This window comes from Leptospira gomenensis (assembly GCF_004770155.1).
Taxonomy (GTDB): Bacteria; Spirochaetota; Leptospiria; order Leptospirales; family Leptospiraceae; genus Leptospira; species Leptospira gomenensis.
Genome location: NZ_RQFA01000014.1, coordinates 1 through 57,671 on the forward strand (window position 1 = coordinate 1; position 57,671 = coordinate 57,671).

The window sequence follows — 57,671 nt, forward strand, 5'->3', positions numbered from 1 at the left end:
AAAGAACACGAGTTTAGAAGCAAAGCCGCGACGGAAAACGAAATTACAAACAAAGTTTAGAATCAAAACCCGATTAGAAAGCGCAAGACCACAATCGCGGCGCAACAGAGAAAACCCCGACTCAATAAAATAAACTACGAACGGATCAAAAACAAAAAGCGATCGCCGACTTCCGTCAAAGTAGGAAACGGAAATCAACCAAACGTCACTGCAAAACCAATCGAAACTTAGAAAAGGCGATGCGATCTTTTGTAACAAGAGCGGAGTTTAACAGTAACAAAAGAACACGAGTTTAGAAGCAATGATCGACGTTTGTTGCGAGCGCCAACTACACCAAACTTCCAGCGCTCGCATACAAAAGCGGACAATCCACAGAAATCAGATGCGGCTCCGTACGTAGTTCGAAACAAACCCTGCGAAGGAAAACGTAACGAAACATAACGCAACGCTCCGAACATCGGCGCGAATGAAGATTCGAAACAAAACCCGCGACCAAAACGGCACAAAACAGAAGACAAAACGAAGAAACAAAAATGAAAACGCCGTTAATACAAATACAAATACAAATACAAATACAAATACAAATACAAATACAAATACAAATACAAATACAAATACGAAACAAACCTCATCAAACCCGTTGCGCGGTGCGCATACTTCGCGTTCTTTTTGTTTTGCGTTGCACCGCGTTTCTCGTGACAACACCATATCACGCTTCTCGTGCGAGATCCCGTGGCTGCGGCTGGGTGGCCACTTGGCACAAACGTCCATCTCGCTTCCTCTTACATTTCCTGCGTGAGCGGGCCGCAGGGCGCGAAGCGTCCTCGTAGAGGACGAGCGGGAATCCGTGAGCCCGGAGTCACGCGACTCGGAGCCGCCGGAATATTCCAAAAAATGAATGTAGTTCGGCCGACCACCGGCGGCTCCGAGACACGCCCCGAACCCCCTAAACCTGCTACCAAGGAGCAAAACGGGTAAATCTACGACCGGTTCGGAGTTTTTTTAATAATTTCTTTTTTGTATGATTTTACGAAGTTCTTTTACAAACGGAGAATTCTCTTCCGCATTCGGATTGATTCGATTCAGATACGCTTTGGCCCAGTTCTCTGCCTCTTCGTATTTTCCCTGCTCCGCATAAATTCGCGCAATCAGAGTCACCGCGCGTTCCTGCTGTTCTCCTTTTGAGTCCAACTCCGGTTTTTTACGTATCAATTTGATTGCCTGCAATAGATATCTTCTCGCGGAATCTTTTCTTTCGGTGACGGACAACATTTCCCCCAAGGATACAAGTGCGATCGTTTGAAAATTTTCCGGGGCTTCGGTGATCAATCGTAAGTACTGCGCTTCGGCTTCCTGAGTTTTTCCGTTTCCTCGCAAGGACCGAGCAACCTCGAATACGGCCTTCCACTTTTCTTCTTCGGAATCGATCTGTTCCGTGATCGTATTCGCGTCGTTAGACGATTCCGCCGTCAACCTCGCGCCCTCTAATCGGGCTGCGTTCGACGATTTTCCCTGCCCTCCCGCCTGATCGAATTCGCTCTTCGCGTTGTTTCTTTGATTTTCTCTAAGACGTAAAACTCCCCGCTTGTACCCACTCTCCGAAGGATCCTCTTTCTTTTTGTCCTTCTTCTTTTTCAAACTGGTTTTGGAAGAATTCGGCAACCGCGTTTGAGATACGTTCCCTTCCGAAACGACGGAGGTCGTTTCTCCTTTCGGGGCGACAACCTTCGTCCCTTTTTCAGATTCGTTTTTGTCTCCTTGGGATTCGGAGATCGTTTCGCTTGCCCTTGCCTCTCCACCTTCGCCCAAAGTAGAAGACGATTTTTTTTCTTCCGCGCCGATTCGACTCGAACTCGAGCTACTTGACCTCGTCGCTGCGTTAGTCGCGCTCTTTCCCGACTCCTCTCGTTCTTCCGTTTCCCGACCGGAAAACGTTTCGACCTCGGCGGATTCTTCCGGAAACGGAAGCGGCATATCCGCAAACAAGGCTCCCCCGGAGCCCCGCGTCTTCCCTCCGAAACCGATTCCGATCGCGGACAAGAAATACAAACAGAAAAATAAAACGAAATAGTCGTTTCTGTAACGAACCTTCACTTCGATCGCCTTCATCGTATTTCCGAGGAGCCCCGAGAACCAGTTCCCGTAGAATTCGATCGCGGAGGACGAATCAAATTCGGTCGATCCCCTTCCCCCTTACTTCCGTTCGAAGCATTTCTGTCAGGAGAAAGTACACCCGGGTCTTCTCCTCGATGCAAATCGGGTTTTTTCTCCCGATCCTCCGTCGGAAGTGCGTCGCTTTCGGTGGGCAGTTTCGGAGTTCCGACTCCCTCTCTTCTGCCTTCCCGCAGAGAATCCTTTCCTTCCGGAGAATTCGTTTCCGGAAGGAGCTCGTTCTTCTGCCTTTCCCGCTCATATCGATCGATTTCCAACGAGGAAGAATTCTCCGAACGAAAACCCGATAACTCAGGATCGCTATAACGAATCGACCTTCGTTTCCTGTTATAATTGCGTTCAATATCTTCCAAAAAAAGGGCTTTTCGATCCAGTTCCTTGGCTTGGTCGTCGAAAGCCGCCCCTTCTTTTCCCCTCTGAATCCCGATCAGAACCGCCAGAGAAACACCTAAAACGGCCAAAGAAACACCCGTGTAAAGAAGAGTCTTTTGCACCTGGGGAGGCAAATTCCTCGAAAGCTGATCGATCGAAGACATCCCCGATTGAAGTTTATCTTTGAAATTGAGATCCATCGTATTATTCTCGGACGTTTTCGAAATTCTACCGAGAAAGAGAAACTTCGCACGCACTTTTTTTGAGGACAAATCCAAGGAAAATCAGGTTCTCTTTTCTTGAGATCTTTTCTCAAAAAAAGGAAAAAGGAAGGACTATATTCGATTTCCCCCATTTTTCAACAACCGAAAGCGCAAACGGACCGCTTGACAATTATCATGCCGTTTCTCTTCGAAGCACGCCTCCGATTTCTTCCCTTACTTAACCGGTTTGAATATAAGGTAAAATTGATAGGATTTCGAAAAAGTAGAAGACATTCGTAATTTATAAATATTGAATATCTTCTACTTTACGAAACTTTTTAAATCGAAAGGAATAATCGAATCGGGAGACAAAATCTCATGAGCCAAACGAACGCCAAATACAACGATTCCATCGTAAAAGGGTTCATCATATCGGCTATGATTTGGGGCGTCGCCTCCATGTTAGTGGGGGTCCTCGCCGCATTTCAGATGGTTTATCCGGAACTGAATTTCACTCAGTATTTCAGTTTCGGAAGAATCAGACCATTACACACGAACGCGGCGATATTCGGTTTCGCATTGAGCATCATCTTTGCGACCGCCTATCATCTCATTCAAAGGTTATGCCGGGTTAGAATCTGGAGCGACACCCTGGCAAACATTCATTTCGTATTATACAACCTGACGATCGTCCTGGCTGCGATCACGCTTCCGCTTGGACTCAATCAGTCCAAGGAATACGCGGAGTTGGAATGGCCGCTCGACCTTTTGATCGTGGTCTGGTTTGTGATCTTTATAATCAATTTTTTCGCGACCATTTTCACGAGAGAGGAGAAACAACTTTACGCGGCTATATGGTTTTACATCGCGTCTTTCGTGACCGTTCCGATTCTTTTTATCGTGAACAATCTTTCGATTCCAGTCGGTTTGGGAAAATCCTATTCGATCTTTTCCGGGGTTTACGACGCGAACATCCAGTGGTGGTACGGCCATAACGCGGTAGCATTCGTTTTGACGACTCCGTTTTTGGGATTGATGTATTATTACTTTCCGAAACATATAAAACAACCGATCTATAGTCACAGACTTTCGATCATCCATTTTTGGTCTCTGATCTTCATCTACATTTGGGCCGGCCCGCACCACTTGCTCAACACACCTCTTCCAGAGTGGTTACAAACGACCGGAATGGCGTTTTCGATTATGCTCTGGATGCCTTCCTGGGGAGGAATGTTGAACGGATTCCTAACCTTGACCCAAGCCAAGGAAAAAATCAAAACGGACGCACTTCTCAAGATGATGCTCGTGGGGATCACGTTCTACGGAATGTCCACGTTCGAAGGACCGTTGTTGTCTATCCGTTCGATCAGCGCGCTCGGTCACAACACGGATTGGATCGTCGGTCACGTCCACTCCGGAACCTTAGGTTGGGTCGGAATGATGTCCTTTGCCGCAATCTATTATCTCGTACCTAGATTATGGAATTCTAATCTTTATTCCGAAAAACTCGCTAACGTCCACTTCTGGCTCGCGACCCTCGGAATTCTACTTTATATCGTTTCGATGTGGGTTTCGGGAATCACGGAGGGATCCATGTGGAGAGCCGTTGACGAAAAAGGATTTTTACAATATCCGAATTGGGTACAGATCACCGAAGTACTCAAACCCTTCCGTTTTGCAAGAGGTGTGGCAGGAACCTTGTATCTGAGCGGGGTTTTCGTCATGATCTATAACGTGATTAAGACGATTAAAAACTCCGGATCCGGTTTTCAGGAAGCGGATTTGAGAGTGAAGGAATAAGGAGCGAACGTATGAAATTATTCGACATTCTTTTGGATTGGTTTTCCGGTTTTACGGATAAGTGGGAAAAACAAGGAGTTAAATTTACCGTTTATACGACGATCGCCGTTTTGATCGGCGGAATTTTCGAATTGATTCCTCCGTTTTTCATCTCGAGAACGGCGGTCCCGATTCAAGGAGTAAAGCCGTTCTCCGCTTTGGAATTGGCGGGAAGAGACGTCTATCAAAAGGAAGGATGTATCAACTGTCATACGCAGATGGTTCGTCCTTTCAAATGGGAAGTGGATCGATTCGACCCGTCGAAGGCCTACGGAAGAGACGGTTATTCCAAAGCGGGTGAATTCGTCTACGACCATCCGTTTCTCTGGGGATCAAAACGCACCGGTCCCGACTTGGCGCACGAATCACAAATCCAACCTTCGTATGCTTGGCATAAAACACATCTGATCAATCCGAGGGATACTTCTCCCGGATCCGTTATGCCCGCTTACCCTTGGCTTTTCGAACCCTCGGCTACTTTGGACGCAAAGGAAATCGTAAGTCACATGAAAGGGTTAGCAAAGGTGGGGGTTCCCTATACGGAAGCGGACTACGCCGCTGCCCAAAAGGAATTGGAAGGAAAGACGGAAGGTGATGCAATCATCGCGTATCTTCTCAAATTAGGAAAGGACACCGCAGAATTGTCCAAGTCCATACAGTGAGGCCGGAATGGAACTCGAACTGATACAAATTTATAAGTTTGCAAGACTGCCGTTGCTCGTTCTTGCGATCGTGTTGATCACGGCGTACGTGTACAACAAAAAAAGGAAAACCCAAATGGAAGAGCCCAAGTTTAGAATGTTGGAGGAGGATTGATCCATGACTCACGATTCAAATAAGGAATTCGACGGAATCAGACAGGAAGACAATCCGATGCCGGAATGGTGGAAATGGATCTTCGTAATCTGCGTGGTATTCGCGATCGGTTATTCGATCTACTTTCACAAGTATTCTCAATGGGGACAGGAAGTCGCATACGAAAACGAAGTCAAGGAACACGAAACGAAATTTCCGAAAGCGGTCGAGATACAAAGCGACGACGGAAGCAATCCTTTACGTGGAAACGCGCAAGCGATCGCGGAAGGCGAAAAACTTTTCAAGACCGTCTGCGCGGCCTGTCACGGTCCTACCGGACAAGGTCTGGTCGGACCAAACCTTGTGGACGCGGAGTGGATCCACGGAACTACCGATTTAGAAGTTTATAATACGATCATGAAAGGAATCACGGTCGAAAAAACCAAACTCGGTAGAGGACCGATGCCTCCGCACGAAAATTCACTCGGAGGAGAAAAAGTGTATCAAGTAATGGCTTGGCTCGCTTCTCAAAATCCGAGTCTAAAGGCATCCCGATAAATTGAAGTTTTTCCGCTTTTACGTTTTGAAATTCCGGGACGTAAAAGCGGACGTTCGAAACTCGAAGACGAAACCGCACTCGGTTCCGCTTTGAAAAATCAAAAGGAGAACTTGAATGGTAATCTCCAGACATATCACGGGTAAAATCCGTTCCGCACGTTACGCGGTGGAAGCGGTTTTGATCCCACTCTATCTTTTTTTACCTTGGCTTCGCTGGGAGGGTCATCCATGGATCCGCCTCGATATTCCCGCCCGTAAATTCTACCTACTCGGAAATATCTTCACCCCGCAAGAAGGTTACTTTCTTCATCTATTCCTGATCACGATGGGCCTTTCGTTGTTTTTCTTTACCACTCTGATCGGACGGGTATGGTGCGGATGGGCCTGTCCGCAAACCGTTTTTACGGATCTTTTCGATTGGATCGGAAGGAGTGTCCTCGGTTCCAAATACGGTAAGAAGGACGCGCCCTTTTTCGGGAAGGTTTTCGTACATTTTTTATGGATCACCGTATCACTGTTAGGCGCTCTCGCATGGATTTCGTATTTCGCGGACCCCTACGAAATGATAAGCGACGTCCGAGCGTCTTCGTTTTGGATCACTCCACCGGTTTGGATTTATTTCACCGGATTTTTTACCGCCACTCTCTACGCAGATATGGCCTTTGTTCGCGAACAATTCTGCAAATACGCCTGCCCTTACGCTAGATTCCAAACCGTAATGATGGACGCGGATTCGGTGAATATTACGTACGATTTCAAACGCGGGGAACCGAGAAGGAAAGCCGGCGTACAAGAGGGTGATTGCACTGCGTGTAACCTTTGTTTGGTGGTATGTCCCACCGGAATCGACATACGCGAAGGTGTTAACGTAGGTTGTATCGCTTGCGGAAAATGTTCGGACGCCTGCACCAAAACCATGGGAAAAGAAGGAAAAAAAACGCTCATCGGATATTTTTCCGAAAATCAGGCGAAACAACCGGGAACACCGATTCGGTGGATACGACCCAGAAGTATCGTCTACGGAACTCTTTTGACGTGCGTGTTGATTACCGCATTCGTTCTGTTATACGAAAGAACGCCAATGTATGCGAACATACTTCCGGACCGAATCATCCAACCGATGGAGGTTCCAGGCGGAGTCGTAAGAAATTTCTACAACGGGAACCTGCTCAACCTGACATTCGAAAAAAGGACCTGGAATCTAAGGATCGTCGATTCGACGTTACGCACACCGGTAAGGATCCTTATGGGAGGAACCGAGATTCCGTCCTTACAAGTGGAAGGAAACGGCTCCGAGAATTTTCGCGTCATTTTGGAAGCCGGCATTCAACCGGAAGATCGCCTGATTCATACACACAAAATTTCGTTGGAACTTCAGGACGTTGAGAACGAAAAAAATAGAATGAAAAAGACGGTTCCGTTTTTAATACCGCAAAACGGGCGTTAAGGAAAAATAAAATGGCTCTGCATAAAAGTATGAAAGTCGCTTTCGTTTGGGTGGGGATCGCTTTTGTCGCATTAATTTCGGCTACCGCAATAACGATCCGATACGCGAGCGAAGGTTATACGGGCCCGATCGAAAAAGAATATTACGAAAAAGGATTAAACTACGAAAAGGCTATTCTGGAGCAGAAAAACATGATCGCTGCGGGATATTCTTTCGACGGTGATTTATTTTCTAAGGAACCCAAACTCGAACGTGGAAAAAATCGGACCATTATCCGTTTTTCGAAATCGGGCGCGGCGATCACCGGAGCGAAACTCGAAATCCAACTCGAACGGTCCGCCACCGATCTTTGGAATCGAACGATCCAATTGAAAGAGGATTCTAAACGCCCCGGAGAATATTCCGGAATTCTTGAGTTCTCGGAAACGGGTCGTTGGATCCTGACCGTAAAAGGGGAAAACTCCGGCAAAACTCTAAGGCGTACGTTCGAGGTGGAAATTCGCTAAACGGCGCAATCTATGAGAACGATTTCTAAAACGGTAAACTGCTATCACTGTAACACTCCCATCAACGACGAAAGGGACGTCGTCTTAGGAGAAATATCCGGCAAACGAGAAAGTTTCTGCTGCGCCGGTTGCAAAACCTTGGCGACACTTCTCGTAAGTCACGGACTGACACAATTCTACGCCCTACGCGGATCGGAACGTTTGGAACCGATCCAAGAAACGAAAGAAAGGGACGAAAACCTAGAAATCGAATCCGTATATGAAGAATACGTAAACAAGTTGGAAAACGGATATTACGAAACTTTGATTACGATCGGAAAGATACACTGTTCCGCCTGCGTTTGGTTAAACGAAAAAGTCCTTTCCGCGCGGGAAGGAGTGCGCGAGGTAAGAATCAATTTCGCAACCGGAAGAATGAAATTGACCTACGACCGAAAACTGATCACGTTAGACGAAATCTTTTCTTTAATACGGAGTATAGGATACGAACCTTCCTTATACTCCCCTCTAAAAGCCGAAAAAAGTATCGGCGTATTTTCCAAGGATATTTTCTACAGGATGGCCGTTGCGGGATTCTCCTGGGGCAATATAATGCTTTTCAGCGTCGGCCTCTATACCGGATACTTTTCCGGAATAGAGGCCGAATTCAAAAAACTATTCCATTACGTTTCTTGGATATTCGCTACACCCGCCTACCTCTACGCAGGATACCCGTTTTATAAGGGAGCCGTCGAATCGATCAAACGTAAGATGCTTACGATGGATACGCTTCTTTTTTCTGGAGTTTCGTTGGCGTATTTTTACAGCGTCTACGTAACGTTGACCGATCGAGGAGAAGTGTATTTCGATTCCGTTTGTACCATTTATTTTTTCATACTCATCGGAAAATTCTTGGAGTCGGCCATACGTCTGAAGGCGGGGAGAAAAGTGGGCGAACTTTTATCCACTCTTCCCCAAGAGTATTCCGTTTTATCCGTCGGCAAGGAAATCAGGATCGCACCTGGAAAAATTCAAAGAGGAGATCGCCTCATCCTCAAAAACGGAAATCGTGTTCCCGTGGACGGAATCGTAAGAATTCCCCAAGCATACTTCGATGAATCTTTTTTAACGGGCGAATCGGAACCGGTCGTCCGCAAACAGGGAGACCCAGTCCTATCCGGATCGATCTGTCTGAGTTCGAACGCCGAAATAGAAGCCACCACAACCGCGAAGGAAAGCACGTTATCCCGTATATCCGCATTGATCGAAACCTCCCTTCAGGCAAAACCTAAACTCCAAAGAACTACGGATCGTTTTTCCGCGCATTTCATCAGGGTAGTAATCGCGATTGCGATTGCAACTTTTTGTATATTCGGATTTTATAAACAAGACTGGGAGGCGGCGACTCTTAATACGATCAGCGTTCTGATCGTCGCCTGTCCCTGTGCCTTAGGACTCGCCGTACCCGCGGCCTATGTGGTCGGAAACCTGATGCACGGAACCAAGGGAATTTTAGTGAAAAACCCCGACTCGATGGAAATCCTGAGCCGCGCCACCAGAATTTATTTCGATAAAACCGGGACCCTGACTTCCGGAAAATTGGCCGTTCGAAACGAATGGTTCTCGGAACCGAAACGAAAAAACGAATTCTACTCCTTAGTTTATTCTTTGGAAAGCGCCTCCTCCCATCCTCTGGCGGAAAGTCTCAAACGGGAGATCACCCTCAAAGAAAGACCCGACCGCCTAACAACGATTTCATGGAAGGAAATCCGGGAGATTCCCGGCGCCGGAATGGAAGGAACCGTCGCTTCCGGAGAAAGTTACCGCGTAGGTAGCCTTGGTTTTGTTTCCTACGGAACCCGCTCCTCGGACGGGAAGGTGTATCTCGGTAAAAAAGGGGAATTACTAGCCTCCTTTAGCCTGGAAGATACGGTCCGCCCCGAAGCGAAAGCCGCATTACAGCGATTAAAGGAAAGAATTCCCTATATCGAAATCCTTTCCGGGGATTCCAAATCTAAAGTCCAATCCCTGGCTTCCACCTTGGACTTGGAACGTTACTCATACGAATTAAAACCCGAAGACAAACTCGCGGTAATCCAAAAATCGCAGAAGGAAGGCGAAACCGTCGTGATGGTCGGGGACGGAATCAACGACTCCGCATGTCTCGCCGCGGCGGATTTAGGGATTTCCATGGGAATCGCGTCCGATCTTTCCATAGACAAATCGGATCTGGTTCTGATTTCCAATCGTCTCGATTCGCTCGCAGCGGCGGCGCAGATATCCAGAAAAACGAAACGTATTATAATTCAGAATATTCTAATTTCCTTATCTTACAATTCCATAATGCTTCCATTGGCCGCTTTCGGATTTATGTTGCCCGTAATTTGCGCCGGTTTTATGACACTCAGTTCGCTGACCGTCGTTCTCAATTCGATATCCCTTTCCTGGAGGACAAAAATTTGAACGCTTTGTATCTTACCATCCCGATCGCGATGGCGATCGCGTTGGGTGCGTTGGCCGTTTTCTTTTGGTCGTTGAAATCGGGACAGTTCGAGGACATAGAAGGTCCGAAATACAGGATGTTATTCGACGACGAAGAGGAAACCTTTCTCAAAAATAAAAACGAGGAACGGGAGAAAAAAGGTGCAAACTGAATTCCTACTCACCGCCTTATCCGTCGCATTCCTTCACGGTTTGACGAGTTCGTTGCACTGCCTCGGGATGTGCGGCCCCTTCGCAGGAACGCTCAACATCGCCGGAGGAAACGGGACATACGTCTCAAACCTTCTCTACAACACGGGAAGACTCGTCTCCTATTCGTTGTTAGGCGCGGTGATCGGTTTTTTAGGAACCGGTTTGAATCTCGCGGGAAAATTGGTCTCCTTACAACAATTCGCGGCCGTCGTTTCCGGAATTTTCGTAGTCCTATTCGGTTTGGGATTGATACGCAAAGGATCTCCCGAAAGTTCGGGAGTATATCATAAAATACTTAATTTCTTTGCGGGTCCCCTTCTCGTCTCGATCCGAAGCGGAAAAAACGTCCCTTCCACGGCTTTGGCCTTCGGCATGGTCACGGGGCTTCTTCCTTGCGCGGTTTTATATCCCGCTTTCGGTCTTGCGTTGGCCGCCGCGGATCCAGCGATCAGCGCGCTCGTCATGGGCGTTTTTTTTCTCGGAACGTTTCCCGCACTATTTCTTTTCGGAATCGGTTTTCGACAACTTCTACTCAAACTTCCCCGTGGGATCGTCCGCTACGGAGGAATCGTCGTCGTCCTCGTAGGAATATCCATGATCTTCTTCCGTATGAACCATTCGCACGAGAACCATGATCCTTCCTCGCACCGATCCGCCTCGGAATGGAATCGTTCCGATTCCGAAAACGCGCCGCACACGAACACAAACGTACCAAACGGGAACGGATCCCCGGAGGAACTGGAAAACTCGCACGACAACCACCGCCATCATTGAGAAAATTTCTTTACTAACGCTCAAGTTTTTCGGGGAGATTTCGATTGTAAAAATGAAGAATGATTTCTACACTGAAACCGCGAATGAGCGATTCTCTAAAGAATTTTACGGATTCTCTTCTTAAGGATCTGGAAGAAAACGAAAACGGATTTTTTAAGATCGAAAACGAGGAAGGCCTCGCCTATCTTTCCGTTTTTTCTGCTGGAAAAAAAGGAAAGGCAGTGGATCCGAAGGAAGTGTTTCGTAGAATCGAACTGTTTCAGATCACCGAAATTTCCTCTTCCATCATCAAGGATCTCATTCATAAGGCGGACGGGCTTTCTCATCTGATCGGCAAATGGCCCGGTAAGCCGGAAAGTTCCCGGATAGAAATCGAAATTCAAGAAGACAAAATGAAGGCTTTCCTTCTTTTTCATCCTCCAAAATACGGAGGAAGAATCCTGACTTCGGAACAAATTTTAGAATCGATCCGTTTGAACGGAATCGTACACGGCGTGTTTGCGGAAAAAATCGAAACACTTTCCAAAGAACCGGAGTACGGGAAAAAGATTCTCATCGCGGAAGGAACACATCCGATCGCCGGAAAAAACGGAGACATTCGCGTCCTATTCATTCATCCTGAATATCCTCATCTCGAAGAGGACGAACACGGTAGAGTAGATTTTAAGAATATTCAAATTATTCAAAGTGTTTCTAAAACGCAGAAGCTCGCGGAAAAAATCGCACCGGTCCCCGGTAAGGAAGGAAAAAACGTTCTCGGTCAGATTCTACCCTTCGACGCGGGTAAGGAAGCCGAATGGAAATTGGGCGCCAACGTTCATCTTTCTTCTGACGGGAATTCGATCCATTCCCTCATCGACGGTAGACCTATTTTGGACCGACAAGGAACCGTTCGTGTGGATGAAGTCTGCCATCTCGAAAACGTGGATTTCTCCACAGGCAACGTAAATTTTCCGGGAACCATCATCGTAGAAGGAACGATAGCCGACGGTTTTACGTTGGAAACGGAAGGTTCGATCATCGTAAAAAAATCCGTAGGCAAGGTGTTTCTCAAAGCGGCCGGAGACGTGGTTCTTTCCGGAGGTTTTATGGGAAGGAACGGAGGCCTCATCGAATCGGGCGCGGATATCTATACCCGATTCGTGGAACAAGGAAGACTGATCGCAAAAAACACGATCTTTATCGAAGAGGCTTCGATGCATTCGGAACTGGTAGCGGGCGAATCGGTCGTTATCCGCGGGGGAAGGGGTGAACTTATCGGAGGAAGTTGTGTTGCGGGTAAGGCGGTCGTCTGTACGAAGTTAGGCGCCATTGCCGAGACGAAAACCTCCGTTTCTGTCGGAATCCGTCCCGAACTTCTTTCCGATCTTGAAAAACTCAAGGAAGAGATCCGCAAAAATCAGGACATACTCAAAAAAGTAGAACTAAGTCTCACCAAATTGAACGAAGATTCTCAGAGGAGACAACTTACCCAGGAAGAAAAGGAAAGTATTCCCAAACTCTCCTCGATCAAACAGAAATATTCAGGAATCCTAAATCATCTTCTCGGTCAGGAACAGTCGATGATCATGGGTTTCGAACCGGACAAGGACTCCTACGTCGAAGTGGAGCAGGAGATATTTCCGGGAGTGGATATTTATCCGGGAAAAGGAAAAAACTTTAAAGTCCGTCTGAAGGAAATTCCCGGACCGTCTTTCGTATTTTTAGGTCCCGACGGAAACCCTCAGGTGACGAAGGTGAGAAAACAACGCCTCGGAATCCTTCAGGAGGAAATCAAATCAACGACCGGGTAAAATTCCTACATAACGCGCCCTCGGACGGATCAAACGATCGGAAGCGTATTGTTCCATCGAATGCGCGATCCAACCCGCGCATCGACCGATGGCGAATAACGCAAGCCCCGCTCCTTTCGGAAGTTTCAACGTCCTACATACCAAAGCCAATCCGGCGTCGATCGTCGGATAATCTCCCAAAAGACGCACCGCCTCCTCTATCAGTACCTTTGCGGAAAGGAATTCACGGTTTTTCGGAAAAAGCGATTCCGTTAGTTCGGTAAGTTTTTTGGCGCGAGGATCACCGTCTTTGTAAAACGGATGACCGAATCCTGGAATCGTTTCCCCTCGTTTCAGCTTTTCGACCAACAAGGATTTCGGATCCTTCCGTTTCGGATCCAACTCCGCCAACAACTCGATTGTTTTTTCCGTGAGAAGGCCGTGTCGGTTTCCGGACAAGGCGCCTAACGCAGCGATCACCGCCTGATACAAACTCGCGTCGCTGGAAGCCACACAACGAGCCGTAAATGCGGAAACGTTCAGCTCGTGATCCGCGGAAAGAATCAAGGCGGCCTCGATCAAACGGATCGCCTTTTTGTCCTCCTGGTTCGGTTGAACGTTTTTTTTGAGTTCGATAGGAACCGATCTTTTTCCTTTGACTGCCTCCTCCTTCCACGAGTACCAGAGTATTTCGGATATGGAACGGTTTCCCTTAGGTTTGGATCCGGATGCGAACAAGGCAAGAAGTCGAACGATCCGGACTCCGGTTTTACGTAACGCGTCCTGAGTTCTCAAAAAGGAAATCGGGTCTAAGTATTCCGAAACACCCAAAAGGATTCTGCAAAGATCGATCAAAGGACGATCCTTTAGTTCCGCATAACAATACAAAGACGATCCGTCCCAAACGGGCCATTCCGAATCGAACGCGGAAACTCCTTCGTTCTCCCACAAAAGATCGCACACGGATTCGAAACGCGAGGTTTCGCTCAACGTTTCCGCATTCTGGCCCCTATAATAAAGGGAGGAATTTTCGATCATCGAGATCGAAGATTCCAGAACCGGTTGACCGAACGTAAGAGCGGCCTTTGCGGTCCTTCCGGGATTCAACTTTTCCTCCCGTTGTATGAGAAGCCTCTCCACCTCTTCCCTACGATACCGTTTGGTCCGATCCTTGGAACCGCTGGATTCCGAACGGAGAATCCCGCGGCTAACATACGCGTAGACGGTTTCTACCTCGACGCCCAGTTCCTGGGCGGTCTCCAACGCGGATAAAAACGGTTTTTTCTGCTCGTTCTTCATATATTGACAATAAAATCAATATTGATTGATATGAGTCAATCAAGTAAACTTTATCCTGAACAAGGAAAAAAATATGGAAACGATAAATCGGCTTTTAGAGGAAAAGAAATACAGTCCCGGTTTGGAGGGAATCCCAGCGGTAAAAACGAGGATTTCGAAGGTGGACGGATCGGGCGGCAGACTGATCGTGGCGGGTTATCCCGTGGAGGAATTCGCGGACAAAACGGATTTCGAACAGACCTTTTATCTTTTGCTGGAGGATAAACTTCCCGAATCCGGAGAAACGAAACGTATACGGGAAAATCTCGTAGCCGCGAGGAGATTTTCCGAAACACAAAGATCCATTTTGGAAAACGCCGTATCGCAGGGAGCTTCTCTCATCGAATGTCTGCGTATAGGAGCGGCTTCGCTTTCTTTGGGTAAACCGTTCGCTTCTTCTTTGGAGGAAAGTTATGCGGTCGTTGCCTCCTTACCGTTGATTCTCGCCTGGGTGTATCGTCTCCGACTCGGGAAAAAGCCGATTCTACCGGACCGGAATCTGAAACAGGCGGAGAACTTTTTATACATGCTCGGAATTTCCCCCGATCCTCAAAAAACGAAAGCCCTGAACACCTACTGGAACACGGTCGCGGATCACGGACTCAATGCGTCCACATTTACTGCAAGAGTGATCGTATCCACTCAATCCGATCTTATCTCCGCCGCCACGGGAGCGATCGGAGCTCTCAAAGGTCCGTTACACGGAGGAGCTCCCGGTCCCGCGTTGGATACAGTCTTCGCCATCGGTAAAAAGGAAAACGCGGAAATCTATCTGCGAAACCTTCTGGAAGCGGGACAACGTTTGATGGGTTTCGGCCATAGGATTTATAAGGTGAGGGATCCGAGGGCGGACGTATTGGCAAAGGCCGCGCGAAAACTCTACCAACGTCCCGAACTCCGCGAATTTTACGAACTCGCTATGTATGTCGAATCGGTAGCGCTTCGTCTTTTGAAGGAGTACAAACCGAATCGAGTCCTACAAACCAATGTGGAATTTTACACCGCACTTTTGTTACACGGACTCGAACTTCCTACGGAATTGTTTACGCCCGTTTTTGCCCTAGGAAGGGCGGCCGGATGGATGGCGCATTGTTTGGAGCAAAAAAAAGAAAGAATCCTAAGACCGGACGCGATTTATATCGGGAACGAAGAGAGACACTGGAATTAAAAATAGGGAGTCGCGCTTTCGAAGGATTTTTCGTCCAATCCTTCGAAAGATTTTATGCCTTCGACTCCTTATTACCTTTTTCCGATCACTTTGGCGCATACGATATTCTGTCTCGCGTTTTTGCTCACCAAACGCAAAAAAGGCGCCCACGATCTGATCGGTTCGATATGGATCCTTTTGGTTTTTTTATCCTGCGTTAGACGCGCATTGCATCTGAACGATTCTCACGAAGACTGGAATTGGTTTTTAAAAATCATTTCCTATCCGCTCGCCTACGGCCCCTGTCTGTATCTTTACACCGCTACTTTGGTCAAGGAGGGCTTCGTCTTCCGGGCAAAACATACGCTTCACTTTTTTCCGTTCGTATTTTTTTCGTTCGTTTCCTATGTTCCGGGGATCGAAACGGAAACCTATCGGATCGATCTGAAGAACTCCGCCTCCTGGTATTCCTCTTTGATAAACGGAGTGGCGGTTCCTCTTTCGATCGTTTCCTATAGTTGGATTTCGTTTCGTCTGATACGAAAACACGCCAATCGGGTCAGGGATTTTTTTTCGTATGAAGATCTCGAAATCACCTTACGCTGGTTAATCGGAGTTTGTATCCTTTTTCTGACGATCCTGTTCGTTCAAACTTCCTTTTTGGTTTTGAAGTTTCTGTCCGAACCGCCCTATACTTCTCCTCGATTGACCAACGGCTTTATGGTCGGATTTTTGTTTCTGCTTTCGTTTTTTATTTTACGTCAAAAAACCGTATTTTCCGAAAATACGATCCGAACCCGTACCGAAAACAACGGAGACTCGGAAAAATATTCAAAATCCCGTTTGGAATCGGAGCGAATGACTCGGATCGCGGACGAATTGATCCGCTACATGGAACACCATAAACCGTATCTTCGAGACGACTTGGGAATTCAGGAAATAGCGCAAGCGCTTCAAATAAGCACGAACCATCTGAGCCAGGCGCTCAATCTGCATCTTGGAAAGAATTTTTTTACTCTTACGAACGAATACAGGATCGAAGAAGTAAAACAAAGACTCAAGGACTCCGAATTCAAGGACTATCCCGTTCTTAGAATCGGTCTGGAATGCGGATTCAATTCCAAATCCTCTTTTTATTCCGTGTTTCGCAAAATGACGGGACAAAGACCGGGAGAATACAAACGAGAATAAAATTGTCCCTCCGTTTCGGTTCAAACCAATGGGATTGGACCCGAAATAAATAAACGCGGAAAAATAAACACTTGAAACGGACGTATATTTCTGATATCGATACCTCTTATCGATTTTTAGTCGATTTCCTGATACAATATCCTCGGAGAAGTTATGAAACTGATTCTTCCAAAAAAAAACCACGGAGCCCGAAAACAGGGAGCTTCCCCCGCATCTAACTTTTTTTTTCGCACGCTGGGAGTTGCGACTCTCGCCCTCGTCCTGTTGGCAACGTCTTTCGCTCAATCCGCTTGTAAACCGAAGGAAAGCGACGACTCAGTTGCCATTGCAATCGCGGCGGCGGCCGTCGCGGCAAACACTCCGGCTTCCTGCGTTTCCACAACGACCACGAACGTCAATCCGGCAACTTGTTCGATCCCTGGAGCAGTAAACAACGGAGCGGACGATCTAGGATTGGGCGGTCCTACTTGTAATACGCAGATCGACGCAGCGGCTCCTTGTTGGATGAAGGAGAATTTTCACTGCGTTACGATCACCGTTTCCGGAAACAACTACGTCATCACAACCAACGACCTTCCCCCTTATAAAAGTTATTATTACAGCGTAGCGTCCGGATTCCACGAAACGATGGGAACGGGTAGATTCGGAAATCCGAACTCTATCTCGGCTCAGAATATCACGTTCACCATCCCGATGACCCCCACCTGCACTTCCAACGTAAGTTCCACTTCGGGCGCGGGTTTGGACGCGTTAGGCGTCACAGTACACGGAGTCGTCCTTTTCAACAACCAAGCGGCTCCCGGAGACAGTCTCGCGACCGAATACCAGACTATGGATCAATCCGAAGGCCATCCCCAAAACACGGGCAAGTATCATCACCATACGGAGCCGTATAAAATCACGCAGGACGGATCGGAGCTGGTGGGAATCATGCTCGATGGTTTCCCGATTTACGGAAAAAAAACCCAGGAAGGAACCTATCCCACTTTGGATAACGTGACTCATACGAGAACCTGCACGACGACCCACTTTCCCAACGGAACCTACTGTTATCACGTAGGAAACGGAACCGGAGTAAACGGTTATCTGATCGGAAGTTATTTCCGCGGCGTAAAGGGAAACGTCAACTAACACGTGTAAACGAAAGGAGGCGGAGCGCTTCGCCTCCAAAACGGAAACATGAAAACGAAATCGATCGTATTGTTTTTTCTATTTATATCCAACGGATGCCAAAACGGAACCGTCGTACCGCATACGGATCCGGGGTTGACCCGTTCGGGGGAATTTTTATTCCATCATGGAAAAAAGTTCGACGGAGTGTTGGAAACGAAACTCGATGCGATCCAAGTCGTACGCAAAACTTCGTACCGGGAAGGTCTTCCGGACGGAATCGAAAAGGAAATGTATCAAAACAGAATCCTTTCCTCGGAACGGAATTTTACGAGGGGCAAAAAAACGGGAATCCACCGAGGTTGGTACCCCGACGGAAAACGTAGGTTTCAATATTCCTATCAAAACGGGGAATTACACGGAGACGTTTGGGAATGGCATTCCTCCGGGAGCCTAATCACCTACGCGAAATACTGGAACGGCCAACTACTCGGAAAAAAAGTATGGAGACCGGACGGGCAAATATATGCAAATTTCGTAATGCAATCCGGTCGTCCGATGGGACTCCCCGGATCCAAACTTTGCTGGCAGGTAAGATCGGATGAAAACGAAAAAACGAAATCCTTTTGATTTGGCGAATACGTTCGATCGAATCGTCTTCTCTGCTGTTCTGTTTTTTTGTTCGATTCTGTTTCCGGATTGTGGACCTTCCGATCCCGCGTCTGAATACGGTTCGTCCGTAACGGAGTTGTCGATTCCGAAACGATCCTTACCTTATTTTAAGGGAAAGGATTTACAACCGATCTGGTTGGACGACTCCGAGCTCCAAAACGCTACCTCCTTACGGGGAATCACGAAATTTCAATTCGTCGATCAGGAAGGAAAGACAGTTTCCTCCGCCGATCTCAAAGGATCTCTTTCGGTCATATCCTTTTTTTTCACACGTTGTTCCGGAATTTGTCCCACGATTACGGACCATCTGAAAACGGTACAAGAGGAATGCGCCAAAGACGGCAGGGTTCGGATCGTTTCCTTTTCCGTAACACCCGACTTAGACAGCCCCGAAGAATTAAAACGTTATGCGCAACAGCGCGGAATTCGTCGGAAGTTCTGGAATCTACTCACGGGCTCCAAAAGCGCAATTTATAAAATGGCCCGCGAATCTTTCAACGCAGATACGATCACTCCCGGGGAGACAAGGAAGGGCGTAGGGCCGAACGATTTTTTGCATTCTGAAAGCGTTTATCTATTGGACGAACGACTAAGACTCCGCGGAATTTACAACGGGAGAAATCTCGGATCCATAAGGGAATTGATCGGGGATATGGAACGCCTTAAATTAGAATCTTCTAATTTATGAATGCTGATTTTGGTATCGAAAAACTTCTTCGAAACGAAAGTTGGGCGGGCCCGAAGGAATCCGTATCTTTCCGACATCGATTGTGAAAAACGATGCGAAGCGTTTTCCGCCTTTCTACGGAACGTTTTCGTTCTTTCCTAAAAAGACGTTTCGATTTGAGAGGAATTCATTCCTCTTTTGAGGATTGAAACAATTCCAGGCAGGAAGGAATTCCTCCTCCCTCCATCTCTTCGCAAGGAACCTTGAGAAGATCCTCCATACAGACTTTCACCTTGGCGATCTGTGCGTCCGTTACCTTTTCGTATTCGTCCGGAAGAATGCTCTGATCTTTCTGCTCTTCCATACATTGTTCCACGGAATACGCAGGGTTTTCGGAGGTTTTTTCCGAAGCGGGAAGCGTTTCCAAATATCGGGACGCGCACTCCGCAGTTTTCGTACATAGACGAGTGAAATAATCGCGACTCAACTTTTGAACCTCTTGTTTCGAAAGGGACGGTCCTTTTTTGCAGAAGAAAATTCCCGAAACGGAAAGTAAAAAAAAGGAAAACGAAAAAATTCCGAAGCGCATCCATCTCATTTGAGTTTTGTGAGAATCAGCCGGTTTCCTTCGGGCAAGGATTGATCCAGATAAAAATGATCCGTGAGTTTTTTCACGAGATACAAGCCGATTCCCTCCTCCCGATAATCATTGGGTTCATAACCTCGAATTTCGGAAAGATTTTTCTGACTTCCGAAGTCGCGAATTCTCACTTCCATACGATTGTCGAAAAGAGCGATCTCCAAAAAAATCGGCAGATTTCTTTTTCCGGAATACGAATGTTTGATGACGTTGAGGAGACATTCTCCGACTGCGAGTTTTAGATCCGCCGAATCGCCGGCCGTAAATCCGTTTTCGAACGCAAGATTGTAGATCATACTACGTATGATGGAAAGATAACGCGGATGTGATGGAATCTGCAATCGGAACAGATTTTCGAAGTTTCGCTTTTTTCCGGAATCCATTTCGATCGATACAAGCCGAGTTTTTAAGTTCCCGTCCACCGAATTTTCCGCGGGACGGGCGCCTAAACGTTTTATCCTCTTGGATGAAACTTCTTATGAACTTCTTTGAGGGTTTTGTTCGCCATATGAGTATAAATCTGAGTGGTGGAAATATCGATATGACCCAAAAGTTCCTGAACCGATTTTAGATCCGCGTGGTTTTCCAAAAGGTGCGTCGCAAACGAGTGACGCAGAGTATGCGGAGTCACCTTTTTTGATATGGAAGTCCGTTTGATGTAATGGTTGAGAAGTCGCCAAACCGACTTACGGTTGATATACGATCCTTTTTTGGAAACGAACAGATATTCGCAGTTTCTACTTTTTAGGATAAAAGGACGGCTCTGTTTCAGATAACGGTTGAGGATGTCCAAGGACTTTTCGCCGAACGGAACGAGCCTTTGTCTACCTCCTTTTCCTTCGACGGTCAAAGTCATTCCTTCCAAATCCATATCGCCGAGTTTGAGGTTGCAGGCTTCCGAAATTCTCAAACCGGAAGAATATAATAATTCGAAAATACATTTGTCCCGAAGTTCGTAGAGATTGTCTTCGCGGATCGTTGAGAATAAATCCTCGATCTCTTCCTGGGTCAGATAATCGGGAATACTCCGCATCACTTCCGGAGTTTCGATCTTTTCCGTCGGATTCGTGTCTAACTTCTTTTCGTCTTTCAGGAACTTGTAAAACTGACGGATGGCGACCACTTCCCGAGCGATGGTTTTGGAGCTGATCTTACGGTCTTTTTCCTCGTTCAAAAAACGCATGATATCATTCGCCTGAACTTCCAGGAAATCGATGTGTTCCTTTTCCAGAAAGTTTTTGAACTTATTCAGATCGTATCCGTAGGAATAGATCGAGTTGTCGCTTAATCCCTTTTCTACGGAGAGATATTCCTGGAAATTTTGAAGTAGGTTGTTGTGCGATGATGTCACTGTTTTTAGTCCCGTCTGAAATGTTTAACAAGTACTAAATCCTTCGGACGTTTCCTCCCAAGAGAATTAAACTTTTTTATGTTGCCTTAACTCTTTGTGGGAAAATTCTAAACGAAACCCCGGACAGTTTCGACCTTTGAAATTTTTTTTTTAGGGGAAGAACGCAAAAACTTCTGCAAATATGAGACTAAATATCCGATACGTTTGCCTCTTCCTTTTTCTGCCCTTTTTTTTCGCGTGTTATTCCGGAGAGGAAATGGTATGGGACGCAAGGAATTCCTTATCCAAAGGAAATACGGCGGAAGCGATGCGCCTCTACGAACTCATTCTCAAAAAAGACCCCAAACATCTGGAAGCCAATCGTACCTTGGGAATGATCCTTGCGGACAGCGGACTGGCGCTCAATTCGGCGGCGTTTTATCTGGAACGCGCGGAAAACGTCCTTCCCGGAGATTCTTCCCTTTTACTCTATCTTTTAGAGATCCATTTGCAAGAAAAAGACAGGGATAAAACCAAATCGATTTTGGAAAAATTCTCCAAAGGCAAGGACAAGGAAGCGGAGAACTACGCTCTGTTTCTCCGGGATTGCCTTTTGGAAAAAAGAAAAAATCAGACCGAATTCAACAAATTCAAAACCGATACGATCCAGGAATCGCTTCCCCCCGCGAGGCGTATGTTTTTGCGGTGCGAACTTTCCTTGTATTCCGCGACTACCTCATGAAACAAAAATTCCGTTTTTTTCGGATCGTCTTATACTCGCTCATCGTCTTATTCTTGTTAGGCGAGTCCTATCTACGGATGTTTCCGCCCGCCGGTCTGATTTATCGCCTCCGCGACAAACGCGTTCATTGTATCGAAGAACGTGAAATCCCGGAAATCATGCTTTGTCCGGATTCGGACACGGTGCTTCCCCACCCCGCCGGATTTACGTTTCGGGTTCGGGTAAACCGCTACGCCGAACGGATCGTTTCCGAACAACCTTATGTACCCGCTTCCGAGCCAGAAGTTTGGTTGATGGGAGATTCGATCGCGTACGGCTTTGGACAAAACGATCCGGATACCATCGCATGGAAACTGCAAGAGGCGCTTTCCTCCAAAAAGATACGCGTCCGCAATCTGGGCGTGGATTCCTTAGGCACGGGCGGCATCCAAAGAAGAATGGAACGCGCGCTCGACTGCGAGAGCACCGGCTTCCGCAAGAATTGTATTCTTCCCAAAGCTGTGTTTTGGATCTACCATCCTTCCGATCTTCAGGACGTACATAGGGAATTCTACTTAAGAAATTCCTTATATGGAAGATGGTTGTTCCGCGCCTCGGTTTTTTTGTCGAGATACAGCGCCCTTTACAATTACTCCAAAATAGAAAACGAAAATCGTAGATTGGCCAAACTGAGGGAACTAGGCCCGGAACCGATTCCGGAAACCCTTTCCGGAACTCCGGACGATCACCCGTCTTTTCGCGAGATGAGAAACCTTTTTTCTATATGCAAAAAACGAAATATTCCTTTGACGGTGGTATTGTACCCGAACGGAACGTATTCTTTGACCCCTCTTCCTTCCACTCCACTTTTGGATCAGGTCGCCGAAATCGCGAAACGCTCCGGAATTCCGGTTTTAGATACTAGATCGGAATTCATACGCCGTTACGAAACGCAGAAAACCGAATTTTATCTGCAAAACGACGGGCACCCGAATCCCACTTCCGCAAAACTGATCGCGGATCGGATTTTGGAACGGATTCCACGAGATTAATCGGAAACAATCGGACTTTCTTAAAAAATTCCGCGCGACCGGAACGAACCCGATCGTTTTTCATCGTTATACGACTTTCAAAATTGGAAATATAAAAACGGTTGGCTTACGGTTACGCTGTAGAGGATAAAACCGACCAGAATCATCATCGCCGAAAGCGAGTAGACGACCCAAGGACGTTCCTGAATTCCCTCCATCCATTCCTTCCTTTTTTCCTGAAGGAAGTCCGCTCCAAACAATACTACGACCGCAAAAATCACCCCGAACGGTACGTGTAGACTCTGTCCGCTTTCAAACGAAAAACTCCGTTTTACGATTGCGAACGCAAGATCCAAACTCGTGGAATATCCGTATTCCGGGGAAGGTTTGGCGCGGAAGAAAAACATCGAAAAGGAAAAAACGAAAAACGGATACGAGTATTTGATCCATTCCGGAATTTTATCCCAGCCACGTTTGAGAACCGAAAACGAAAAGATAAACCGTTCGAAGACCATCACGGAAGCGTGACAGGCTCCCCAAATCACGAAGTTCCAATCCGCTCCGTGCCAGATTCCGCTCACGAACGTGGTGATGAACACGTTGAAATAAGCGCGCGGAATGCTGACCCGATTTCCTCCGAGGGATATATAGATATAATCCCGAAGCCACGAGGAAAAGGAGATATGCCATCTTCTCCAAAATTCGGTTACCGTCTGAGATAAAAACGGACGAACAAAATTCTCCGGAATCCTATATCCCATAATTCTACCGGTTCCGATCGCTACATCCGAATATCCGGAAAAGTCGCAATAGATCTGAAAGGAAAATAAAAACGAGGTCAACAGTAAGGATCCAGAATCATACGCTCCCGGATTGGAGAACACCGGATCCACGGTCAAAGAAATGGGATCGGCTACGAAAGTTTTTTTGAATAATCCCCACGAAAGTTGACGAATTCCCGGTAAAAGGTTTTCCTTTCGATAGACGTAATTCTCCAAAAATTGATGGAGCATATCCTGGGCCCGAATGATCGGCCCGGCGACCAACTGCGGAAAAAACGATAGAAACAATCCGAACTGAAACAGACTTTTCGCCTGCGGAACCGTCCCTCGATAAACGTCCACCGCGTAGGAAATTGCCTGAAGCGTAAAAAAGGAAATTCCCATCGGCAACATAGCGCCCGTCAGAGGAACATACGCCGGGTCGCATGGTTTCGCGTTTACGAATAGATTCCAAGCCTGGATCGAAAAATCCATATATTTGAAAACGTACAAAAGGGCCAGATTTCCCCAAACGGCCAGATTCAAAAAAAACAGTTTGGCAATTTTTCCGGCGGCGGCGTCCATTCCTCGTACGGAATAATACGTTAGAACAATTGAATATACCAAAAGAAGAATAAAAGGAATTTTGAATATAGCATAGAAATAAAGACTGGCCAAAAGGAGCCACACCCTTTGAAATCTGACCGGAAGCCAAAAGTAAGCAAGGATTACCACGGGAGCGAATATGAGATATTGAACGGAATTAAAGAGCATTCTTCGTATCCAATTCCTTGAGCTGTTTGATTAGGGCGCGTTTGGCCCAATTATTTCCCGGAACCGTCAAATGCCCGTCTCCCGGGATGAAATAATCCCGGATTCCCGAAAATTTTTTTCCGAAAGGGGTTTCTAAAATTTCTCCGCACATTTCCGCTGCCTCCGTCCTAAGCCGCAACACCGGAACGCCTTTTTTTTCGAAGTAATCTCCCGCGCGCAACGCGTAGTTTTCCAAAGGATGATACATTCCCCGGTTTCTACAATAAATCTCCTCGACTTGAACCGGCATCAAAACGACCACGAGACGGATCCCGTTTTCCCGGGTGAATCGCACCATTTCGTCGTAGGCAGCCCGAGTGATTTTCGGGAGCGGTTCGAGGGACGACAAACTGGGTTCCTTTTTCTGGCAGACGAAATAATCGGGAATCGGCTCGGGACAAAATTTGGCTTTGTAGTCGGTGAGGTCCATGGTTTCCGGTGTAGGGGGAAGAACGGAAACAACATTCAGCTTTTCGAATGTGGTTCCGGGAGCAGAGCAGTTTTTCGACGGAGGAGATCGAAAAAAAGAATCCTTCATGTATTTGGCCGGGGTTTGTTCTGCACCGGAAGAAGAGGAAAATCCAGTGGACTCCCATTCTACTCGAACCTTATCCCGTGCGAATGCATATTGTACTTTCAGCTGTTCGTAGGCCAACTTCAAGGCGAGTAACGTGTAGGAGACGCGCGATAATTCGAATTGAATCCGGAAATTTCTATTGAACGAAGGATCCTTGTCTCGAATTTCATCGACCTCGTCGTCCGATAACATTCCTTTGGCCCGTAATTCTTCCGGTAAGGTGAAATCGTTCGCGGATACGAAAAACAAAACTTCTTTTAGATTTTTCAGCCGAGGCGAAAGGTCTTTGAGTCTTCGTAGGGCGCCCGAGGATCCGTATGCGTCCACGGCCAAATTCAGGGATTGACGAGCTCGCCCTTTTAATTCGATTCCGTTCAATTGATGACAGAACGTGTCCTCGTCCGAAACTCCGAAACCCATCACCAGACTATCTCCTAAACAAGCGAGTTTGGGTTTGTCGTCGTCCGGCTCTTCGATTCCGCGTAAGCCCAAGGAATTGGTTCTGAATCTTCCTTCCCATTTTCCCGCATGATGACGGATATAAATGTCTTGTTTCGGTTCCAAATCCACATAGTAGATCGGGTTGTATCGGTGTAGGATCTTTTGATCGCGGTAGTATTGCAAAGAAGGGGCTCGGAGGACGCTGAGCAAAACCTCGGTTCCGACAAAAACGACGAAGAAGAAAAGAAGGCCCCTTCCGGCCCAGGAAAAGAATCCTTTCATGGATACGGGAGAGGTTGAAACATAAGTGCCCGTTGGCAAGCGAATTTGTCGGTGGTAGGGTTGGCGGGCGGGAGGTCCCGCGAAACTTTGTCGGACCAATCGTGGGAAAGCGGGAGGTCCCGCGAAACTTTGTCGGACCAATCGTAGAAAAGCGGGAGTTCCCGCGAAACTTTGTCGGACCAATCGTAGAAAAGCGGGAGGTCCCGCGAAACTTTGTCGGACCAATCGTGGGAAAGCGGGAGGTCCCGCGAAACTTTGTCGGGCCAATCGTGGGAAAGCGGGAGTTCCCGCGAAACTTTGTCGGACCAATCGTGGGAAAGCGGGAGTTCCCGCATTCTAAAATGAATCCCAAGAATCGAAAAACGTTTTCCATTCTTTTTAATTTAAAAAAGGATCTACTTTACACAAAAACAGTCTAAAAAACAAAATAAATTTAGAATCATTCTAAATCGAGGAAAGTATGGTCCACAAAATCGTCGTTATCGGCTCCGGTCCTGCCGGCCACACAGCAGCTATTTACGCAGCCCGCGCAAATTTAAATCCGGTGATGTATGAAGGGTTTATGGCGGGAGGCATTGCAGCGGGAGGTCAACTTACCACTACGACCGAAGTGGAAAATTTTCCGGGATTTCCGGAAGGAATCGATGGGACCGAACTTACGCAAAAATTTCGCGAACAATCCATCAAATACGGAACAAAAATAATCACCCAAACGATAACCAAGGTGGATTTCTCCGGTTCTCCCTTTAAGCTCTGGTCAGACGATGAACTGATCGAAGCGGAAGCCGTCATCATAGCGACAGGAGCCACCGCCAAACGAATGAATGTAACGGGGGAAGACTCATATTGGCAACGCGGAATTTCTGCTTGTGCGGTCTGCGATGGAGCTCTTCCGATCTATCGGAACAAGGAATTGGCTGTCGTGGGCGGAGGAGATTCCGCAGTGGAAGAAGCATCACATCTTACCAAGTTCGCATCCAAGGTGTATTTGGTTCACAGAAGGGACACGTTACGCGCTTCTAAAATCATGCAAAAGCGGGCGGCCACCCACCCTAAGATAGAAATCATCTGGAATTCTCAGGTAAAAGAAGCGAAAGGTGATGGTAAAAATCTAACAGCGCTCACGCTTGAAAATACGGTGGACGGTCAAACGAAGGAGCTTTCGGTCGGAGGACTTTTTTATGCGATCGGTCACAAACCGAACACCGAAATTTTCCAAGGTATTTTGGATCTCGACGAAAGCGGATATATAAAAACGATTCCGGGAACGACTCGCACAAACGTCGAAGGTGTTTTTGCGGCGGGAGACGTTCAAGATAAGATTTACAGACAAGCGATTACGGCCGCCGGCTCCGGTTGTATGGCTGCGCTCGAAGCGGAACGTTGGCTGGAATCTAGAGAAGAATAACCCGGCGCGTATCACGGAACGGTCGTATGAGTGCGCCGGGCGAAGCCCGGCGCACTCATCACTGGAATAATTTCTCAACATTTCCTATATTAGAAATACGGAATCTATTTTTCGGAGTACAGAAAACGATTTAGGGTTTCTCAACGAGCATTCCGCGCGCCTTTTTGATATCATAGATATAAAAAGTTGTCTCGGGTAAACTCGACGGGGGGGAAGGTTTCTTTTTTTTCGATTCTTCCTTTTCTTCTTCCAAACTTACGATCATAACGAGTTTTTCTTTTCCGGCGGAAGGAAGGATTTTTTCCAACGAATATTTACGCGGCAGAACTCCCGTCAAACTTGCGTTAAACGGATTATAAACGAAAACCTGTTTGCGATCCCTCTGATTTAAAAAACCGTCCTTGTTCGTATCCTCCGTCATTCCCACAAGAATCAGATTTTTTCCGGTGTCGATCCCAGCGTAGAGAACTGCGTCCGTTTCGGATTCTTCCGATGTTTCACCGATTTCGTGTTCGTTTTTAATTCCGGTAAAATAGTCCCAGATATAAACATTACGAAGGAATAATTTTCTCGGCTTCCCTGTTTCCAAATCGATCACGGTCACATTACGCGCGTGATTTAACGTCTTACGAGAACCCGCCACGGTTTCCCTGGAAAGTTCGAACGGATAAAAGAGAAATCGATCCCAAAGAATAACGGAATGATTGAGAAGGTCGTTGCTTCGATCGGAAAGAACGATCGGTTCTTCTTTGGAAGAGCCTGGTTCCACCAATTCTACACCTCGGTCAAGAATGAACCAACTTTTAGATAAGGTGAAAACGAGGATCCCGACTACGATGATTCCGAACACATACACGCCGAGCCGGAACTTTTCCATGAGTAGAAAAACGTCGGGGAAAAATCCAGGTCAATGAAAAAAAGAACCTATTTCGATTCCAAAGCGTAAGAACGTTCCGGAACGGAGAGAAAGGAGGATATCTCTCCCACTTCTTCCCGCAATCTCGTGTTTTGGTTGAACATATCCAAAACGGTTTTTCCGTCTTTGACGAAATTGTAAAGATAGGTTCCGGGTTTCATCTTTTTGATTAGCGTGAACGTTCCGTTCGATTCCCGTTTGAGGATATCCTCTTCTGGATCCCAGTGATTGAAGTCCCCGATCAAAGAGATCATTTCCGCATCGGGAGCGTAGATACGAAATTCCACGGTTCTAAATTCCAATTCTTCGTAGGGAGAATCCTCCAAAATCCTTGCAGTCGCGTGTTTATCCGGACCGGAAGGAACGGCGATCAATCTCGAAATGAGGGATCCGTCCCCGTCTTCCGCAGAATCGGAGTTAGACGGATCGTGGGTAAACAGACCGTCCACCCGGAACTTGTATTCGAAAATTTTTAAATCCTCCCGAATCGAGTCCCTACTTTCCGGATTGAATACGGTATAAAAAACTCCGTGGTCGTTCTTTTTCAGAGGAATACATCTCCAAAGCGAAAAATTTCCGCAAACGGCGACTTCCTCGTTTTCAATACCTTCAAAGGTGAACAGGATTCCCCGGTTCAAGAGTTTTCCAGTCTCCAACGAAAGAGAGGAATCGATATAACGAATGTAGCGGGGAGGAACGGCGCGTTTGAGTTTTTCCATCTGCCAATAATAGTAAATTTTCTCTTTTTCCACGGGCTCCAGAAAATCCTCGTAGTCTTCCGACGAAAAAGAACCGATCCAATCTCCCGCGTCGTCCGCTCCGACGGCGACGGTGATCGTTAGTAGGAGAGCGAATAATACTTTTGTTTTGGGAATCGATTTCATTCTGAATAAAGATTCGATCCGTTTTTGAAAAAGCATAAGGTAATTCTAAAAAGAATACTCGGAAAGGAATCGGGCCGTGGTAAAATCGGACATAAGACGAGGACTTTATGGAAACGAGGGAGTTCCCACACAACTTTGTCGGTCCAAGGAAAACGGGAGAGTTCCCCCACCTCCTTCGTTTCCGGGAAAAAACCGCCCCGTTTTTTTCGGAAGGGAATTCGAAAGAGTTCCGATATAATGTAGCAAGGAAATCATGGCTGAGGCGAATTCTACCCCACTCAACGAAGCGGAATTAGAACAAGTTCGTTCTATTCTCCAGCCTCTGACAAAAAATCCCGACATTTCGGAAGAATTAAACCCGATGTTATCCGTATTTCGGGAGAAGATGGGATATGGAGCCCCCGTTTCTTCCGACGAGGACGAAGACCAAGAAGAAACCGGACCAAAAACCGACTCCGACCGGCCTACTTCTTCCGACGACGATTTCGACTTCGACAAAGACGATTTCGAAGAACCCGCCCGTCCGCAACGTCCCGCTACAAAAAATTTCGACGACGATGACATCGATTTAGACGAACTTTTAGCAGAACCTACCCAAAGTGCATCCTCAAAGACCGACGATTCCGATTCTTTCTCGGACTTCGGAATGGATTCCGAACCTACATCGACCCCCGGAGAATCCGATCCGTTCGCAGACTTAGGAACCGGACCTTCCTCCGAAAACGCACCCGACCCAGACGCGGATCCGTTCGGAGGACTGGATGATTTCGGTTCCACACCCGCTTCCGCAGAAGCAGATCCATTCGCAGACTTAGGAACCGGAGCGGATCCCGGAAACGCACCCGACACAGACGCGGATCCGTTTGGAGGACTGGATGATTTCGGTTCCACACCCGCTTCCGCAGAAGCTGATCCGTTTGCAGATTTCGGAACCGGACCTACACCCGGAAACGCACCCGACACAGACGCGGATCCGTTTGGAGGACTGGATGATTTCGGTTCCACACCCGCTTCCGCAGAAGCAGATCCATTCGCAGACTTAGGAACCGGAGCGGATCCCGGAAACGAGTTTGGAATCTCCGAACCTACCGGTGGAGGAGATTCATTCGATGATTTTTTATCCTCGGAACCGAACACAACTTCCGGAGGAGAAGACGATTTTTTTACGCAACCGATGGACGCGGGCTCGGCCCCCGATTCCGATCCGTTTGCGGACTTTGGGAATCTGGGAACCCCGTCCGGACAAGATCCGTTTTCCGACCTTTCCTCATCCTCGACATCCTCGGAGGATCCGTTTGCGGATTTCGTACCTTCCTCCGAAGACGACACGTTATCCGACATCCCGAGCTCGGAACCTTCGTTTGATACGTTTAGTCCGGATCTAGGAGACGATTCGGGAGGCGATTTCGATTCGGGGAATTCATTCGGATTGGAAGCCGATCTGCAAGGACTTGCGAGTGACGAAAAGCAGGAAATCGACAAAGGCCTCAAGGACGAAGAATTAGCCGTCATTCAGAAGGAAATCCTTCGTTATCCGCCGACTTTGAGAAGAGCGGTGATCGACGCGATCGTACAGGATCGGCTGACGACGCGCGATCAAAAGGGTCTATTAGAATTAATTAAAATAGAAAGTTCCCCCGAAGAAATCGCCGATTTCCTTTCCGGTGCGTTAGGAGAAACAGTATCCGTTTCGCAAAGGGGAAGCGGCTTTTCCAAAGACGGAGTTCCGATCATTTCGACGGATCCGATCTACACCAAAGAAGGATTACAAAGACAGAGGAAAGCGGTACGACGCACCATTTTTGCGATCGCGGCGTCTTTGTTATTCGTCGTGGGAGGAACCTTATTCTACAGAAACTTCATAGTTCCCAACCAGGCCGCCCAATACTACGACCAAGGATTGGAACTCATCCGAGAGGCCGCCGCCTATCCGAAAAACAGCGAATCTAGAAAGAAAAAATTTATGGAAGCGGAAGACGCGTTCGCGCGCGGAGAAAACATACTCCCCAACCATCTCAAATATCTGAACTTATACGGAACGGAATATACGCGCGTGGAAGAATACGACCGCGCGTTCGAAAAACTTTTTGGTAAAGTAAGCCCCGACTTCGGAGCCGGACCGGAAGAACCTTCCTCAAACGCCTGGGACAAACGCGAGAAGGTTCCCATCATCGCCCTCGCCAAAGGACAAATTTGGGATAACTCCAAATTACCGTTGGCCGGAAAAATCGGAAACGAAAACAGAATGGTTCTCGTGGCTCAGGACGGAATTTCCCGTAAAATCCAAAAAGCCGGCGCGTATATCGTCATGCGTCTGGAAAAACAAACCCACGACAACGCGACCTACCGAAACCTCGGAAGATTCCACTCCTCAATAATGCCTTCTTTCACCGAATCATCGTTAGGCGGTAGTAGATATAAGAACGACCAATTGGCGATCAACTTCTACAAACAGGTCTTTACGGACGGCAACGAACCCTACGACGAGGAGTCCACCGCGGGCATCGCCAAGGTATATTACAACAGACGGGAATTCGGAAAAGCGGCTTCCTTTTACAATAAGATCGTGGAAATCGATCCGTCCAGTCCCGCGGGCCAAGGCGGACTTTTGTCAACGTATATAGAAATGTGGAAAGAGGACGGAAATCCGCAGTTCGTCATCAATCACCACAGACAGATCAAAAACAATCTGGACATAGAGAAAAAACTTTCCTTATACGTCCTTTCCAAACTCGCCTCTTTTTACACCGATCTGAACAAAAAAGAACTGAGAATTCGTTACAACATCAATCCGGTGGATCAGGTTTCGGGAATGGAAGTCAACGACAACGCGCTCGAAATCCTGGACCTAGTATATCACAAAACAGAAGAGGACTTGGTAACCGGAGTAGAACGCGACGGAGCCGACTACGCCGAAGGATATTATCAAAGGGGAAGATACTTCTCTTCGATCAAGGAATCGATTCAAGCAAGAAGGTTTTTCGAAAAAGCCGCCACCTTAGATCCCGCCCACTACCTCGCCACGATGGAATTGGCCGAAAACGCGATCCGTCTCGCGAACTTCGGAGAGGCGGATAAATTGTTAAACGAAGCGATAAAACGTTTCGAAAACTACAAACAAAGTTACGGAACCAGGGAAGAAGACGAAACCTTGATCCAAGGAAATCTAGGACGGATTTATTTCGACAAAGCGCGGATCCAATACCTCTCGGCTGCTGGAATCCAGGAGAAGGATAAAATCACCGAGTTCCCCGGCAAAAAAATCTATCCGTTCCGCGCAAGAACTCCTATGGATTCGGTCGCGAAAGTAAGGTCGCTGGAACTCAAAAATTCTTTGGAGGGATTCGCAAAAGCGGAAGCGATTCAATCCGACGAAAACGAGTTTCTATTGATTCGCAGATGGAGAACCCCATTGCCCGCGTCCATCCAAAGGGAACTTCGTTATTTCAAAGGTTGGGTCGAATATATGAGCGGGGATTTCGCCGCGTCCTTGAACGAATGGTCCGGCTTCGAAGACGAGGACGAATACAACCACTCCACACTTCTGATGGGAAAAGCGAACGCTTTCTTTTACACGGGACAATACAAGGCCAGTCTCGGAAATTATCTCAAGGTTCAGGACGATATGGAAGGAAGACTCCTCAACATGGGACTTCCCAAACCGGACGATCCGTACCATCAGGAAGTCTATCAGACGTTAGTCGCCGCTTACAACAATATAGGCGCCGTATACGAAAAACAAGGAAATACAGCGGAAGCTCTCAAACACTACTGGAAAGCGATCGAGACGGCCCGCAAGATCAACGAGGTTTCCGAAATCGCCATGTCCAACAAGGATCTGATGTTCAAAAAGGAGGCGATCGGACAGGATCCTCTTTTGGAAGACTGGCTTTCCCCGACCTTGGACAGCATCAAAAAACTCACCCGGGAGTGATCTTCACGACGAAAACAACTTCCTACAACGGGGGTCGCCCGGTTTTCTCCACAAAACGGGTGTTCGTCGAATCGTAATCCCGGAACGGATTTCCGGAACGTTCCTTTCCTATAAAATTAAAGATTAAGAATATTCAGTTTCGCTTGTGTATCCAGCTTTTCCCGAAGCGATCGAAGCGACTGTTGGAGTCTGTTTTTTTCCCCCGTGGAAAGAAGTTGGTTGGTCGTTTTTTCGCGCGAGGAAAAGCTAAGGGTGATCTCCTTGGCGTTTTGGATCTTATCGGCGACGTCGATCGGAAGTAAGGAAGAAATACGCATCGATTCCGAGTAATCCGTCCCCACCTTTCTCAGATTGAACCAGGTCCCGTCCAGGCGCAACGAAACGCCGATCGGAAAACTCACCTCGAAGGAACTCAGGAAATATTCCAGATAAAGGATTTTTTCCCCGTTCGTGTTCTTATAAATTCCGCGAAAGCTGAGCGATTTTGGGTCGCCCGCGGAACACCAAACGTGGAATCCGGGACAAAGCGGCTCGGTGCTAAAAAGCACCTGCTCCAAAGCCGGTTCCGGAACCTGACGAACGTCCGCGGAAGAACACGCAAAAAAACAAAACACCGACGTCGAAATAAAAAATGAGGATAAGAGCGAATGTTTCAAAAAGAACCTCCGAGGGATTTCCTCCAGTTTTGCAGCGGAGTCCTGATTTGAAAGAAAATTCTAAAATCGCTCCGAACCGATGTCCGGGAAAAATTCAATTTTCAGGGAACGAGCCTCTGCAAACCTTGGTAACAGAACTATGATATCCTTTCCGAAAGATAAGATCAACGTACTCCTTTTAGAAAACGTCCATCAGGACGCATACGATCTCTTTAAGAACGACGGATTCAACGTCCGTCTTCTTCCCGCCGCGTTTTCCGAAAGCGAACTTCTGAGCGAGATCGAAAACGTCCACGTTTTAGGAATCAGAAGTAAAACCAACGTGACCGCGCCCGTTTTGGAAAAGGCGAAACGACTTCTGACGATCGGTTGTTTTTGTATCGGCACCAACCAAGTGGATTTATCCGGTGCGGAAAAAAAAGGAATCCCGGTGTTCAACGCACCATACTCGAATACCCGTTCGGTAGCGGAATTGGTAATTTCAGAAATCATCCTACTTGCCCGAAGAATTCCGGATCATATCCGAAACACACATTCCGGAATCTGGAATAAAATATCCAAAAACTGTTTCGAAGTCCGCGGAAAAACCCTCGGAATCGTAGGATACGGACATATCGGAAGTCAGGTTTCGGTTCTCGCGGAAGCGATGGGACTCAAAGTGATCTACTACGACGTGCAGACCGTGCTTCCTCTGGGAAACGCGACTCCGGTTGCGAGTTACGAGGAACTTCTCCGCAAAGCGGATTTTATCAGCTTTCACGTCCCCGAAACTCCGGAGACGATGAATCTTTACGGACAAAAGGAAATTCAAATCACAAAAAAAGGCGCGTATGTGATCAATCTTTCCCGGGGAAAAGTCGTGGATCTGGAAGCGCTGGCAGCCGCCATCCGCGCGGGTCAGATCGCGGGCGCGGGAGTGGACGTGTTTCCCGAAGAACCCGAATCCAACAACGATCCTTTTTTGACTCCGATGCAAAACCTGCCTAACGTGATTTTGACCCCGCATATCGGAGGAAGCACGGAAGAAGCCCAAAGGAACATCGGCTCGGAAGTTGCTTCGAAGTTGATCAAGTTCGTCAACAACGGCTCGACCACGTTTTCGGTGAATTTTCCGAATTTGGAAATCACTCCTCTTCCGAACGGCCAGTATCGAATCTTAAACGTTCATAAAAATCAACCCGGATTTTTGAAGGACATCAACTCTATGGTTTCGGAAATCGGAGCGAATATCAGTTCGCAACACTTGGGAACCAGCGCGGAAATCGGATATCTTTCCATGGTCATCGACAAATCCGTGGGAGACGAACTCAAAGAAAAGATCGAAAAACACCCCTTTTCGATCAAAACCAGGATTCTTTATTGAACGAATTGCCGTTTGCGGCGGCAATTCGTAGAAGGATTCACATGATGAAATCCTAATATAAAAAACGTTCCCTTCGGAAATAAATTTTCTGAATTTTACTTGCTTTTAGAGGCCCGTATTCCGTATTATTGTGCCATGCACTATAGCCGAATTCCGAATACAATCACAGTCTATTTTAGCGAACTGGCCGATCAGAGCCTTCGGCTGGCGGAAAATATTCTGAAAGGTCTGCTTCATAGAACCGATTCCCCTGTGGAACCCGGAACCGTCCTCGAATTGAAACTCGGAACGATCAGTCTTTCCGGGGCGATTCAGATCCCGGTCAAGGTGATTCGCTGTGAAAAAATTTCCGGATCGGAGTATGATCTTTATCTCAATTACACGGAAAAAGACTTCAACAAAGTGCAGGAAATCGAAGATCTGATCCGCGATCTTTCTTAAAACAAAGACGATCGCTCCGTAAAGAATCTCCGTCTTGACTCTGGAGATTTTTTCGCGCAAGCAAGAAACGTTCGAATCGATTCGAATCCGCAGAAAAGGTTTTTTGCTCTTCTCTATTTTGTTCCGAGAAAACGTTCCTCGATCTTTGATCGGAAACCACTTTCCTCCGCCTTCTTCTCTTTTTACTTTTTAAGAATACGGCGGGGGATCTCGAAACGGATTTTATGCTACGAAAAATTCCGCACGACTTATGTTCGCCAGTTCTACGGCGCTGGAAAGATTTTTCGAAGGGAAATAAACGATTTGTTCGCCGACGAGTTTTCGATTACGATCCAGTTCCACGCGAGAGCCGTCTTTGAGATGAAGAACGATATCGATCCCCCGATAGTTGATATACCTTTCCAACTGACTCTTAAACTTTGCACCCTGTTCTTGCATGGAAACTTCCTTAAAAATTGTTGAAAGGATGTTCTAGAAGTACGGACAAAAGTACAAGTATTTTTTTTCAAAGAGACAGAATTTTCTTACTGGGACGTTTCCGAACGGAATCGGAAATCCTTTCGGGATCGTTTTGCGGAAAACATACGACTCGATCTTACGAGCAAGAACGAAAGCGAACTTATTTCGAAGACGGAGTAATGGTTTCCTGTTCCGTCCAAGTCATTCCTCCGTCGATCGAAACATACCGTTTCAAAAGATGATCCGAAGGATTCGTAAACAAGTGAAGTTTTTCCGTGCCGCTATCGGTGACGAACGTTCCGAATACGGAGGTATAAACCGGAAGTAAGGGATCGGTAAACGTCGCCGATGGAAGAGGCATCGAAGTCAAATCGATCCCTGTCCAGTTCACTCCTTGATCGACCGATCGAAAGAGATACGGAACGTGTAGTTCTACGGAGTCCCTACTCGATATAAAAGAAACGAACGAAGCCGAAGTGGAGTGAAACGAACGAACCGAATTGATAAAATCGGAAGGAAGAATTCCCGGAGCGGAAAGGGTTTGCTGGTTTCCGTTGATTCCCAACGTTAAGGAACCGAAAGAGGTCAAATCTCCGATTCCCGTCGTGATTCGTACCGTATCCGTTGCGTTTTCCACAAAATAAGATTCTCCAAAATCCGGTTTTACGACTAAGTTCTGGAAACTCGGATATTGATCGAACGGAGGCGCTCCGAAATTCGCGGTGGTAAGATCCACCGTGGCCTGAGTAAACGCGGCGGCGGTTCCGTCGGATCCGAAAAAAGTGATGTCGCCTCCTCCCGTTCCATCGTAACACCACGCAATTCCGGGACCGACTTGGGCGAACTTTGTACAAGAGGTAGGACTGCTCATCACCCCTCCGATCAAAACCGGGGAGGAAAAATCTCCGGATCTTCCGTAACAAACGACCGATCCTCCGTTGACCGGAGCTTCACAACTGACTGCGTTTTCTACCGCGCCCCCGGCGGTGAGCGGTGCGTAACTATGGATTGCGTTTCCGGGAGAAACAGGATCCACTTTGATGAAATTCATACTGCTTCCGGAAGTAGGCAAAGAAGAACCGGACCAGAAATAGTGTTCGGCCGTTGCGCTATCCAACGTGTATAAATTCACCTGGAAAAGGAAGGAATAGACATGGGTTGTGTTCGAAGGTACGTATCCGTATCCGACCAATCGTACGTATTGCTCTCCGATCATGGGAACGTTCGTGGGTATGATTTCCGTGGAAGTTTCGTTCGCAATGATGAGATCGATTCGATTGCTCGAATCTCCCAAGGATCCGAACGATCTTCTCGCGAACGAGACGTAGGTGTTCGCATTCGCCTGGTTGAATCCGGCCAGATCGCCGGTGGATAAAAAGCCGGAATAGCCGTCGATGAAGTTGCTCCCCAAAAGGGACATCACAAGACTGAACGGATTCTTAGGATCGAAGAGATTTTCCTGAAAGCGAAAACACTGGAGTTGGATCAGAACCAATAATAAAACAGCTTTCGTTTTCATCGAACGCTCCCGTCGTATCCAATTCTATGATTCCGTTTTTATGCGGGATCCTTCTCCCATTTATAACCCATTTTTGAGGAACGATCCATATCTTTTTTATTGGGAAAGAGGTATATCCTGCAAAAGAGTCCAAGTCGCTCCCGCATCGGTACTGACATACCGAGACAAGGTGGTCGGCAATTCGTCGTTTCTTAAAAACGTATGGATCCGATCCGAAACCGCGTCGAAAGCTACGAAGGTTTCATAAATTTGCATATACTGAGCGCTCCAATCGCCTAACGTAGTGCTTGTCGGAAACGGCAACGTAGCAAAACTCACCAAAGAATACGTAGCTCCTCCGTCGTTGGTTCGCACTACGTACGGCACCGGATTGAGACCGTCCATATGAAGAAACCCGATGAATTCGCCGAACCCGCAACCGCTGGTGGAACAGAGATAATTTACGTCGCTGAAAACCGGACTCGTCAAAGCGTTCGGAATTCCGATACTTCCGTTTCCGTCAAAACCTCCGATCGGTCCCGCATACGAAGCAGCCGTCGCGTTCGTCAGATAATTGATCCGTATAGAATCCGTCAGCAAAGACGTATCGATAAAAACTCCCAGCCCTCCGAAGTAATAGGGAATCGTGAACATCGCATTGGTCGCCGCAACGAACGTAGGTCCTTGTGCATAACCGATCGGAAGGGTTCCTGCGAACGATAGCGTGCCCGACAACGCCGTCCCGTCAAAGATCGCGGTCGGCACGCTGTAGGGAGCACTCACCAAACTTTCGTAACAAACGAGATCGCCGATGGTATTCAGAAAGGCTTGTGTACAAGTCGTAGAAGTTCCTACGGGCGTCAAAGTTGCGGGAGGAGGAAAGGTGGAAGTAGTAAAACATCCCGCCGGACCGAAAGCAGGAGTACTTTCGCACCAAAAAAAGGAAGGCCCCGGGACGCTGCCCGCAAAATAGAACTGATGGATCTTATTTCCGGGTCCTTGGGGGAAAACCTCCGTAAACGTAAGACTGTCCCCTCCCACAGGAAGTACGACATCGGTCCAGTAAAAGTACCGATACGTACCGATCCCGCTCTGCACGGAAAAAAGCATATAAAACCCGGTCGAATGCGGGCCGAGTCCGATCAATTCCACTGCTCCAACATCTCCGCCCGGAATGTTTGTCGGAATTACGTCCGTACTCGTATCGTAGGCAAAAATAATATCGATTCGATTCCCCGGATTCGCGGCACCGAAGTAGCGGGTGATATAGGTAATGCTGATCCCCGGAGTGATTTCGCGAAATCTTTGCGCCGCGGAACCGAAAAACTGGTATCCCGGCTTTAAAGAAGACGCATCCGTAAATAAACTCCGCAAAAGACTGAACGGCGCCGTCGGATCCAGGGAATTTTCCTGAAATCGGTAACAGTTCCCCGAAAGAAGAAGAATGATAAAAAAGAAAATGATTCGTTTCATTACGGATTCCTTAAAAAAACCAATTGTATCTGGCTTCGGCTCTCCAGCCGAATGGCGAAGAAGAATACGAAGCGGCGGAGTTTGTCTGCGTTCCTTCCCGATAGGAATCCAACTGTAGACCTCTTTTGAGAATTTCTCCTTGCGGAGAAAGAACCGTTTCTTCCTGCTCCCAAGCGACACCCGTAAAATAAGAATGTGTGAGTTGAATCAGATAAATCAAAACGGTTCCCGTCGCCGCAGTTTGATAATCTTGAATCGCCTTTTTATAAGCAGCGCGTTTTTCACTCACATACCATTCCCCGAAGACCAAATTTCCTCCGAATTGCGCGAGTAACGTCGATTGATCGTAATCCGATTTTTTCTGCTGAATTTGATTCGCGCTCATTGCTGTAAAAACTACGCCGCCCCAAAATAAGGAACCGTAGACGATCGAAGTCTTTTTCCGTTCCGCCTTCCAATGCCCCCAACCCGGTAAAACGGCGGATCTCCAAACCAGACCCCAGCGACTCCTGGCTCCACCGGTTTTTACCGGTTCGGGAACCACCGCCTGCTCTTCGATTTTCTTTTGTTCGTCGGTGGTCTTTGCTTCTTGGAGTTTGCGTTCCTCTTCCTGACGAATCCGTTTGGCTTCCTCTTCGTTGACGTCCTTATAAATCACCTTCAAAATCGACTTTTTGGAAAACGTTTTCACCGAACCGTCTTCCGCTCGAACGGTGATGGCCTTTTCATTTTGTCCGGTCACGTCCCCTTTGAGAGAGGTTCCGTTTTTTAAAAGAATGGTCTGCACACCCCAAACGGATTGTGTCGTCAGAATCAGCAAAAACGGAAAAACAAATAAGAGTCCTATCTTCTTCAAAAAAATCTCCGTACGCACATTGAAACGAAGAAAAACCGAAAGAGACGGCTTTATTTCGCATTCTATTTTACGTACGAGATAGTAACCGGCTCTAAGTCTCTCTATCAATAACTTTTTATCGGAGTAAAAATATATTTCCTCTTATCTATAAGATGCCCGTTCGAATATAAAGTGCGAGAAATTCGAACGATTCGCTCGGAAACGGGGATTAGGAAATAAAACCGTGTTTTCGGTAGAATTCGTTTAACAAACGCACCAGACTTTCCGGTTGATCGTGGTGCATATTGTGACCCGCGTTTTCGATTTCGAAATATTCAAGATATTTAAAATGCGAAAGTATCTCGTCCCGATTTTCGGGCATCAGATGTGTCTCCTTACCGTAGACGATCATCGTAGGAGATTCGATACATTCCCAGAGATGTCTCGAGAGATGCGGGGAAAATACGAACGGGAAACCACGTTTGTAAAGGGGATCGTTCTTCCATTGAAAACCAGAGTCCGTTTCTTTCGTAAGATAACGAGCCAAGTCTTCGATTTTGCCGGCCGCCAGTCGTGGATAAACGGGTTTGAGTCGGGAGACGATTTCGTCGAAATTCCGAAACGTTTTGTTCTTTCTATCCTTGGTGCCGACCACGTTGTTCTCCAAGGTGTCCAACCAGACCTTCAGACGTTTTCTTTCATTTTCGAGTGAGGGAAGGGACATGAACCCCTCGAGACAAACCAGACTCAAAATTTTTTCCGGGTAAATTCCCGCAAAACGAGCCCCGATCCCTCCTCCCATCGAATGACCGAGAATATGAAACCGATCCGGCAGAAAACGGGAAACGAAGGTCTTTACGTCGGCCAGGGTTTGGATAAAGTTGTACGATCCTTCCCGAAGCCACTCGGAATCCCCGTGACCTCGATAATCGAAACGGAAGACGTCGAAGTGTTCGCATAAGAACGGAAACTGATACAGAAACGTATCCGAAGCGTCCTGAAAACCGTGAAATAAAAGAAGGGCGCGGTTTTTTCCGTTTTTATGGATCTTATAGGAAAGGTCGTAACCGCCCGATTGAAAAAATCCGTTTTCGATTTCGCTCATACGTTATCCGACACCTTGAATAATCGACGCCAATCCTCGGGCATACGTGGAATCGAGAAAGCAGAAAGTTTATCGGAAACCGGTTCATCCGCTTCGAAAAGTTCGAGCAAACGATCCAAAACCCGCAACAAAGTTTCCGTTTCCCCGCGACCGAATTCACTCAGAACGTCCGAAAGATACAACGAATTCAGTTTTTCCCGGGAACGTTCGGCCTGCATTCTAGCGCCTCTACCGTTCGGTTTTACGAAAATCTTATGGAGCGCCACCGAAAGTTGAATGAGGGCTTGAAAGAATATTTTTCTTTCCCCGGATTCCTTCTTCCATTGGAATTCCAAAACCTCGTGCGCTTCGAAGTATTTACCGGAACGAAAAAGCCGTTCCGCGTTTTGATAAGCGAAATCGACCGTCGTCTCCGGATCCGAAGTCGCGGTGATCGTTTCGAAAAGCGCCACGATTTCCGGGTCGAATTTCAAGGGAATTCCACCGACTTCAATTTCTCCGGTGCGACGAACGAAATCAGAAAGGAAGCGGCCGCGTCGTCCACGTATTCCTCCCGCCTCATTCCCAACAAAACGATCCCATCTTCCACCACCGAACAAAGCCAATGAAGCGCGGAACTGGAAAGATTGTTTCCGGAATATTGCGGAACGAACTTTACCAATTTCTCATAGAGCTCCCTACGATCGCGTACGGTTCGAAACGACACATAACGTTCCAAAACGGAAAGCGCTCCGTTTAGGGACTCGATGTATTCGTTGCGTTTTTGAATCCCGGCGATCGTTTCTACCTGAGAAATCAACTGCTGGACGATCGGAATGACGGTGCGTTCCAGAAATTGATTGAGGTGATCCTGATTTTGAAACTGATCCAGATACGGTTCGGTTACGTCCCGAAACGAATATTTATACGAACCCGCGGGAAGGATCGAAAGAAAACCCCGTTCCCAATCGTAGATTCCGTTCAACTGAAGACGCAACGTATCCAAAACCGAATCCGGATCCGCGTCGGGGTCGTAGGAAAGTCTGCGGATATTTCCGGAAGGAGCGATCGCGTTCAAGGGACGATTGATCAAAACGAGAAGACCGTTTTCCCGGGCGATTTCGATCAGATTTTTTCCTTCGAACTTTTTGTCCAAAAAACCGCGTTCCAAAAGATTTCCGGGAAACTGAACCGCGGCGAAACCAGATTCTTCCAGACCGAGTTCGTTTCGAACTTCCCCGGCAATCCGTAAAACGCGCGTTAAAGAAGTCGCCGTATAAACCTCCGGATCCTCCGGGAACGTGTTCGAAGAGATTCCGTAATGGAGGATTTTTCCTTCCTTTCTTTTGGATTCCAGAAAACGGAAGGCGTGTTTAATTCTTTCATAATATTGTAATGTCGCTTTTTCTTTCGGAACGTTATGCTTCTCCCGATCCATCAGGAAATATTCGGGGTTATGCAGAAGGAACACGTCCACGGTTTCCAAACCGAGACGTCTTAAGGAACGTTCGAGTTGATCTTCCAAAAAATCCGGGTGAATGCAGTGATAACAACCTTCGGAATAATACGTGATTTCCGGGAATTCGCGCCCTTGTTTTTCGAGATCAGAAACGATTTCCAAATTTTTTCCCTGAATGTAACCGGCCTTCGTGATGAGAAACACGTTCTCTCGGAGCAGTTCGGAACTTCGGATGGAATCACCCAGAACCTCTCCGATCAGAGATTCACTTTCTCCGTTGCCGTAATTGGAGGAAGTGTCGATTACGTTGAATCCGTTTTTCAAAGAATGTTGGAGAGCCTTGCGGTGATCCGGATTTTCCAAACCGATTCGATAGGAACCGAACGCGATTTTGGAAAGTATTTTGTTTCGAAACTGGATCGCCCGAGTCACGGAATTCCGGTCAGCTTCTCCTTCCTTCAAAAAGGAAGAACGTTGTAAAAAGGAGCGGGTCCCTTCCGCGGAAGAAGATCCCGGTAAGGAAGAGTTTTGGTAGAGAGATAGAAACGGATCGTTTGTATGCATGGGGAGTTTTCCGGATGAGTTTCGAACCGAGTTTCTTTCGCGTCGCACAAAAGGAAACGAAAAACAACCCGTCGAAACTCGGAGCTAATTGAGAAAGGTTCTTAATAACTTTCTCCGCAGGGATCAATTTTTTCCGTTCGAAATAAAAATGCTTTTCGTCTTAGCTCGTTTTTTTAGCTTACTTTTAGAAAGCAACGGTTCCTCAAAGGAGCCTTCTTTTTGAACATTCTAATTTTTCGATGAATTCTTTCCACCAAACAAACAGGAGAAAATGTAATGGATTTTAAGGCTGGATATCTCCGGTCTTCCATCGGGAGAAAAACTCTCGTGGCAGTGACCGGACTCGTTTATTTCGGCTTTGTGGTTGCTCATATGCTGGGGAATCTTCAGATCTTCCTCGGACAAGAAAGAATCAACGCATACGGCCAAGCACTGAGAGATATTTTACCCCTTCTCTGGGTAGCCAGAATCATTCTCATCGTCAGCTTTATCATACACGTTTACTACGCGATAAAACTCACGGTCGAAAACAAACAAGCCCGCCCCGTTCCTTACGCAAAACCGAACACGGTCCAGGCGACGCTTGCCTCCAGAACCATGGCTCTTACGGGATTATTGATTTTTTCGTTTCTCGTATATCACCTGCTGCACTTCACGTTAGGCGTCACCAATCCCGACCATTTCGCGATGACCGATTCCAAAGGAAGACACGACGTATTTACGATGGTGATTTTGGGTTTTCAAAATCCGATCGTATCCAGTTCTTATATCTTCGCGATGGTCTTACTCGCGTCTCATATCAGCCACGGCGTCGCGAGCGTGTTTCAGACCTTGGGTTTGAGCACTCCCTCCTTGAGCGGAAAGATCAAAGCGGGAGCGATCCTCTTTGCTTTGTTCATTTTTATCGGCAATACTTCCATCCCGCTTTCGATTTTGCTGGGATACGTTCATCCGTAATTCTTTGGAGAAACTTTCATGAGTTTAGATTCTAAAATTCCAAACGGCCCCATTGAGAAAAAATGGTCCAATCATAAGGCCGATATCAAGCTGGTAAACCCGGCCAATAAAAGAAAATTCGACATCATCGTAGTCGGTTCCGGTCTTGCGGGAGCTTCGGCATCCGCGACTCTCGCAGAACTCGGTTACAACGTAAAAACCTTCTGCTTTCAAGACAGTCCTCGTCGTGCGCACAGTATCGCGGCGCAAGGGGGAATCAACGCGGCGAAGAACTACCAAAACGACGGAGACTCCGTTCACAGATTGTTCTACGACACCGTAAAAGGCGGAGACTTTCGTGCAAGAGAAGCGAACGTGCATCGTCTTGCGGAAGTTTCGGTGAACATCATCGACCAGTGTGTGGCGCAAGGTGTTCCCTTTGCGAGAGAATACGGCGGACATCTTTCCAACCGTTCCTTCGGAGGAGCGCAAGTGTCCAGAACCTTCTACGCAAAAGGCCAAACCGGACAACAGCTTTTGTTGGGAGCCTACTCGGCGCTTTCCCGTCAGATCGGACTCGGCGCTGTGAAGATGTATCCTAGAACCGAGATGGTCGAGTTGATCGTCGTGGACGGTCACGCAAAAGGAATCGTGGTTCGCGATCTCGTAACCGGAAAACTTTCCACCCACATGGCGGACGCGGTCGTGCTCGGAACGGGCGGATACGGAAACGTATTCTTCCTTTCCACAAACGCGAAAGGTTGTAACGTAACCGCTACTTGGAAGGCGCACAAAAAAGGAGCGTTCTTTGCTAACCCTTGTTATACGCAAATTCACCCGACTTGTATTCCTGTTTCGGGAGATCATCAATCCAAACTGACTCTGATGTCCGAGTCCCTGCGAAACGACGGAAGAATCTGGGTTCCGAAAAAGAAAGGTGATACGCGCAATCCTGCTGACATCCCCGAATCGGAAAGAGATTATTACTTAGAAAGAAAGTATCCGAGTTACGGAAACCTTTCTCCCCGTGATATCGCATCCCGCGCTGCCAAAGAAGCCTGCGACGCGGGACTGGGCGTGGGAGAATCCGGTCAAGGTGTGTATCTGGATTTTGCGGATTCCATCCGACGTCTCGGCGAACCGAAGATCCGCGACCGTTACGAAAACCTCTTTCAGATGTATGAACAAATCACCGGGGAAAACCCGTACAAACAACCGATGAGAATTTATCCCGCAGTTCACTACACGATGGGCGGTCTTTGGGTCGATTACAACTTGATGAGCAACCTACCCGGTCTGTTCGTAATCGGAGAAGCGAACTTTTCCGATCACGGAGCGAATCGTCTCGGAGCATCGGCTCTGATGCAGGGACTTGCGGACGGATACTTCATTCTTCCGTATACGATCGGAAACTATCTCGCGGGTGCGGGATTCGGTTCCCGTCCGAGCGAAGATCATCCCGAAGCCAAAAAAGCGTTAAACGACGCGGAAGAAACTACGAAAAAACTTCTTTCCATCAACGGAAAAAGGACCGTGGATTCCTTCCATAGACAACTCGGTAAACTGATGTGGGACAAGTGCGGAATGGCGCGTAACGACAAAGGTCTGAAAGAAGCGTTAGCCGAAATCCCTAAGATCCGTGAAGAATTCTGGCAAAACGTAAACGTCCCCGGAAGCGGAGCCGAACTCAATCAGTCTTTGGAAAAAGCGGGAAGAGTCGCTGACTTCCTCGAGTTCGGAGAACTTCTCTGCCTCGACGCGTTGACCAGAGAAGAATCCTGCGGAGGTCACTTCCGCGAAGAATACCAAGAAGAAGGGGAAGCGAAACGGAACGACGATAAATTCTGTCACGCAACCGCTTGGGAATTCAACGGAGTCGGTAAAAAGCCAACCGAACACAGGGAAAAACTGGAGTTCGAAAACGTTCACCTCGCCACAAGGAGTTATAAATAATGGATCTGAAACTCAAAGTCTGGAGACAAAAAAGCGGAGAAGAAAAGGGAAAGATCGTAGACTACGACGCGAAAGATATTTCTCCGAACATGTCCTTCTTGGAAATGCTCGACGTGGTCAACGAAGAGATCATCACAAAGGGGGAAGATCCGATCGCGTTCGAACACGATTGTCGCGAGGGGATCTGCGGTTCCTGCAACCTGATGATCAACGGACAAGCGCACGGCCCTCACCAAGGTGTTACGACTTGCCAGCTTCACATGCGCTCCTTCAAAGACGGTGATACCGTTTATGTGGAACCCTGGAGAGCGAAGGCGTTTCCCGTCATCAAGGATCTCGTCGTAGATAGAAGCGCGTTTGACCGTATCATCCAATCCGGAGGTTTTATCAGCGTAAACACCGGCGGGGCTCCCGACGCAAACGCATTACCGATTCCTAAAGTGGACGCGGACGTTGCGATGGACGCGGCGACTTGTATCGGTTGCGGGGCTTGTGTCGCTTCTTGTAAGAATGCGAGCGCGATGTTGTTCGTTTCCGCGAAGATCACCCACCTCGGCTTGTTGCCGCAAGGAAAAGTGGAACAAAAAGAGCGCGTGAAGAAGATGATCAACGCGATGGACAAAGAAGGTTTCGGAAACTGCACAAACCAATACGAGTGCGAAGCGGTTTGCCCTAAATCGATCAAGAGAGATTTTATTCGGACGATGAACCGGGATTTTATTCTTTCTTAAAAACCGCAAAACGACGGGTTCCAGGATTCGCGATTTGACTTCCTCGAACCGAGCCGTTCTTTCAAGGCCGCCCTTTAAAGGGCGGCCTTTTTTATTTGCGCTCCGAGTTAGAAATCGACTTCGAATCTCTCCGAACGGGATCTTTTGTCCAATTTTAAGAAAGCGTATGAGTTCCCACGAAATACGTCCGTTCACCGGGTGAAAACCCATGCGCGACGGATACGTTTCAGCAAAAAGGAGGAGTTCCCGCATATAAAAAGAGGAAACAGTGATACGTTTTCACCACAAACCTAGATTGTCCTTTTTAACGTTTTCCGCTTTGCGAAAAGGGAAATCAGTTTTATGAATCCGCGTTTCTCGGAATCCGAATTTTTTTTCCATAGACAATGCCCTTTTGAAAAGCCTCCCGGATCGAAGAAACCTTTTTTAAGAATTTCGAATATTCTCAAGACCGAAGTCCAAAAAGATGAGCCGATACGAACAAGTCTCCGGAACGTAATGAAAACTTTAACCGAATTCCCGAAGGAACCGAAACGATCCGCCGAACGATCGCAAACAGGTTGCGATTCCGAAAGTTCTTAGCTAAACGTTTAGGAAAGCGGTTCTAAAAAATTCAAAAGACCGCCTTGATGTATATAAAGGGTTCTGCCGTTCCATTCCCCCGATTGAATTCGCGCTTCCGTAAGAGCCAGCGTTCTCGCCGAGTAAATCGGCTCCACGGGAATCCCCGTTCTTCGGTAAAAGGATTTAGAATATTCTAAAATTTGAATTTTATTACCTCCGAAACCAAAGCCCCCTTCCGTCTCCAAAATTCGATCGTCGGCAATTCGTAACGATTCCAAGCCTAGGTTCTTCTTTTGCTCGTCGAGCCAAGACAATAGTTTCGATTTCGGAAGTCCGATGGCCACGCCGTAAATCGGAATTCGTTTTTGAAAAAACCGGAGCGCCGATAGATACGTCAAACCCGAGCCCACGTCGATCACGATACGATCGAATTCAGAAATCTGAATTTTTTCCCAAAGGGAATCGATCCCTTCCAAAGCGGCGCGGCACAATCCGTATTCGGGAATGAGAACGGATTCCGAAAAATCGGGATCGCGAAATTCTTGCGCGGAAACCGGACCGATCTTAACAATTCCGTCTTTGACGAACGTGTGATCCGTAAAACGTTTAGAATCGAGCGTTACGACGGATGTTTCTTCGGAAAACCTCAGAATTTTCTGTTTCCATTCGGCTCGCGAAGAAAGTTGTTCCGAAGAATGAGAATGACGTTTCGTCAAAATCGAATTGGCGCTATTCCGTTTCGGATCGCGCGTGTAGCCGATCGACCGGACCCGATATCCGAAGTTGCGGAATAGAAACGCAAACGCGGCTAACGCGTTGCTGTGGAGTTCTCCTTGTAACAAAACCGATCGAATACTTTGGGATCGTAGAGAGGCGTGTATTCCTAGGAACTTTCTCACTTTTGTTCCCATTCCGAACGCAAGGAAATCGTCTCGAAGAACGTATAGGAGTCCGGACGGATTCGCATCGATCGGAGAAGTATCGATCCGGATCGATGCGGATATTTGTGACAGAACGCGTTTGAAAATTTGGCCGGAAAGCGACTGCTTTGGATCATTCATTTCTAAAATCTGCGGGAACTGCTACGGAGATTCGAGAGTTCTTGAAAAAATCACAAAAAGAACGGAGAAACGTTTCTGCAAGGGACGTGGGAACTCCGCACAAACGGATATGCGACTGCGACAATCAGTCCTTCCTAGGAATTTCCGTATGAGTTCCCCCAAAACTTTCAAAATCAAACGAAAAATATCTCGAAGACCGAACGTCCCGACAATCAAATCCTTGCAGAAGATCGGCTCGACAACATACAATTTTCGTTATAAACAGGAACGGAGTGTAAGATCTTATCTTGGCTATTAAAGTTTATATCAAATTCGAACATAAATAAGGATCCGCTCAGTTCCCCGTTTTCAAAACCGCCAAGAACGCTTCCTGCGGGATTTCCACGTTTCCGATCTGCTTCATCCGTTTTTTCCCTTCTTTCTGTTTCTCTAAGAGTTTCTTCTTACGAGTGATGTCCCCGCCGTAACACTTTGCGGTTACGTTCTTACGGAGCGCGGAAATACTTTCTCGGGCGAGGATTTTTCCGCCCACGGCCGCTTGGATCGGAATCATAAACTGATGTCTCGGTATCAAATCCTTCAGTTTTTCGATGATTTCCCTTCCTCTTTGCTCCGCCTTCGTTCTGTGAACGATCATAGAAAGAGCATCGACGGGCTCCCCGTTGACGAGAATGTCCATCTTGACGAGCTGAGAAGCCTTATAACCCGAAGGTTCGTAATCGAGCGAAGCATAACCTCGCGTAAAAGACTTTAGTTTATCATAAAATTCGAAAATAAGCTCTGCGAGAGGAAGTTCGTAGGTGAGCTGGACCTTGTCCTGAGTCAAATAGACCGTATCCAACTGAATTCCCCGTTTATCCATAGCGAGAGCCATGATATTTCCTACGTATTCGTTCGGAGTGATGACGGTCGCCTTCACATACGGCTCTTCCGTGGATTCGATCGTGATCGGATCGGGAAAACGGGACGGGTTATCGATTTCTTCGACTTCCCCATTCTTACTTTTTATAATATATTTTACCGAAGGCGCGGTCGTGATCAGATCGAGATTGAATTCCCGCTCCAATCGTTCTTGCACGATCTCCATGTGTAAAAGTCCGAGATAACCGACGCGAAAGCCGAATCCGAGCGCGACGGAACTTTCCTTTTCAAACACGAGAGCCGCGTCGTTTAACTTGAGTTTTTCGATCGCGTCCACGAGTTCGTCGAACTGTTCCCCGTTGATCGGATAAAGACCGGAAAAAACCATCGGCTTTGCTTCCTTATAACCGGGAATCGATTCTTTCGTAGGATTGGAAAATAAGGTGATCGTATCTCCTGTCTTTGCGTCGGAAACTTTTTTGATTCCCGCGATGAGATAACCTACTTCGCCCGCGCCAAGACCGTCCGTTGGAGTTAAAGAGATTCGATTGATTCCCACTTCGTTTACGGTGAAATCTTTTCCCGTACTCATGATGAGAAAACGATCCCCTTTTTTTATCTTTCCGTCGAATACGCGAATCTTAATCACGACTCCCATATACGGATCAAAGTAAGAATCGTAGATCAACGCTTTGAGGGGTCCGTTCGGATCTCCTTTCGGCGCGGGAATTTCTTTTGTGATCGCTTCTAAAACGGCTTTTACGTTAAGCCCGGTTTTTGCGGAAATCGCAACCGCCTTTTCCGAATCCAGTCCCAAACTCTCTTCGATTTGAACCTTGGTCTTTTCAACGTCCGCAGCGGGAAGATCGATCTTGTTCATCACCGGAAGAATTTCCAGATCTTGTTCCATAGCAAGATACAGGTTCGCGAGAGTCTGCGCTTCCACACCTTGGCTCGCGTCTACAATCAGAAGAACGCCTTCGCATGCTTTGAGAGAACGGGAAACTTCGTACGTAAAATCCACGTGCCCCGGAGTATCCAAAAGATTCATGATGTATGTATTGCCGTCGTCGGCGAGATAATCGAAGGTCGCGTTGTTGGCCTTGATGGTAATTCCGCGTTCGCGTTCTATATCCATCGAATCCAAAATCTGATCCTTTTTGGTTCGATCGTTCGTAACTTGACCGATCTCCAAAAGTCGGTCCGCCAAGGTGGACTTACCGTGGTCGATATGCGCGATGATGGAAAAGTTACGGATGAATTTCTGTTTATCAGTCATGAGGGTACAATCCGATGATTTTCGACGAAGGGTTCCCCTGAAAAGCAAAATACTTACGCGATTTTATGGGGAAATCGTGTTTCGCAGGTTTTTCCGTCCCCATCCTACTTCGCTGTGGTTCTTTGGGTGTGGGAACTCATACACACCGGTGTCGGCAGGCAACAGGTTTGACATGCACCACGCAGCGTGTGAGTTCCCGCATATTTTGTCGGACCAAACATTGATTCCCGATGCACCACGCAGCGTGTGAGTTCCCGCATATTTTGTCGGACCAAACATCGATTCCCGATGCACCACGCAGCGTGTGAGTTCCCGCATATTTTGTCGGACCAAACATCGATTCCCGAGAGGAAGTGTTTTACAAAAACAGAGCGAACCCAATTCAATCACCCGCACGCATCCACGCATGCAGGACCTCGAAAATGGACTCGGATAAAACTCTCCGTTCCGAACCTCCGAGGTCGCGAAATTGTTCCGACATTCTAAATAGGCGAGACCGATGAGGAGCCGATCTTTTTATTCCCTTCCAACAGAAGAAAGAAAAATCCCAAAGCGCCTAAATAAACGAACATCGTCAAAAACGCCCAAAGAATTTTTTCCGACAAGGAGGAATACGCACAAACCTCGTACGCATAACAGGCAAAGACGGCGAGAATAAACTCGGGCGCCAAAACGTAAACGGCCACGTGATCGAACATCCAAACGTTCTTCGCAAACCAAACCGGAATCAAATACGAAACTTCTTCCGAAACTAAAAAGAAAACGAAAGCGATCAAACCGCCTAACAAATAACTTTGAAGTGCCGGCGCATCGGAAAAACGTTTGCGAAATCGTACCGAAACGAACGTCGATACGAACAACGGAATCACCCAAAGCCCCGCCATATAACCCGAAACCGTTCCGATTTTCGGAAATCCGTCCGCGGGAAATTCGACGACTCCGAGAACCTGGGATAAAAACCAATCCGGAAAAACCAAACAACAACTCAAAGGAAATAAAAAGAACCAAAGATCCGTCCAACGTTCGTGCGTCCAGATCCTGGCGAACAAAAGAATCCCTCCGTTGTATACGAAGACGAGCGAGAACATTCTCCAACCGCTCGAAACGCTTCCTGGCAAAAACAATACGAGAATACTCAATGCAAAAAATAGAATATGAAATACAAGAACGTGTTTTTCCGAAAGTTTCATATATCGAACGATCCTTAGAGAGTGAGATAGCCAACGAACAGCGGAGCGTCGTGAGTTGCTTCCAACAACGTCGAAAAAGAGAACGATCCTTAGAGAGTGAGATAGCCAACGAACAGCGGAGCGTCGTGAGTTGCTTCCAACAAAGTTGGAAAAGAGAACGATCCTTAGAGAGTGAGATAGCCAACGAACAGCGGAGCGTCGTGAGTTGCTTCCAACAACGTTGGAAAAGAGAACGATCCCCATCTTGCGACCTATCTTGCGACCCATAGGGAGCAAGATTGAGTTTTGTAAGTTGCTTCCAACAACGTCGAAAAAGAGAACGATCCCCATCTTGCAATCCCCATCTTGCGACCCATAGGGAGCAAGATTGAGATTTGTAAGTTGCTTCCAACAACGTCGAAAAAGAGAACGATCCTTATCTTGCAATCCCCATCTTGCGACCCATAGGGAGCAAGATTGAGATTTATTTTAATTCTTCGCGAAAGCAAAGAGAAGCAAACACAACAAACATCACTCAAAAATCCGCCAAGAAAAGAAAATGGAAACCGATCCAAGAATCGCGAGCAATCCATTTTTTCGTTTCCCGCTTGATTTCTGAGATATGGACCGTTTAATAACCCTGACTCCGATCGAAATCGCGAACCGCGATCCTCAGACGGAAACCATAGATAGAATCTCAGGAAATAAAATGTCTCATAACTCTCAAATTCAGAAAATTCACGCTCGGGAAATTATCGATTCCCGCGGAAATCCTACCGTTGAGGTGGATGTAACTCTTGCAGACGGTTCTTTTGGTAGAGCCGCGGTTCCTTCCGGCGCATCGACCGGCGAATACGAAGCGGTGGAACTCAGAGACGGGGACAAACACCGTTATCTGGGAAAAGGTGTTCTCAAAGCGGTCGAACACGTAAATATAAAAATTCAGGAAGTACTTAAGGGAGAAGACGGACTCGATCAAAATCGAATCGACCAACTCATGCTCGACGCGGACGGAACAAAGAACAAGGGAAAACTCGGAGCCAACGCGATTCTCGGAACTTCCCTCGCGGTTGCCAGAGCGGCAGCGGCCCATTCCAAACTTCCGCTGTACCGTTATATCGGCGGGAACTTTGCCCGTGAACTTCCGGTTCCGATGATGAACATCATCAACGGCGGGGCGCACGCGGACAACAACGTGGACTTTCAGGAATTTATGATTCTTCCCGTGGGAGCGAAAAGTTTCCGGGAAGGACTCCGCATGGGAGCGGAAGTATTCCATTCTTTGAAAGCGGTTCTTAAAAGTAAGAATTTAAACACCGCCGTCGGCGACGAAGGCGGATTTGCCCCGGACCTAACCAGCAACGTGGAAGCGATCGAAGTCATTCTCCAGGCGATCGAAAAAGCCGGATACAAACCCGAAAAAGACGTTTTATTGGGGCTCGACGCCGCTTCTTCCGAGTTTTACGACAAAAGCAAAAAGAAATACGTGCTCGGTGCCGAAAATAATAAGGAATTCTCCAGCGCCGAACTCGTGGATTATTATGCGAACTTGGTTTCCAAGTATCCGATCATCACCATCGAAGACGGGTTGGATGAAAACGACTGGGAAGGTTGGAAACTTCTTTCCGATAAGATCGGTAAGAAAGTTCAGCTGGTAGGAGACGATCTTTTTGTGACCAATATCGAGAAACTCTCCCAAGGAATCGCTTCCGGTGTGGGAAATTCGATTCTGATCAAAGTAAATCAGATCGGTTCGCTTTCGGAAACTCTCGCTTCCATAGAAATGGCGAAAAAAGCGAAGTACACAAACGTCGTGAGCCATCGAAGTGGAGAAACCGAAGACGTTACGATCTCTCACATCGCGGTCGCGACGAACGCGGGTCAGATCAAAACGGGTTCGCTTTCCAGAACGGATCGAATCGCGAAATACAACGAGCTTCTCCGTATCGAAGAAGAACTCGGAAAATCCGCGGTTTACAAAGGCAGGGATACGTTTTACAACCTCTAAAACGTTATCCGCGGAACGATTTGTTCGTTCTTTGCCGAATTTCGTTTTCGCGTAAATACGAACGAAGTTTTGTAAAAGACAAAAGGGCGAATTCTTCTCAAAAAGAAGGATACGCTTGAAAAAAGATCCGGTTTTTCAAAAGGAAATCCGGATCCGAAAGAAACGGTTTGATTTGAAATCGTTTGATCCGATTCAAAAACGGAAGAACGTTTTTGGAAAAACGGCATAAAAAAGGAGCGGGAAAAACGAATGAATCCAGTACCCATCAAAGTCTTTTGGCTTTCCTGCTTCTTAGCGGGATTGTTTTACTTCGTCGTTTTGGGAGAATCCGGAATCGTAGTTCGTTCCCAACTCGAAGAATCCTTAGCCGCATTGCAATTGGACGTGGAACGTTTGGCGTATGAGAACCGACAGCTGGAAGAAAAACAAAAAATTCTCAAGAACGACGAGATCGCCTTGGAACGGGAAGCGCGTCGTTTTTATCTCTTGAGTGAAAACGCGCATATCATCAAATTTAGAGAAACCGAATCCACGAACGAACTCAAACCGATTTTGGCTTCCCGGCTCAACGCATTCCGTCCCGGAAAACAATTTCCGGTTCCACCCATCCATTTTATTCGTATTTTCTACGCAATCTTCGCCGGTTTTACTTGTATTGGAGTTTTCATAAAAATGAGGAAGAAGAAACTGGACTTTACCAACAACTAAAGGAAAGGTTCAGGGATGCCAGAAACAGAAAAAATCGCGGAAGTATTCGAAGAACTCACAGGAAGTAAAATCTCCAAAAATTTCCTCGACCACAGAAAGATTTTTCTCTGGGGTCCGGTCACAGACGAATCCTCCAAAGATCTCGTCGGAAAACTCCTCTACCTGGAAATGAAAGATCCGGGAAAACCCATCACGTTTTTTATCAATAGCCCCGGCGGTGTCGTCACTTCGGGAATGACCGTATTCGATACGATCAAAATGATTTCTTCTCCGGTGCATACGGTTTGTATGGGAATGGCCGCGTCCATGGGTTCGGTTCTTCTCGCCGCGGGAAAAAAGGGAGAACGTTCCATTTGGCCGAACGGAAAAGTGATGATTCACCAACCGAGTATCGGCGGTCAGATCGTAGCACCCGCGACCGATTTGAAAATCCACGCGGAAGAAATTCTCAAAACAAAGGCAAAGTTGAATCAGATTCTTGCGGACGCTTGCGGACATCCCGTTTCCAAACTCGAAGAAGACACGGACCGCGACTACTACATGGACGCGGAAGAAGCGATCAAATACGGAATCGTGGACAAACTCGCGACCAAGATCGAATTCAACTGATCGGAGAACGTCTTGTCTCAGTCCGTTTCCTTAGAAACCTTTTTGAACGAATTTCTTGCATCTCCCCAAAAAGGAAGAAACGGAGACGAGGATCAAAATCTCAAAAATTTATTTCTGGAATTCTCTTCCCTGTTATTTTCCGAAGGGGAAGAGGATCCGAACGAAGCCGTTTCGATCAAGGACATAGGTTCCTTCGAACTGGACGAATTCGTAAACTTCTATCTTTCCGATATGTTTCCCGAAGACGCGGGGATCGTTTCCAAAGGAACGGACTTCGTAAAGAGGATGTATAAATTCCTCAAAAAAAGTCAGCATTCCAACAAAGAACAGCTCGCCGACTGGGAAGAATTCATTCAGGAACTTTAATATTCACGTTAGGCGCCTTTAATGAATCCACAACCGTTCCGTCCGAAACGTTTTCTCAAAGGCCGACATCTTCAAACCGTTTATAGCACTTTTTTTCCGCCGCCCAACCGTTTGAGAAGCGACTTTTACGTCGAGGATATCCTCCTTCCGGTGACGGACGGTTCGGGGGATTTTCTGTGGCTCGAACACAATCCCCCTCTTTCCCAGTATTCGCGCGGAGGAGCTCCGCCTTGGAACGGGGTGTATCTCGTGATGATTCACGGTATGGAAGGTAGCTCGGAAAGTTCGTACTTGGTCAGTTTTGCGGAGAAGGCGCTTTTGCGGGGTTACGGATGCGTCCGTGTCAACTTGAGAAACTGCGGTAAAGGTCAGGGATTTTCCAGAGGAACGTATAACATCGGTCAGACGAAGGACGTTCAGGATACGATCGATTTCATTTGGGAAAAACTTTCCCACAGGATCGCGCTTTCCGGCTTCTCCCTTTCCGCGAGTCTGATTCTAAAATATCTGGGAGAAAGAAGAAATCACAAGGTGGAAACGTTCTCTTCGGTGAATCCGCCTTTGGATCTTTTGAAGGGTTGTCGATTCATCGATTCCCCGGAAGGAAGATTCTATCGAGATCGTTTCGTGGCCGAATTCCGCAGAAAAATCAAAGATAAAATCATCCAACTCCCGCCCGATCTGGAGCGAAACGCGTTCCGTACAAAAACGTTCTTCGAATTCGACGATCTTGTTACTGCGCCTTTTTTCGGATACAAAGACGCCGCGGAATTCTACGAGAAATGTTCTAGCATCCGTTTTATTCCCGAAATACGACACCCGGGAATCGTGATCCATTCCGAAGACGATCCGGTCGTACCGCCTTTCGATTGGGAAAAAATTCCGTGGGAGAAACTACCCCATATCAGGACGATTCTCAGTCCCAAAGGAGGGCACGTGGGATTTCTTACCGATCCTAGCCCGGAAATTCCGGACGGTCGTTGGTTGAATAAAATTATTCTGGATTATTTCGATTCGAAGCTGAACCTTGGAAGCTGATTTTGATCCCATGAATTCAGCGAAAAAACAATCTCCCTCCCGGGAAAAACTCGTTCGACCTCCCGGCGCTTCCTTTTTTATCGTGGTCGCTTACGAGGAAGCGGAGACGTTTTATTGGATCAAAACCAAAACGGAAAAGAAATTTTCGGCGACCCTGTATGAAAGTAATCCGATGCCTTCTTGGAAGGATTCGGATGCAGATCTTTGGAATCAATTTCCGGGAAGGCATACGAAAATTCTTTCCTTCAAACGCAGGATCCATAGGGAAGAACTTCCTTCGATTCAAAAAGAGTGCCTGGGAATCCAAAATTCGGCTTGGGAAAAAGATCCCGGTGTGCGGATTTTTCCCGGTTATCTTTGTAATCACTCCGTAGTGATCGCCTCGGTCCGGGACGACTTTCATCGTATTTATCTCTTTAACGGCGTTTATGCGGAAACGGTCTATAATTATCAAAAACAAAAAATGAATTTTAAGGAAACGGCGCCTCCTTTTTTTAAAACTCCGGAAGCGGTTTATTTTTTCACGAGCCTCAGGGAATCTTATGTCCAAAACATTAATAAAAATTAATATTCTTTTTTTCGTATATTTTTCGTCGATTTATTCGTTCGGATGTTCTCCGTCAAAACTGGAAATCACTTCCTTAACGCTGTGCGACCATTTTAACCGCGCCGGAGAATGTTTGGAGCCCGTTGAAAAAAATCGACACTACAAGGTCGAAATTCCTCACAACCGCAAACCGGATACTTGGGAGAAATTCTCCAATTTTCTTTATTTTCATGCGAGGGAAACACCGGGGTTTATTGTTCGATTCAACCGAAAGTTGACTCCGTCCGAGGCGAAAGCGATCCAGGATTCGTATTATGCGACCGTATCGCTTGCCGGTTCCGTGGAAAGAATGGAGGGTTTTGAAATGGGGGAGGATTGGGTCGGATCGTTTCAATATTTGGGCTCCATGATTAAGGACAAATTGAGGAAGGAAAACCGCCTTTCTTCATTTCCTTACACGAATACCTTGTTTCCGGCGGAAGTAGAATTTCGATTTAACTCGTCCTTGTTCGAAGGCGAGGAAAAAACCAAAATCAACCTGAGTTTCACCGTCCTTCCTCCCGAAAAGTAATCGCTCTTTTTTTTTCCCGGCTCCGATTTTGTAGCTCGGAAGCGTGTTCATTTGAATTCCCGAGGAACCGTGGGGGTATGGGCGTATTACTTTTAAACGCAGATCATAAAATAGATTCCGCATTGCAGGAAGATAGAACCGAGGTCGTAACCCTCCTCGTTCCCAAACGAACGCTGCTGCTCTACCCCGAGGACCGGAGAAAAAGTTTGCCGAAACTCATTCCTCAACTTTTGCGAACATATGCGAAACATATCACCTCGACGGCTCGTTTAGGGAAAAAAGCGGGAAAGATCATGTATCAACCGAGTGTCGGTCCGGAGAATATGGAAAGGATCAATGTTCGTCTGGGTACCGGTAGTTGGGCCTTGTTGGGGGTCTTAGCGCAAGCCCATGGAGTATCTCGTTGTTTTTTGTTCAATTATTTGTTGTGGTTGGAGGAAATCGGAGTCGGAGATTCTATCGTG

General features: G+C 47.2%; 50 protein-coding genes and 3 pseudogenes (1 of these 53 running past the window's edge). 32 read left to right on the forward strand and 21 right to left on the reverse strand.

The window, feature by feature from the left end; translation table 11 throughout:
- Nucleotides 1–1,002: 1,002 nt before the first annotated feature.
- A pseudogene (locus EHQ17_RS02375) lies at nucleotides 1,003–1,668 on the reverse strand (hypothetical protein); the annotation flags it as partial.
- Nucleotides 1,669–2,105: 437 nt separating this feature from the next.
- A complete protein-coding gene (locus tag EHQ17_RS02380; RefSeq protein WP_135595800.1) occupies nucleotides 2,106–2,744 on the reverse strand; it encodes an LIC_11485 family protein in 639 nt (212 codons plus the stop codon).
- A 381-nt stretch (nucleotides 2,745–3,125) separates the two neighbouring features.
- Here EHQ17_RS02380 and ccoN point away from each other — a divergent pair, with 381 nt between their 5' ends.
- From ccoN to EHQ17_RS02430, 10 genes and pseudogenes are all read left to right on the forward strand, one after another.
- Nucleotides 3,126–4,547: a cytochrome-c oxidase, cbb3-type subunit I gene (ccoN, locus tag EHQ17_RS02385; RefSeq protein WP_135595799.1), complete on the forward strand. Its 1,422-nt coding sequence runs from the start codon at nucleotides 3,126–3,128 to the stop codon at nucleotides 4,545–4,547.
- Between the two features lie 11 nt (nucleotides 4,548–4,558).
- Complete coding sequence (gene ccoO / locus EHQ17_RS02390; RefSeq protein ID WP_135595798.1) at nucleotides 4,559–5,248, forward strand: cytochrome-c oxidase, cbb3-type subunit II; 690 nt, start codon at nucleotides 4,559–4,561, stop codon at nucleotides 5,246–5,248.
- A gap of 7 nt (nucleotides 5,249–5,255) precedes the next feature.
- Entirely contained in the window at nucleotides 5,256–5,402 is a 147-nt protein-coding gene (locus EHQ17_RS02395; protein ID WP_135595797.1) for a cbb3-type cytochrome c oxidase subunit 3, read from the forward strand.
- A 3-nt stretch (nucleotides 5,403–5,405) separates the two neighbouring features.
- The gene (locus tag EHQ17_RS02400) at nucleotides 5,406–5,939 is read left to right on the forward strand and encodes a cbb3-type cytochrome c oxidase N-terminal domain-containing protein (RefSeq protein WP_135595796.1); all 534 of its coding nucleotides are present in this window, start codon (nucleotides 5,406–5,408) and stop codon (nucleotides 5,937–5,939) included.
- Nucleotides 5,940–6,054: 115 nt separating this feature from the next.
- Entirely contained in the window at nucleotides 6,055–7,386 is a 1,332-nt protein-coding gene (ccoG, locus tag EHQ17_RS02405) for a cytochrome c oxidase accessory protein CcoG (RefSeq protein ID WP_135595795.1), read from the forward strand.
- An 11-nt stretch (nucleotides 7,387–7,397) separates the two neighbouring features.
- A complete protein-coding gene (locus EHQ17_RS02410; RefSeq protein WP_135595794.1) occupies nucleotides 7,398–7,892 on the forward strand; it encodes a FixH family protein in 495 nt (164 codons plus the stop codon).
- A 12-nt stretch (nucleotides 7,893–7,904) separates the two neighbouring features.
- Nucleotides 7,905–10,334, forward strand: a complete 2,430-nt coding sequence (locus EHQ17_RS02415) for a heavy metal translocating P-type ATPase (protein ID WP_135595793.1) — start codon at nucleotides 7,905–7,907, stop codon at nucleotides 10,332–10,334.
- Entirely contained in the window at nucleotides 10,331–10,525 is a 195-nt protein-coding gene (gene ccoS / locus EHQ17_RS02420) for a cbb3-type cytochrome oxidase assembly protein CcoS (protein ID WP_135595792.1), read from the forward strand. Before EHQ17_RS02415 ends, ccoS begins: the two co-directional genes overlap by 4 nt.
- Nucleotides 10,515–11,267: pseudogene (locus tag EHQ17_RS02425) on the forward strand (sulfite exporter TauE/SafE family protein); the annotation flags it as partial. The gene ccoS and the pseudogene EHQ17_RS02425, both read left to right, overlap by 11 nt.
- Nucleotides 11,268–11,422: 155 nt before the next feature.
- Nucleotides 11,423–13,132: a DUF342 domain-containing protein gene (locus EHQ17_RS02430; RefSeq protein WP_167881140.1), complete on the forward strand. Its 1,710-nt coding sequence runs from the start codon at nucleotides 11,423–11,425 to the stop codon at nucleotides 13,130–13,132.
- On the opposite strand, the gene EHQ17_RS02435 is transcribed toward EHQ17_RS02430, so the two are convergent.
- Nucleotides 13,118–14,410, reverse strand: a complete 1,293-nt coding sequence (locus EHQ17_RS02435; protein WP_135595789.1) for a citrate synthase family protein — start codon at nucleotides 14,408–14,410, stop codon at nucleotides 13,118–13,120. The genes EHQ17_RS02430 and EHQ17_RS02435 overlap by 15 nt on opposite strands.
- A gap of 73 nt (nucleotides 14,411–14,483) precedes the next feature.
- On the opposite strand from EHQ17_RS02435, the gene EHQ17_RS02440 reads away from it, so the two are divergent.
- The 5 genes from EHQ17_RS02440 (at nucleotide 14,484) to EHQ17_RS02460 (ending at nucleotide 19,257) form a co-directional block, all read left to right on the forward strand.
- Nucleotides 14,484–15,617, forward strand: coding sequence for a citrate synthase/methylcitrate synthase (locus EHQ17_RS02440; protein WP_135736131.1), 1,134 nt, complete (start codon nucleotides 14,484–14,486; stop codon nucleotides 15,615–15,617).
- 54 nt (nucleotides 15,618–15,671) lie between these two features.
- Nucleotides 15,672–16,787: a helix-turn-helix domain-containing protein gene (locus EHQ17_RS02445; RefSeq protein ID WP_135595787.1), complete on the forward strand. Its 1,116-nt coding sequence runs from the start codon at nucleotides 15,672–15,674 to the stop codon at nucleotides 16,785–16,787.
- 153 nt (nucleotides 16,788–16,940) lie between these two features.
- Complete coding sequence (locus tag EHQ17_RS02450) at nucleotides 16,941–17,918, forward strand: YHYH protein (RefSeq protein ID WP_135595786.1); 978 nt, start codon at nucleotides 16,941–16,943, stop codon at nucleotides 17,916–17,918.
- Nucleotides 17,919–17,966: 48 nt separating this feature from the next.
- The gene (locus tag EHQ17_RS02455; protein WP_135595785.1) at nucleotides 17,967–18,527 is read left to right on the forward strand and encodes a toxin-antitoxin system YwqK family antitoxin; all 561 of its coding nucleotides are present in this window, start codon (nucleotides 17,967–17,969) and stop codon (nucleotides 18,525–18,527) included.
- Nucleotides 18,499–19,257 carry an SCO family protein gene (locus EHQ17_RS02460; protein ID WP_135595784.1) on the forward strand — a complete coding sequence of 253 codons (759 nt, stop codon included), beginning with the start codon at nucleotides 18,499–18,501 and terminating at the stop codon, nucleotides 19,255–19,257. Before EHQ17_RS02455 ends, EHQ17_RS02460 begins: the two co-directional genes overlap by 29 nt.
- Before the next feature lie 166 nt (nucleotides 19,258–19,423).
- Here EHQ17_RS02460 and EHQ17_RS02465 read toward each other — a convergent pair whose 3' ends face one another.
- The 3 genes from EHQ17_RS02465 to xerD all read right to left on the reverse strand — a co-directional run bounded on the left by EHQ17_RS02465 (nucleotide 19,424) and on the right by xerD (nucleotide 21,227).
- Nucleotides 19,424–19,825, reverse strand: coding sequence for an LA_2478/LA_2722/LA_4182 family protein (locus EHQ17_RS02465; protein ID WP_135595804.1), 402 nt, complete (start codon nucleotides 19,823–19,825; stop codon nucleotides 19,424–19,426).
- Nucleotides 19,826–19,830: 5 nt separating this feature from the next.
- A complete protein-coding gene (locus EHQ17_RS02470) occupies nucleotides 19,831–20,259 on the reverse strand; it encodes an ATP-binding protein (protein ID WP_135595803.1) in 429 nt (142 codons plus the stop codon).
- A 71-nt stretch (nucleotides 20,260–20,330) separates the two neighbouring features.
- A complete protein-coding gene (gene xerD / locus EHQ17_RS02475; protein ID WP_135595783.1) occupies nucleotides 20,331–21,227 on the reverse strand; it encodes a site-specific tyrosine recombinase XerD in 897 nt (298 codons plus the stop codon).
- Nucleotides 21,228–21,321: 94 nt separating this feature from the next.
- Here xerD and EHQ17_RS02480 point away from each other — a divergent pair.
- A pseudogene (locus tag EHQ17_RS02480) lies at nucleotides 21,322–21,939 on the forward strand (tetratricopeptide repeat protein); the annotation flags it as partial.
- A 5-nt stretch (nucleotides 21,940–21,944) separates the two neighbouring features.
- A complete protein-coding gene (locus EHQ17_RS02485) occupies nucleotides 21,945–22,979 on the forward strand; it encodes an LA_2486 family SGNH/GDSL-type esterase (RefSeq protein WP_425460668.1) in 1,035 nt (344 codons plus the stop codon).
- A gap of 77 nt (nucleotides 22,980–23,056) precedes the next feature.
- On the opposite strand, the gene EHQ17_RS02490 is transcribed toward EHQ17_RS02485, so the two are convergent.
- Nucleotides 23,057–24,493, reverse strand: a complete 1,437-nt coding sequence (locus EHQ17_RS02490) for an MBOAT family O-acyltransferase (RefSeq protein ID WP_135595781.1) — start codon at nucleotides 24,491–24,493, stop codon at nucleotides 23,057–23,059.
- Nucleotides 24,483–25,832: an LA_2490 family SGNH/GDSL-type esterase gene (locus EHQ17_RS02495; RefSeq protein ID WP_135595780.1), complete on the reverse strand. Its 1,350-nt coding sequence runs from the start codon at nucleotides 25,830–25,832 to the stop codon at nucleotides 24,483–24,485. The genes EHQ17_RS02490 and EHQ17_RS02495 overlap by 11 nt, the downstream gene beginning before the upstream one ends.
- A 460-nt stretch (nucleotides 25,833–26,292) precedes the next feature.
- Between EHQ17_RS02495 and trxB the strand changes: the two genes are divergently transcribed.
- On the forward strand, nucleotides 26,293–27,240 hold the full coding sequence (gene trxB, locus EHQ17_RS02500) for a thioredoxin-disulfide reductase (RefSeq protein WP_135595779.1): 948 nt from the start codon (nucleotides 26,293–26,295) through the stop codon (nucleotides 27,238–27,240).
- A 130-nt stretch (nucleotides 27,241–27,370) separates the two neighbouring features.
- Here the strand turns inward: trxB and EHQ17_RS02505 are convergent, their stop codons facing one another.
- Together EHQ17_RS02505 and EHQ17_RS02510 are read right to left on the reverse strand one after the other, a co-directional pair.
- Nucleotides 27,371–28,117, reverse strand: a complete 747-nt coding sequence (locus EHQ17_RS02505; protein WP_135595778.1) for a hypothetical protein — start codon at nucleotides 28,115–28,117, stop codon at nucleotides 27,371–27,373.
- Between the two features lie 47 nt (nucleotides 28,118–28,164).
- A complete protein-coding gene (locus tag EHQ17_RS02510; protein WP_135595777.1) occupies nucleotides 28,165–29,076 on the reverse strand; it encodes an early set domain-containing protein in 912 nt (303 codons plus the stop codon).
- Nucleotides 29,077–29,293: 217 nt separating this feature from the next.
- Between EHQ17_RS02510 and EHQ17_RS02515 the strand changes: the two genes are divergently transcribed.
- Nucleotides 29,294–32,974, forward strand: a complete 3,681-nt coding sequence (locus EHQ17_RS02515) for a tetratricopeptide repeat protein (RefSeq protein ID WP_135736132.1) — start codon at nucleotides 29,294–29,296, stop codon at nucleotides 32,972–32,974.
- Nucleotides 32,975–33,090: 116 nt separating this feature from the next.
- Here the strand turns inward: EHQ17_RS02515 and EHQ17_RS02520 are convergent, their stop codons facing one another.
- Nucleotides 33,091–33,630 (reverse strand): hypothetical protein, encoded by a 540-nt coding sequence (locus EHQ17_RS02520; RefSeq protein ID WP_425460669.1) that lies wholly within the window; start codon nucleotides 33,628–33,630, stop codon nucleotides 33,091–33,093.
- Between the two features lie 139 nt (nucleotides 33,631–33,769).
- Here EHQ17_RS02520 and serA point away from each other — a divergent pair, with 139 nt between their 5' ends.
- Both serA and EHQ17_RS02530 read left to right on the forward strand, forming a co-directional pair.
- Nucleotides 33,770–34,993: a phosphoglycerate dehydrogenase gene (serA, locus tag EHQ17_RS02525; protein WP_135593102.1), complete on the forward strand. Its 1,224-nt coding sequence runs from the start codon at nucleotides 33,770–33,772 to the stop codon at nucleotides 34,991–34,993.
- A gap of 135 nt (nucleotides 34,994–35,128) precedes the next feature.
- Entirely contained in the window at nucleotides 35,129–35,434 is a 306-nt protein-coding gene (locus tag EHQ17_RS02530; protein ID WP_135593106.1) for a PilZ domain-containing protein, read from the forward strand.
- 222 nt (nucleotides 35,435–35,656) lie between these two features.
- Here the strand turns inward: EHQ17_RS02530 and EHQ17_RS02535 are convergent, their stop codons facing one another.
- The 7 genes from EHQ17_RS02535 to EHQ17_RS02565 all read right to left on the reverse strand — a co-directional run bounded on the left by EHQ17_RS02535 (nucleotide 35,657) and on the right by EHQ17_RS02565 (nucleotide 42,806).
- Nucleotides 35,657–35,872, reverse strand: a complete 216-nt coding sequence (locus EHQ17_RS02535) for a hypothetical protein (protein ID WP_135593100.1) — start codon at nucleotides 35,870–35,872, stop codon at nucleotides 35,657–35,659.
- 181 nt (nucleotides 35,873–36,053) lie between these two features.
- Nucleotides 36,054–37,412, reverse strand: a complete 1,359-nt coding sequence (locus tag EHQ17_RS20075; RefSeq protein ID WP_135593098.1) for an LIC11996 family lipoprotein — start codon at nucleotides 37,410–37,412, stop codon at nucleotides 36,054–36,056.
- Nucleotides 37,413–37,508: 96 nt separating this feature from the next.
- Nucleotides 37,509–38,864, reverse strand: coding sequence for an LIC11996 family lipoprotein (locus EHQ17_RS02545; RefSeq protein WP_135593096.1), 1,356 nt, complete (start codon nucleotides 38,862–38,864; stop codon nucleotides 37,509–37,511).
- A 10-nt stretch (nucleotides 38,865–38,874) separates the two neighbouring features.
- A complete protein-coding gene (locus EHQ17_RS02550) occupies nucleotides 38,875–39,720 on the reverse strand; it encodes an LA_0442/LA_0875 N-terminal domain-containing protein (protein WP_246057344.1) in 846 nt (281 codons plus the stop codon).
- Nucleotides 39,721–39,928: 208 nt separating this feature from the next.
- The gene (locus EHQ17_RS02555; RefSeq protein WP_135595737.1) at nucleotides 39,929–40,804 is read right to left on the reverse strand and encodes an alpha/beta fold hydrolase; all 876 of its coding nucleotides are present in this window, start codon (nucleotides 40,802–40,804) and stop codon (nucleotides 39,929–39,931) included.
- A complete protein-coding gene (locus EHQ17_RS02560; protein WP_135595738.1) occupies nucleotides 40,801–41,277 on the reverse strand; it encodes a DUF309 domain-containing protein in 477 nt (158 codons plus the stop codon). Before EHQ17_RS02560 ends, EHQ17_RS02555 begins: the two co-directional genes overlap by 4 nt.
- Nucleotides 41,274–42,806: an aldo/keto reductase gene (locus tag EHQ17_RS02565; protein WP_135595739.1), complete on the reverse strand. Its 1,533-nt coding sequence runs from the start codon at nucleotides 42,804–42,806 to the stop codon at nucleotides 41,274–41,276. The genes EHQ17_RS02560 and EHQ17_RS02565 overlap by 4 nt, the downstream gene beginning before the upstream one ends.
- Before the next feature lie 276 nt (nucleotides 42,807–43,082).
- On the opposite strand from EHQ17_RS02565, the gene EHQ17_RS02570 reads away from it, so the two are divergent.
- From EHQ17_RS02570 to EHQ17_RS02580, 3 genes are read left to right on the forward strand one after another with little or no spacing between them, the layout of a single operon-like run.
- Nucleotides 43,083–43,763: a succinate:quinone oxidoreductase gene (locus tag EHQ17_RS02570; RefSeq protein ID WP_135595740.1), complete on the forward strand. Its 681-nt coding sequence runs from the start codon at nucleotides 43,083–43,085 to the stop codon at nucleotides 43,761–43,763.
- A gap of 18 nt (nucleotides 43,764–43,781) precedes the next feature.
- On the forward strand, nucleotides 43,782–45,695 hold the full coding sequence (locus EHQ17_RS02575) for a fumarate reductase/succinate dehydrogenase flavoprotein subunit (protein WP_135595741.1): 1,914 nt from the start codon (nucleotides 43,782–43,784) through the stop codon (nucleotides 45,693–45,695).
- The gene (locus tag EHQ17_RS02580) at nucleotides 45,695–46,426 is read left to right on the forward strand and encodes a succinate dehydrogenase/fumarate reductase iron-sulfur subunit (RefSeq protein ID WP_135595742.1); all 732 of its coding nucleotides are present in this window, start codon (nucleotides 45,695–45,697) and stop codon (nucleotides 46,424–46,426) included. The genes EHQ17_RS02575 and EHQ17_RS02580 overlap by 1 nt, the downstream gene beginning before the upstream one ends.
- Before the next feature lie 590 nt (nucleotides 46,427–47,016).
- Here EHQ17_RS02580 and EHQ17_RS02585 read toward each other — a convergent pair.
- From EHQ17_RS02585 to EHQ17_RS02600, 3 genes are all read right to left on the reverse strand, one after another.
- On the reverse strand, nucleotides 47,017–48,051 hold the full coding sequence (locus EHQ17_RS02585; protein WP_135595743.1) for a 1-aminocyclopropane-1-carboxylate deaminase: 1,035 nt from the start codon (nucleotides 48,049–48,051) through the stop codon (nucleotides 47,017–47,019).
- A gap of 334 nt (nucleotides 48,052–48,385) precedes the next feature.
- Nucleotides 48,386–50,191: a translation elongation factor 4 gene (gene lepA, locus EHQ17_RS02590; protein ID WP_135595744.1), complete on the reverse strand. Its 1,806-nt coding sequence runs from the start codon at nucleotides 50,189–50,191 to the stop codon at nucleotides 48,386–48,388.
- Between the two features lie 482 nt (nucleotides 50,192–50,673).
- Complete coding sequence (locus tag EHQ17_RS02600; RefSeq protein WP_135595746.1) at nucleotides 50,674–51,381, reverse strand: DUF6989 domain-containing protein; 708 nt, start codon at nucleotides 51,379–51,381, stop codon at nucleotides 50,674–50,676.
- Between the two features lie 688 nt (nucleotides 51,382–52,069).
- Between EHQ17_RS02600 and eno the strand changes: the two genes are divergently transcribed.
- The 8 genes from eno to EHQ17_RS02640 form a co-directional block, all read left to right on the forward strand.
- Nucleotides 52,070–53,368, forward strand: a complete 1,299-nt coding sequence (gene eno / locus EHQ17_RS02605; RefSeq protein WP_135595747.1) for a phosphopyruvate hydratase — start codon at nucleotides 52,070–52,072, stop codon at nucleotides 53,366–53,368.
- Nucleotides 53,369–53,617: 249 nt separating this feature from the next.
- On the forward strand, nucleotides 53,618–54,076 hold the full coding sequence (locus EHQ17_RS02610) for a septum formation initiator family protein (protein ID WP_135595748.1): 459 nt from the start codon (nucleotides 53,618–53,620) through the stop codon (nucleotides 54,074–54,076).
- 15 nt (nucleotides 54,077–54,091) lie between these two features.
- A complete protein-coding gene (locus EHQ17_RS02615; protein ID WP_100763185.1) occupies nucleotides 54,092–54,685 on the forward strand; it encodes an ATP-dependent Clp protease proteolytic subunit in 594 nt (197 codons plus the stop codon).
- 12 nt (nucleotides 54,686–54,697) lie between these two features.
- Nucleotides 54,698–55,051: a hypothetical protein gene (locus tag EHQ17_RS02620; RefSeq protein WP_135595749.1), complete on the forward strand. Its 354-nt coding sequence runs from the start codon at nucleotides 54,698–54,700 to the stop codon at nucleotides 55,049–55,051.
- Nucleotides 55,052–55,072: 21 nt separating this feature from the next.
- Nucleotides 55,073–56,089 carry a YheT family hydrolase gene (locus EHQ17_RS02625; protein WP_135595750.1) on the forward strand — a complete coding sequence of 339 codons (1,017 nt, stop codon included), beginning with the start codon at nucleotides 55,073–55,075 and terminating at the stop codon, nucleotides 56,087–56,089.
- 10 nt (nucleotides 56,090–56,099) lie between these two features.
- On the forward strand, nucleotides 56,100–56,657 hold the full coding sequence (locus EHQ17_RS02630; protein ID WP_135595751.1) for a DUF4416 family protein: 558 nt from the start codon (nucleotides 56,100–56,102) through the stop codon (nucleotides 56,655–56,657).
- Nucleotides 56,632–57,207 carry a complement regulator-acquiring protein LcpA gene (gene lcpA / locus EHQ17_RS02635; protein WP_135595752.1) on the forward strand — a complete coding sequence of 192 codons (576 nt, stop codon included), beginning with the start codon at nucleotides 56,632–56,634 and terminating at the stop codon, nucleotides 57,205–57,207. Before EHQ17_RS02630 ends, lcpA begins: the two co-directional genes overlap by 26 nt.
- Nucleotides 57,208–57,284: 77 nt before the next feature.
- A protein-coding gene (locus tag EHQ17_RS02640; protein WP_135595753.1) for a DUF1564 domain-containing protein crosses the window boundary here: on the forward strand, nucleotides 57,285–57,671 show its 5' portion. The gene runs 153 nt beyond the window's last position; the window shows 387 of its 540 coding nt (coding positions 1–387); it begins with the start codon at nucleotides 57,285–57,287; the stop codon falls past the right edge of the window.

Coding starts and splice junctions, on each gene's coding strand:
- EHQ17_RS02495 (WP_135595780.1), bottom strand. CDS start 25,832: ATGAAAGGATTCTTTTCCTGGGCCGGAAGGGGCCTTCTTTTCTTCTTC.
- EHQ17_RS02610 (WP_135595748.1), top strand. CDS start 53,618: ATGAATCCAGTACCCATCAAAGTCTTTTGGCTTTCCTGCTTCTTAGCG.
- EHQ17_RS02510 (WP_135595777.1), bottom strand. CDS start 29,076: ATGCTTTTTCAAAAACGGATCGAATCTTTATTCAGAATGAAATCGATT.
- EHQ17_RS02600 (WP_135595746.1), bottom strand. CDS start 51,381: ATGAAACTTTCGGAAAAACACGTTCTTGTATTTCATATTCTATTTTTT.
- lepA (WP_135595744.1), bottom strand. CDS start 50,191: ATGACTGATAAACAGAAATTCATCCGTAACTTTTCCATCATCGCGCAT.
- EHQ17_RS02555 (WP_135595737.1), bottom strand. CDS start 40,804: ATGAGCGAAATCGAAAACGGATTTTTTCAATCGGGCGGTTACGACCTT.
- EHQ17_RS02445 (WP_135595787.1), top strand. CDS start 15,672: ATGCCTTCGACTCCTTATTACCTTTTTCCGATCACTTTGGCGCATACG.
- EHQ17_RS20075 (WP_135593098.1), bottom strand. CDS start 37,412: ATGAAAACGAAAGCTGTTTTATTATTGGTTCTGATCCAACTCCAGTGT.
- EHQ17_RS02395 (WP_135595797.1), top strand. CDS start 5,256: ATGGAACTCGAACTGATACAAATTTATAAGTTTGCAAGACTGCCGTTG.
- EHQ17_RS02515 (WP_135736132.1), top strand. CDS start 29,294: ATGGCTGAGGCGAATTCTACCCCACTCAACGAAGCGGAATTAGAACAA.
- EHQ17_RS02415 (WP_135595793.1), top strand. CDS start 7,905: ATGAGAACGATTTCTAAAACGGTAAACTGCTATCACTGTAACACTCCC.
- EHQ17_RS02455 (WP_135595785.1), top strand. CDS start 17,967: ATGAAAACGAAATCGATCGTATTGTTTTTTCTATTTATATCCAACGGA.
- EHQ17_RS02460 (WP_135595784.1), top strand. CDS start 18,499: ATGAAAACGAAAAAACGAAATCCTTTTGATTTGGCGAATACGTTCGAT.
- ccoO (WP_135595798.1), top strand. CDS start 4,559: ATGAAATTATTCGACATTCTTTTGGATTGGTTTTCCGGTTTTACGGAT.
- EHQ17_RS02625 (WP_135595750.1), top strand. CDS start 55,073: ATGAATCCACAACCGTTCCGTCCGAAACGTTTTCTCAAAGGCCGACAT.
- lcpA (WP_135595752.1), top strand. CDS start 56,632: ATGTCCAAAACATTAATAAAAATTAATATTCTTTTTTTCGTATATTTT.
- EHQ17_RS02440 (WP_135736131.1), top strand. CDS start 14,484: ATGGAAACGATAAATCGGCTTTTAGAGGAAAAGAAATACAGTCCCGGT.
- EHQ17_RS02430 (WP_167881140.1), top strand. CDS start 11,423: ATGAGCGATTCTCTAAAGAATTTTACGGATTCTCTTCTTAAGGATCTG.
- EHQ17_RS02565 (WP_135595739.1), bottom strand. CDS start 42,806: ATGCATACAAACGATCCGTTTCTATCTCTCTACCAAAACTCTTCCTTA.
- EHQ17_RS02470 (WP_135595803.1), bottom strand. CDS start 20,259: ATGGATTCCGGAAAAAAGCGAAACTTCGAAAATCTGTTCCGATTGCAG.
- EHQ17_RS02410 (WP_135595794.1), top strand. CDS start 7,398: ATGGCTCTGCATAAAAGTATGAAAGTCGCTTTCGTTTGGGTGGGGATC.
- EHQ17_RS02575 (WP_135595741.1), top strand. CDS start 43,782: ATGAGTTTAGATTCTAAAATTCCAAACGGCCCCATTGAGAAAAAATGG.
- EHQ17_RS02535 (WP_135593100.1), bottom strand. CDS start 35,872: ATGCAAGAACAGGGTGCAAAGTTTAAGAGTCAGTTGGAAAGGTATATC.
- ccoG (WP_135595795.1), top strand. CDS start 6,055: ATGGTAATCTCCAGACATATCACGGGTAAAATCCGTTCCGCACGTTAC.
- EHQ17_RS02570 (WP_135595740.1), top strand. CDS start 43,083: ATGGATTTTAAGGCTGGATATCTCCGGTCTTCCATCGGGAGAAAAACT.
- EHQ17_RS02545 (WP_135593096.1), bottom strand. CDS start 38,864: ATGAAACGAATCATTTTCTTTTTTATCATTCTTCTTCTTTCGGGGAAC.
- EHQ17_RS02450 (WP_135595786.1), top strand. CDS start 16,941: ATGAAACTGATTCTTCCAAAAAAAAACCACGGAGCCCGAAAACAGGGA.
- EHQ17_RS02400 (WP_135595796.1), top strand. CDS start 5,406: ATGACTCACGATTCAAATAAGGAATTCGACGGAATCAGACAGGAAGAC.
- EHQ17_RS02490 (WP_135595781.1), bottom strand. CDS start 24,493: ATGCTCTTTAATTCCGTTCAATATCTCATATTCGCTCCCGTGGTAATC.
- serA (WP_135593102.1), top strand. CDS start 33,770: ATGATATCCTTTCCGAAAGATAAGATCAACGTACTCCTTTTAGAAAAC.
- EHQ17_RS02380 (WP_135595800.1), bottom strand. CDS start 2,744: ATGGATCTCAATTTCAAAGATAAACTTCAATCGGGGATGTCTTCGATC.
- EHQ17_RS02585 (WP_135595743.1), bottom strand. CDS start 48,051: ATGAATGATCCAAAGCAGTCGCTTTCCGGCCAAATTTTCAAACGCGTT.
- EHQ17_RS02485 (WP_425460668.1), top strand. CDS start 21,945: ATGAAACAAAAATTCCGTTTTTTTCGGATCGTCTTATACTCGCTCATC.
- ccoN (WP_135595799.1), top strand. CDS start 3,126: ATGAGCCAAACGAACGCCAAATACAACGATTCCATCGTAAAAGGGTTC.
- EHQ17_RS02435 (WP_135595789.1), bottom strand. CDS start 14,410: ATGAAGAACGAGCAGAAAAAACCGTTTTTATCCGCGTTGGAGACCGCC.
- EHQ17_RS02505 (WP_135595778.1), bottom strand. CDS start 28,117: ATGGAAAAGTTCCGGCTCGGCGTGTATGTGTTCGGAATCATCGTAGTC.
- EHQ17_RS02630 (WP_135595751.1), top strand. CDS start 56,100: ATGAATTCAGCGAAAAAACAATCTCCCTCCCGGGAAAAACTCGTTCGA.
- EHQ17_RS02465 (WP_135595804.1), bottom strand. CDS start 19,825: ATGCGCTTCGGAATTTTTTCGTTTTCCTTTTTTTTACTTTCCGTTTCG.
- EHQ17_RS02530 (WP_135593106.1), top strand. CDS start 35,129: ATGCACTATAGCCGAATTCCGAATACAATCACAGTCTATTTTAGCGAA.
- EHQ17_RS02580 (WP_135595742.1), top strand. CDS start 45,695: ATGGATCTGAAACTCAAAGTCTGGAGACAAAAAAGCGGAGAAGAAAAG.
- eno (WP_135595747.1), top strand. CDS start 52,070: ATGTCTCATAACTCTCAAATTCAGAAAATTCACGCTCGGGAAATTATC.
- EHQ17_RS02615 (WP_100763185.1), top strand. CDS start 54,092: ATGCCAGAAACAGAAAAAATCGCGGAAGTATTCGAAGAACTCACAGGA.
- trxB (WP_135595779.1), top strand. CDS start 26,293: ATGGTCCACAAAATCGTCGTTATCGGCTCCGGTCCTGCCGGCCACACA.